General features: G+C 68.4%; 59 protein-coding genes (2 of these 59 only partly in view). 31 read left to right on the top strand and 28 right to left on the bottom strand.

Annotation, left to right across the window (positions count from 1 at the left end):
- From QNO06_RS16680 to QNO06_RS16665, 4 genes are all read left to right on the top strand, one after another.
- Positions 1-1,017: the 3' portion of an MFS transporter gene (locus QNO06_RS16680; RefSeq protein WP_227912246.1), read on the top strand. 330 nt of this gene lie to the left of the window's left edge; only the last 1,017 of its 1,347 coding nucleotides appear in the window; the start codon falls outside the window, past its left edge; it ends in the stop codon at positions 1,015-1,017.
- Between the two features lie 22 nt (positions 1,018-1,039).
- Positions 1,040-2,380 (top strand): MATE family efflux transporter, encoded by a 1,341-nt coding sequence (locus tag QNO06_RS16675; protein ID WP_227912418.1) that lies wholly within the window; start codon positions 1,040-1,042, stop codon positions 2,378-2,380.
- 58 nt (positions 2,381-2,438) lie between these two features.
- Positions 2,439-3,005 carry a DUF308 domain-containing protein gene (locus tag QNO06_RS16670; protein ID WP_227912245.1) on the top strand — a complete coding sequence of 189 codons (567 nt, stop codon included), beginning with the start codon at positions 2,439-2,441 and terminating at the stop codon, positions 3,003-3,005.
- A 62-nt stretch (positions 3,006-3,067) separates the two neighbouring features.
- Positions 3,068-3,439 (top strand): hypothetical protein, encoded by a 372-nt coding sequence (locus QNO06_RS16665; RefSeq protein WP_227912243.1) that lies wholly within the window; start codon positions 3,068-3,070, stop codon positions 3,437-3,439.
- A 27-nt stretch (positions 3,440-3,466) separates the two neighbouring features.
- On the opposite strand, the gene QNO06_RS16660 is transcribed toward QNO06_RS16665, so the two are convergent.
- Genes QNO06_RS16660 through QNO06_RS16645 form a run of 4 tightly spaced genes read right to left on the bottom strand, consistent with a single transcriptional unit; the run spans position 3,467 to position 7,597 of the window.
- Entirely contained in the window at positions 3,467-3,658 is a 192-nt protein-coding gene (locus tag QNO06_RS16660; protein ID WP_227912241.1) for a DUF2795 domain-containing protein, read from the bottom strand.
- Between the two features lie 14 nt (positions 3,659-3,672).
- Entirely contained in the window at positions 3,673-4,602 is a 930-nt protein-coding gene (locus QNO06_RS16655) for a glycosyltransferase family 2 protein (RefSeq protein WP_227912240.1), read from the bottom strand.
- The gene (rfaE2, locus tag QNO06_RS16650; protein ID WP_227912238.1) at positions 4,599-6,140 is read right to left on the bottom strand and encodes a D-glycero-beta-D-manno-heptose 1-phosphate adenylyltransferase; all 1,542 of its coding nucleotides are present in this window, start codon (positions 6,138-6,140) and stop codon (positions 4,599-4,601) included. Before rfaE2 ends, QNO06_RS16655 begins: the two co-directional genes overlap by 4 nt.
- Entirely contained in the window at positions 6,137-7,597 is a 1,461-nt protein-coding gene (locus QNO06_RS16645; protein WP_227912236.1) for an aldehyde dehydrogenase family protein, read from the bottom strand. The genes rfaE2 and QNO06_RS16645 overlap by 4 nt, the downstream gene beginning before the upstream one ends.
- Positions 7,598-7,787: 190 nt before the next feature.
- Here QNO06_RS16645 and QNO06_RS16640 point away from each other — a divergent pair, with 190 nt between their 5' ends.
- The 3 genes from QNO06_RS16640 (at position 7,788) to QNO06_RS16630 (ending at position 9,788) form a co-directional block, all read left to right on the top strand.
- A complete protein-coding gene (locus tag QNO06_RS16640; RefSeq protein ID WP_227912235.1) occupies positions 7,788-8,948 on the top strand; it encodes a glycosyltransferase family 9 protein in 1,161 nt (386 codons plus the stop codon).
- A gap of 10 nt (positions 8,949-8,958) precedes the next feature.
- Entirely contained in the window at positions 8,959-9,444 is a 486-nt protein-coding gene (locus QNO06_RS16635; protein WP_227912234.1) for a hypothetical protein, read from the top strand.
- A gap of 116 nt (positions 9,445-9,560) precedes the next feature.
- The gene (locus tag QNO06_RS16630) at positions 9,561-9,788 is read left to right on the top strand and encodes a hexameric tyrosine-coordinated heme protein (protein ID WP_227912233.1); all 228 of its coding nucleotides are present in this window, start codon (positions 9,561-9,563) and stop codon (positions 9,786-9,788) included.
- A 15-nt stretch (positions 9,789-9,803) separates the two neighbouring features.
- Here the strand turns inward: QNO06_RS16630 and QNO06_RS16625 are convergent, their stop codons facing one another.
- A complete protein-coding gene (locus QNO06_RS16625) occupies positions 9,804-11,006 on the bottom strand; it encodes an ROK family transcriptional regulator (protein WP_227912230.1) in 1,203 nt (400 codons plus the stop codon).
- A 92-nt stretch (positions 11,007-11,098) separates the two neighbouring features.
- On the opposite strand from QNO06_RS16625, the gene gap reads away from it, so the two are divergent.
- Positions 11,099-12,109 carry a type I glyceraldehyde-3-phosphate dehydrogenase gene (gene gap / locus QNO06_RS16620; protein ID WP_227912229.1) on the top strand — a complete coding sequence of 337 codons (1,011 nt, stop codon included), beginning with the start codon at positions 11,099-11,101 and terminating at the stop codon, positions 12,107-12,109.
- Here the strand turns inward: gap and QNO06_RS16615 are convergent.
- The gene (locus QNO06_RS16615) at positions 12,102-12,248 is read right to left on the bottom strand and encodes a hypothetical protein (protein WP_227912228.1); all 147 of its coding nucleotides are present in this window, start codon (positions 12,246-12,248) and stop codon (positions 12,102-12,104) included. The two genes, gap and QNO06_RS16615, sit on opposite strands and share 8 nt — an antisense overlap.
- 8 nt (positions 12,249-12,256) lie before the next feature.
- Between QNO06_RS16615 and QNO06_RS16610 the strand changes: the two genes are divergently transcribed.
- The 4 genes from QNO06_RS16610 (at position 12,257) to QNO06_RS16595 (ending at position 14,802) form a co-directional block, all read left to right on the top strand.
- On the top strand, positions 12,257-12,853 hold the full coding sequence (locus QNO06_RS16610) for an RNA polymerase sigma factor (protein ID WP_227912227.1): 597 nt from the start codon (positions 12,257-12,259) through the stop codon (positions 12,851-12,853).
- Positions 12,819-13,853, top strand: coding sequence for a CU044_5270 family protein (locus QNO06_RS16605; protein ID WP_227912226.1), 1,035 nt, complete (start codon positions 12,819-12,821; stop codon positions 13,851-13,853). Before QNO06_RS16610 ends, QNO06_RS16605 begins: the two co-directional genes overlap by 35 nt.
- A gap of 185 nt (positions 13,854-14,038) precedes the next feature.
- A complete protein-coding gene (locus tag QNO06_RS16600; protein ID WP_227912224.1) occupies positions 14,039-14,530 on the top strand; it encodes a DUF2975 domain-containing protein in 492 nt (163 codons plus the stop codon).
- Entirely contained in the window at positions 14,530-14,802 is a 273-nt protein-coding gene (locus tag QNO06_RS16595; protein ID WP_227912222.1) for a helix-turn-helix domain-containing protein, read from the top strand. Before QNO06_RS16600 ends, QNO06_RS16595 begins: the two co-directional genes overlap by 1 nt.
- On the opposite strand, the gene QNO06_RS16590 is transcribed toward QNO06_RS16595, so the two are convergent.
- A complete protein-coding gene (locus tag QNO06_RS16590) occupies positions 14,799-16,412 on the bottom strand; it encodes an FAD-binding protein (protein ID WP_227912221.1) in 1,614 nt (537 codons plus the stop codon). The two genes, QNO06_RS16595 and QNO06_RS16590, sit on opposite strands and share 4 nt — an antisense overlap.
- Positions 16,413-16,493: 81 nt before the next feature.
- Here QNO06_RS16590 and QNO06_RS16585 point away from each other — a divergent pair, with 81 nt between their 5' ends.
- Positions 16,494-17,153 (top strand): acyl-CoA-like ligand-binding transcription factor, encoded by a 660-nt coding sequence (locus QNO06_RS16585; RefSeq protein WP_227912220.1) that lies wholly within the window; start codon positions 16,494-16,496, stop codon positions 17,151-17,153.
- Here the strand turns inward: QNO06_RS16585 and QNO06_RS16580 are convergent.
- Positions 17,116-18,531: an aminotransferase-like domain-containing protein gene (locus tag QNO06_RS16580; protein WP_227912218.1), complete on the bottom strand. Its 1,416-nt coding sequence runs from the start codon at positions 18,529-18,531 to the stop codon at positions 17,116-17,118. The genes QNO06_RS16585 and QNO06_RS16580 overlap by 38 nt on opposite strands.
- On the opposite strand from QNO06_RS16580, the gene QNO06_RS16575 reads away from it, so the two are divergent.
- On the top strand, positions 18,530-19,489 hold the full coding sequence (locus QNO06_RS16575; RefSeq protein ID WP_227912216.1) for a DMT family transporter: 960 nt from the start codon (positions 18,530-18,532) through the stop codon (positions 19,487-19,489). The genes QNO06_RS16580 and QNO06_RS16575 overlap by 2 nt on opposite strands.
- Positions 19,490-19,501: 12 nt before the next feature.
- Here QNO06_RS16575 and QNO06_RS16570 read toward each other — a convergent pair whose 3' ends face one another.
- Genes QNO06_RS16570 through QNO06_RS16540 form a run of 7 tightly spaced genes read right to left on the bottom strand, consistent with a single transcriptional unit; the run spans position 19,502 to position 26,296 of the window.
- Positions 19,502-20,296, bottom strand: coding sequence for an SDR family oxidoreductase (locus QNO06_RS16570; RefSeq protein ID WP_227912215.1), 795 nt, complete (start codon positions 20,294-20,296; stop codon positions 19,502-19,504).
- A 44-nt stretch (positions 20,297-20,340) separates the two neighbouring features.
- A complete protein-coding gene (locus tag QNO06_RS16565) occupies positions 20,341-21,705 on the bottom strand; it encodes a PfkB family carbohydrate kinase (RefSeq protein ID WP_227912213.1) in 1,365 nt (454 codons plus the stop codon).
- A complete protein-coding gene (locus QNO06_RS16560) occupies positions 21,702-22,352 on the bottom strand; it encodes a D-sedoheptulose-7-phosphate isomerase (RefSeq protein ID WP_442860153.1) in 651 nt (216 codons plus the stop codon). Before QNO06_RS16560 ends, QNO06_RS16565 begins: the two co-directional genes overlap by 4 nt.
- Positions 22,349-23,623, bottom strand: coding sequence for a glycosyltransferase (locus QNO06_RS16555; RefSeq protein WP_227912212.1), 1,275 nt, complete (start codon positions 23,621-23,623; stop codon positions 22,349-22,351). Before QNO06_RS16555 ends, QNO06_RS16560 begins: the two co-directional genes overlap by 4 nt.
- Entirely contained in the window at positions 23,620-24,666 is a 1,047-nt protein-coding gene (locus QNO06_RS16550; RefSeq protein WP_227912211.1) for a glycosyltransferase, read from the bottom strand. Before QNO06_RS16550 ends, QNO06_RS16555 begins: the two co-directional genes overlap by 4 nt.
- Entirely contained in the window at positions 24,663-25,766 is a 1,104-nt protein-coding gene (locus QNO06_RS16545; protein ID WP_284162473.1) for a glycosyltransferase family 9 protein, read from the bottom strand. The genes QNO06_RS16550 and QNO06_RS16545 overlap by 4 nt, the downstream gene beginning before the upstream one ends.
- Entirely contained in the window at positions 25,763-26,296 is a 534-nt protein-coding gene (locus QNO06_RS16540; protein ID WP_227912209.1) for a D-glycero-alpha-D-manno-heptose-1,7-bisphosphate 7-phosphatase, read from the bottom strand. The genes QNO06_RS16545 and QNO06_RS16540 overlap by 4 nt, the downstream gene beginning before the upstream one ends.
- A 154-nt stretch (positions 26,297-26,450) precedes the next feature.
- On the opposite strand from QNO06_RS16540, the gene QNO06_RS16535 reads away from it, so the two are divergent.
- Positions 26,451-27,392, top strand: coding sequence for a glycosyltransferase family 9 protein (locus QNO06_RS16535; RefSeq protein WP_227912208.1), 942 nt, complete (start codon positions 26,451-26,453; stop codon positions 27,390-27,392).
- Between the two features lie 45 nt (positions 27,393-27,437).
- Here the strand turns inward: QNO06_RS16535 and QNO06_RS16530 are convergent, their stop codons facing one another.
- Positions 27,438-28,220 carry a sigma-70 family RNA polymerase sigma factor gene (locus QNO06_RS16530; RefSeq protein ID WP_227912205.1) on the bottom strand — a complete coding sequence of 261 codons (783 nt, stop codon included), beginning with the start codon at positions 28,218-28,220 and terminating at the stop codon, positions 27,438-27,440.
- A gap of 165 nt (positions 28,221-28,385) precedes the next feature.
- Positions 28,386-28,757 carry a hypothetical protein gene (locus tag QNO06_RS16525; RefSeq protein ID WP_227912203.1) on the bottom strand — a complete coding sequence of 124 codons (372 nt, stop codon included), beginning with the start codon at positions 28,755-28,757 and terminating at the stop codon, positions 28,386-28,388.
- Positions 28,758-29,057: 300 nt separating this feature from the next.
- Here QNO06_RS16525 and QNO06_RS16520 point away from each other — a divergent pair, with 300 nt between their 5' ends.
- Entirely contained in the window at positions 29,058-30,035 is a 978-nt protein-coding gene (locus QNO06_RS16520; RefSeq protein WP_227912199.1) for an EamA family transporter, read from the top strand.
- Between the two features lie 3 nt (positions 30,036-30,038).
- Here QNO06_RS16520 and QNO06_RS16515 read toward each other — a convergent pair whose 3' ends face one another.
- Positions 30,039-31,592, bottom strand: coding sequence for a long-chain-fatty-acid--CoA ligase (locus QNO06_RS16515; protein ID WP_227912198.1), 1,554 nt, complete (start codon positions 31,590-31,592; stop codon positions 30,039-30,041).
- Between the two features lie 146 nt (positions 31,593-31,738).
- Between QNO06_RS16515 and QNO06_RS16510 the strand changes: the two genes are divergently transcribed.
- From QNO06_RS16510 to QNO06_RS16495, 4 genes are read left to right on the top strand one after another with little or no spacing between them, the layout of a single operon-like run.
- Entirely contained in the window at positions 31,739-32,212 is a 474-nt protein-coding gene (locus QNO06_RS16510; RefSeq protein WP_442860151.1) for an RNA polymerase sigma factor, read from the top strand.
- Positions 32,199-32,867, top strand: a complete 669-nt coding sequence (locus QNO06_RS16505) for a methylated-DNA--[protein]-cysteine S-methyltransferase (RefSeq protein ID WP_227912194.1) — start codon at positions 32,199-32,201, stop codon at positions 32,865-32,867. The genes QNO06_RS16510 and QNO06_RS16505 overlap by 14 nt, the downstream gene beginning before the upstream one ends.
- Positions 32,864-33,550, top strand: coding sequence for an alpha-ketoglutarate-dependent dioxygenase AlkB family protein (locus QNO06_RS16500; protein ID WP_227912191.1), 687 nt, complete (start codon positions 32,864-32,866; stop codon positions 33,548-33,550). The genes QNO06_RS16505 and QNO06_RS16500 overlap by 4 nt, the downstream gene beginning before the upstream one ends.
- Positions 33,547-34,524, top strand: coding sequence for a DNA-3-methyladenine glycosylase family protein (locus tag QNO06_RS16495; protein ID WP_227912189.1), 978 nt, complete (start codon positions 33,547-33,549; stop codon positions 34,522-34,524). Before QNO06_RS16500 ends, QNO06_RS16495 begins: the two co-directional genes overlap by 4 nt.
- A 22-nt stretch (positions 34,525-34,546) precedes the next feature.
- Here the strand turns inward: QNO06_RS16495 and QNO06_RS16490 are convergent, their stop codons facing one another.
- Positions 34,547-34,930, bottom strand: coding sequence for a DUF1304 domain-containing protein (locus QNO06_RS16490; protein ID WP_227912188.1), 384 nt, complete (start codon positions 34,928-34,930; stop codon positions 34,547-34,549).
- A gap of 262 nt (positions 34,931-35,192) precedes the next feature.
- Here QNO06_RS16490 and pstS point away from each other — a divergent pair, with 262 nt between their 5' ends.
- From pstS to QNO06_RS16475, 3 genes are all read left to right on the top strand, one after another.
- Entirely contained in the window at positions 35,193-36,308 is a 1,116-nt protein-coding gene (gene pstS, locus QNO06_RS16485) for a phosphate ABC transporter substrate-binding protein PstS (protein WP_227912186.1), read from the top strand.
- Positions 36,309-36,434: 126 nt separating this feature from the next.
- Positions 36,435-36,635, top strand: a complete 201-nt coding sequence (locus QNO06_RS16480) for a hypothetical protein (RefSeq protein WP_227912184.1) — start codon at positions 36,435-36,437, stop codon at positions 36,633-36,635.
- A 111-nt stretch (positions 36,636-36,746) separates the two neighbouring features.
- Entirely contained in the window at positions 36,747-38,225 is a 1,479-nt protein-coding gene (locus QNO06_RS16475) for a mannitol dehydrogenase family protein (RefSeq protein ID WP_227912183.1), read from the top strand.
- Positions 38,226-38,254: 29 nt separating this feature from the next.
- Here QNO06_RS16475 and QNO06_RS16470 read toward each other — a convergent pair whose 3' ends face one another.
- Positions 38,255-38,986, bottom strand: coding sequence for a GAF and ANTAR domain-containing protein (locus QNO06_RS16470; protein WP_227912181.1), 732 nt, complete (start codon positions 38,984-38,986; stop codon positions 38,255-38,257).
- A gap of 67 nt (positions 38,987-39,053) precedes the next feature.
- Entirely contained in the window at positions 39,054-40,028 is a 975-nt protein-coding gene (locus QNO06_RS16465; protein WP_227912179.1) for a lantibiotic dehydratase C-terminal domain-containing protein, read from the bottom strand.
- A 364-nt stretch (positions 40,029-40,392) separates the two neighbouring features.
- Between QNO06_RS16465 and QNO06_RS16460 the strand changes: the two genes are divergently transcribed.
- The 4 genes from QNO06_RS16460 (at position 40,393) to QNO06_RS16445 (ending at position 44,475) form a co-directional block, all read left to right on the top strand.
- A complete protein-coding gene (locus tag QNO06_RS16460; RefSeq protein ID WP_227912177.1) occupies positions 40,393-41,943 on the top strand; it encodes an ATP-binding protein in 1,551 nt (516 codons plus the stop codon).
- Between the two features lie 94 nt (positions 41,944-42,037).
- Positions 42,038-43,183 (top strand): zinc-dependent alcohol dehydrogenase, encoded by a 1,146-nt coding sequence (locus tag QNO06_RS16455; protein ID WP_227912176.1) that lies wholly within the window; start codon positions 42,038-42,040, stop codon positions 43,181-43,183.
- Between the two features lie 16 nt (positions 43,184-43,199).
- Positions 43,200-43,775, top strand: coding sequence for a hypothetical protein (locus QNO06_RS16450; RefSeq protein WP_227912175.1), 576 nt, complete (start codon positions 43,200-43,202; stop codon positions 43,773-43,775).
- Positions 43,776-43,866: 91 nt separating this feature from the next.
- Positions 43,867-44,475, top strand: coding sequence for a DnaJ family domain-containing protein (locus tag QNO06_RS16445; RefSeq protein WP_227912172.1), 609 nt, complete (start codon positions 43,867-43,869; stop codon positions 44,473-44,475).
- A 12-nt stretch (positions 44,476-44,487) separates the two neighbouring features.
- Here QNO06_RS16445 and QNO06_RS16440 read toward each other — a convergent pair whose 3' ends face one another.
- The 4 genes from QNO06_RS16440 to QNO06_RS16425 all read right to left on the bottom strand — a co-directional run bounded on the left by QNO06_RS16440 (position 44,488) and on the right by QNO06_RS16425 (position 47,911).
- Positions 44,488-45,528, bottom strand: coding sequence for a hemolysin family protein (locus QNO06_RS16440; RefSeq protein WP_227912169.1), 1,041 nt, complete (start codon positions 45,526-45,528; stop codon positions 44,488-44,490).
- Complete coding sequence (locus QNO06_RS16435; protein ID WP_227912168.1) at positions 45,521-46,882, bottom strand: hemolysin family protein; 1,362 nt, start codon at positions 46,880-46,882, stop codon at positions 45,521-45,523. Before QNO06_RS16435 ends, QNO06_RS16440 begins: the two co-directional genes overlap by 8 nt.
- Positions 46,883-47,083: 201 nt before the next feature.
- Positions 47,084-47,233 carry a hypothetical protein gene (locus QNO06_RS16430; protein ID WP_227912167.1) on the bottom strand — a complete coding sequence of 50 codons (150 nt, stop codon included), beginning with the start codon at positions 47,231-47,233 and terminating at the stop codon, positions 47,084-47,086.
- Between the two features lie 165 nt (positions 47,234-47,398).
- Complete coding sequence (locus tag QNO06_RS16425) at positions 47,399-47,911, bottom strand: CarD family transcriptional regulator (protein WP_227912165.1); 513 nt, start codon at positions 47,909-47,911, stop codon at positions 47,399-47,401.
- Between the two features lie 424 nt (positions 47,912-48,335).
- Between QNO06_RS16425 and QNO06_RS16420 the strand changes: the two genes are divergently transcribed.
- Positions 48,336-48,830: an FBP domain-containing protein gene (locus tag QNO06_RS16420; RefSeq protein WP_227912163.1), complete on the top strand. Its 495-nt coding sequence runs from the start codon at positions 48,336-48,338 to the stop codon at positions 48,828-48,830.
- Between the two features lie 48 nt (positions 48,831-48,878).
- Here the strand turns inward: QNO06_RS16420 and QNO06_RS16415 are convergent, their stop codons facing one another.
- The gene (locus QNO06_RS16415) at positions 48,879-49,466 is read right to left on the bottom strand and encodes a TetR/AcrR family transcriptional regulator (protein ID WP_227912162.1); all 588 of its coding nucleotides are present in this window, start codon (positions 49,464-49,466) and stop codon (positions 48,879-48,881) included.
- 67 nt (positions 49,467-49,533) lie between these two features.
- Here QNO06_RS16415 and QNO06_RS16410 point away from each other — a divergent pair, with 67 nt between their 5' ends.
- Complete coding sequence (locus QNO06_RS16410) at positions 49,534-50,700, top strand: MFS transporter (RefSeq protein WP_227912161.1); 1,167 nt, start codon at positions 49,534-49,536, stop codon at positions 50,698-50,700.
- Here QNO06_RS16410 and QNO06_RS16405 read toward each other — a convergent pair.
- The gene (locus tag QNO06_RS16405; protein WP_227912160.1) at positions 50,697-51,536 is read right to left on the bottom strand and encodes a formate/nitrite transporter family protein; all 840 of its coding nucleotides are present in this window, start codon (positions 51,534-51,536) and stop codon (positions 50,697-50,699) included. The genes QNO06_RS16410 and QNO06_RS16405 overlap by 4 nt on opposite strands.
- 179 nt (positions 51,537-51,715) lie before the next feature.
- On the opposite strand from QNO06_RS16405, the gene QNO06_RS16400 reads away from it, so the two are divergent.
- Positions 51,716-52,465, top strand: coding sequence for a response regulator transcription factor (locus QNO06_RS16400; protein ID WP_227912159.1), 750 nt, complete (start codon positions 51,716-51,718; stop codon positions 52,463-52,465).
- Positions 52,462-54,009 carry a sensor histidine kinase gene (locus QNO06_RS16395; RefSeq protein WP_227912158.1) on the top strand — a complete coding sequence of 516 codons (1,548 nt, stop codon included), beginning with the start codon at positions 52,462-52,464 and terminating at the stop codon, positions 54,007-54,009. The genes QNO06_RS16400 and QNO06_RS16395 overlap by 4 nt, the downstream gene beginning before the upstream one ends.
- Before the next feature lie 3 nt (positions 54,010-54,012).
- Here QNO06_RS16395 and QNO06_RS16390 read toward each other — a convergent pair whose 3' ends face one another.
- Positions 54,013-54,129, bottom strand: partial view of a GNAT family N-acetyltransferase gene (locus QNO06_RS16390; RefSeq protein ID WP_227912157.1) — the final stretch only. 411 nt of this gene lie beyond the right edge of the window; only the last 117 of its 528 coding nucleotides appear in the window; the start codon falls outside the window, past its right edge; it ends in the stop codon at positions 54,013-54,015.

Here is a 54,129-nt window from a genome sequence, read left to right as displayed (position 1 = left end):
GCCGTGCCGTTGAGCCCCGGACTGCCCGCCCTGCTGGGGCTGCGGTTCCTGGAAGGGGTGGCGCTGGGCGGAATCCCGGCAGTGGCGCTGGCCTACCTGAGCGAGGAAGTGAGCCAGCTGCACGCCGCGGTAGCCGCCGGCACGTATGTATCGGGCACCACCATAGGCGGCTTGGCCGGACGCATCGTGGCCGCCCCGCTGGCAGAACTGGTGAACTGGCGGGTGGGAGTGGCGGCAGTGAGCATGCTGGCCGCCGGTGCAGCGGCGGTGTTTTTGTTCACCGCTCCGCGGCAACAGGGCTTTGTGCCGGTGCGCCGCGCGGCGCCGGGCCACGGGCTGGCCGCCCGGCTCGCGGCGAACCTGCGCAGCCCGCGGCTGCTGGCCCTTTACCTGCAGGGTTTCCTGCTGATGGGCGGATTCGTGGCGGTGTACAACTATCTGGGGTTCCGCCTTGGCGCTCCGCCCTTCGGACTGCCGCAGGGCGTGGCCAGTGCACTGTTCCTTGCCTACCTTGCGGGCACCTGGTCCTCGCGCGCCGCCGGTACGCTGGCGGCCCGGCTGGCCGGGCACGGCGGCCGGAAACCGGTCCTGCTGCTCTCCATCGGTGCCATGGCGGCCGGTCTGGCCATGACGCTTGCAGAGAACATAGCGGCGATCGTGGCCGGACTGCTGGTCTTCACCGGCGGGTTCTTTGCCGCGCATTCCATCGCTTCGGGATGGACGCCGATGCTGGCCCGTGAGGGCAGGGCGCAGGCATCGTCGCTGTATAACCTGTTCTACTACACGGGCTCCAGCGTCCTGGGCTGGGCCGGCGGGTACTGCTTCCAGCAGGGCGGGTGGCCGGCGCTGGCGTTGTTTGTCGGCGCGCTGCTGCTGGCCGCCGCAGTGGTTGCGGTCCTGGTTCTGCGCCGGGACGACGCCGTGCAGCCCGCCGCTGGGCAGGATTTCGCCGGGAAGTACGGCGCCGGACGGCCCGGGCACGGGCAAGCGGCGCCGGAGCGCGGGAGCAAACCGTAGGCTGGATGGCGTGAAGACCGATATGTCCTCCCGGCAACTCAGCCGGCGGATCCTTGCCCTGGCCGTGCCGGCGCTGGGCGCGCTGATCGCCGAACCGCTGTTCCTCCTGGCAGATTCCGCCATCGTCGGGCATCTGGGCGTTTCGCAGCTGGCCGGCGTCGGCCTGGCCTCCACGGTGCTGCAGACCGCCGTCGGCCTGATGGTGTTCCTGGCCTATTCCACCACCGGAACGGTGGCCCGCTTCCTGGGCGGGAACCGGCAGGACAAGGCGCTCGCCGCCGGGCGTGACGGCATTGCCCTGGCGGTGCTGCTGGGCGTACTGCTTTCCACTGCGGGCTACCTGCTGGCTCCGCAGCTGTGCACGGCCATGGGGGCCGACGGCGAGGTGCACCGGTATGCGGTGGATTATCTGCGTTATTCCATGCCCGGGCTGACGGCCATGCTGGTGGTCCTGGCGGCCACCGGTGTGCTGCGCGGGCTGCAGGACACCCGGACCCCGCTGGTGGTGGCGACCGTGGGGTTCGCCGTCAACATCGGGCTGAACTATCTGCTGGTGTACGGCTTCTCGCTCTCCGTGGCCGGTTCGGCCCTGGGCACCAGCCTGGCGCAGTGGGGGATGGCGGGGTTCTACCTGGTGGCCGTGGCCCGGATGGCACGGGCCCGGGGCGTGCCGCTGCGCCCGGCCTCGTCCGGGATCCGCGCCACCGCCCATGTGGGGTCGTGGCTGATGCTGCGCACCCTGAGCCTGCGGGCGGCGGTGCTGGCCACTGTCCTGGTGGCCACGGCCCAGGGACCGCAATCCCTGGCTGCGCACCAGCTGGTGATGACCGTCTTCACCTTCCTCGCCTTCGCCCTGGATGCCTTGGCGATTGCCGCGCAGGCCATGATTGGCAAGGAACTAGGGGCCGGGGACACGGTGCTGGCCCGCGCCCTTACCCGGCGCATGATCCTCTGGGGTGGAGGTTTCGGGGTGGTCACCGGCGTGCTGTTGGCCCTGGTGGCACCGGTGGCCGGCGTCCTGTTCACCGGTGACCCCGGAGTGCAGCAGGCCATGACCGCCGGACTGTGGGTGCTGGCGGTATCCCAGCCGATCTGCGGACTGGTCTTTGTGCTGGACGGGGTGCTGATCGGTGCCGGGGATGCCAAGTACCTCGCGGTGACCGGGATGCTGAACCTGGCGGCGTATCTGCCGCTGCTGCTGTGGGTGTCCGCCGGCGGCAGCACGGGCGCCGTCGGCATTGCCTGGCTGTGGGCGGCTTTCGCACTGGGTTACATGAGCGCCCGCGCCATCACCCTGAGCTGGCGGGTGCGCCGGGACGCCTGGATGCTGACCGGTTCCGTTGCGGTAAGCGGGAGCGACTAAGCTGGACGGTGGCCAACCGGCCACCGTAACGGCAAAAGTGAAAGCGGAGGCTCTGCACATGGCTGCGTCCCATCCCGTAGCACCTTGGGGACCCATGCTGGTCCGGGCGGCGGTGGCGGCCGTCTACGGTGTGCTCACCATTTTCTGGCAGGACCCCACTGAACCCGTCTTGGCCTATGCCGGCGGCGCCTATCTGCTGCTGAGCGGCGCGGCACTGCTGCCTATGCTCTCCGCGTCCCGCGGCCACGGCACCATGCGCCCGTTCCTGCTGGTTGAAGCCGCGGCCTACGTCCTCGCCGGCGCCGCGACCTTGATTTTCGCCTCAGCGGAAGCCTTCCGACCTGCCGCCGCTGCCGCGCTGATCCTGGGCGGCGTCATCGAAATAGTCCTGTGGGTCCGGCACCGCCGGACGTTCCTTCCGGCCCGGGACTGGCTGATCACGGGTGCTGCAGCCCTCGTATCCGGGCTCCTGGTGCCGCTGGTCTACGACCTGGGTGTGCGCGCCATGCTCGGCGTCACCGGCGGGGCAGCCGTGGTCATCGCCGTCATCGTTGCCATCTCCGCCCTGGGGGCCCGGCATGATTCCCGGGTCGCCGCGCAGGAGCAGGCGAAGGCCGTAAACTAGGAGACGCGCGTTGTGCATTCTGCACTGAACCGCGCCAAACCAACGCAGCAGGAGGATTCATAGTGGCGAACAGCTCAACCGGAGGCCCGCAGAAGCGGAACTCCGTTAAGGCACCGCTGATCTTCTCGGCCGTGCTGGCACTGATTGCCGGTGTTGCCACCATGATCTTCGCCACCGGCGGAGCCGAACAGGAACTGCGCCTGGACCTGGGGCTCATCGCCGTTGGCATCACGTTTATCGCGTCCCTGCTGGTTTCCTCGCTGCTGCTGATGACGGAAAAGCCCAACCCTGAGCACCTGAGCCAGGGATCGGGCATCCACCGCAGCTCGGCCAATATCCCCGGCGGCGCCGGCAGCGTGGGCCGGCCCTCCCCGTCCCCGGCAGCGGACAGCGAGGACCCCGAAGCACCGCGTCCCACGGATCCGACCGCCTGAATGTTCCGCCGGCGTAACCGCCGGTTCCTAGCCGAAAATTTCCTTGCTGATGTCCGTCGGGGCGTCGTATTGGCGCTCAGGCAGGTTATTCAGGGCTTCCAAGACGGATCCGCCCGCCCCTGATCCTTCCGCCTTGGAAACAATGTCCTTTTTCGACGCCGGGTAGTCCATGCCGCCGAGGACCTTCTGGACGTCGATCGGGCTGGGTTTGTCAGCCATTGGTTCTCCTTCGTTTACTGGTTGTGTGGTGGGTGGACATCCTGCCCGCCGCCGGCGGCCGTCCCGCTGCCGGCGGCCGTCCCGCTGCCGCCGAGCAGGATCTCGGCCGCATCAGCGGAGCGGTCGGTAACCGTGGTTGGTGATTCCAGGTGCACGGCTCCGGACGGAACGAGCCCGGCGCCCCCGTACCGTTCCATCACGCGCCACTGCGCCGCTACGTCCTCCCCGGCATGCCCGGGAGGCAGCTGGTCCCAGAAACCGAAGCCGCCGCAGTCCAGCAGCGCCGTTCGGTTGTACAGGACGCAGGCCCCCACCCAGGCGACTTTGTACAGCTGCCATTCTCCGGCCGGCAGGCCGAGCCGGGAAGCCACATGCGCCAGATTGGCGGCGTTGTGCAGGGTCCAGCGTTCGAAGCCCGGTTCCCCCCGCCGGATCCTTTCCGGCTCCACCTTCCCCGTGTCCCACAGTTCAAAGGGGGCTTCTTCATCCGGCCGGCTGTCCGGCAGATAGGACAGCCCCTGCACGGCGGCGCCGACAAACCCTGCACCGGACGAGGCCAGGGCGCCGGCCAGCCTGGCCAGCATGCCCGGTTCCAGCCACACGTCGTCGTCGAGGAAAAGCACGGCGGGCGCCGCTGCGTTTTCCAGCAGGAAATGGCGCTGCTCTGCCAGCCCCCGGGCCGGCAGGTGGCGCAGCAGCCGGACCCGGTGTCCCTGGGCTTCCAGCACCCGGACCATGGCCTCGGCGGCCGGGTGGTTCCAGGAGGGTACGTGCGTGCTCTGGTCACTGATGGTGACGTTGAAGTCCGGACCGTCCTGGGCGGCCAAACCGGCCAGGGTGACTGCCAGTTCCGCAGGCCGGTTCCGGGTGGGAATCAGCACGTCAACTGCTGCCGGCCGGGGCGTGGCCGGCAGCCCCCAGTCCGCGGACCCGCGCCGCGTCACACCGTGCTCCCGCTCCCGGCCCCGGCACCGGCCCCGGCACCGCTGCCGCCCGCCCGGATCCGGGAGACGAGGGCGGTAGTGGAATGGTCGGCCACATAGTCCAGGATCACCACGCGTCCTCCGCACTGTTCCACCACGGGGGTTTCCGCCAGCATCTGCGCCGAGTAGTCGCCGCCCTTGGCATAGGTGTCCGGCCGCAGCTCCCGGATCAGCGGGATGGGCGTGTCCGTGTCGAAAACGGTGACGTAGTCCACGCAGCTGAGTGCGGCAATGATCCCCGCGCGGTCGTGGGCCGTGTTGATGGGCCGGCCCGGGCCTTTGAGCCGCCGGGCGGAGGCATCGCTGTTCAGGGCCACCACCAGGATGTCCCCCAGCTGCTTGGCCTGGTTCAGGTAGCGCGTGTGTCCGCGGTGCAGGACGTCAAAGCATCCGTTGGTGAGCACAATCCGCCGGCCCGCGGCCCGTTCCGCCGAGATCCGCGCGAGGAGCCCGGCAGGGCTCAACGCCGAGTCCGCGAAGCTGTCCAGATGCTGTTCCAGGTCCGCGGTGCTGCATACCGAGGTGCCGGGCCGGTGGACCACAATGTCGGCAGCGTTCTGTGCGAGGTCCGCTGCCGTGGACAGCGGCAGGCCTGCCGCCCGGGCCAGGGTCATGCAGGCAACAAACGTGTCCCCCGCCCCCGACGCCTGCTTTTCCGCGGCCGGCCTGGCCCAGGTGCGGTGGAACCCGCCGTCGGCGCCCACCAGTGCCGTGCCGTCCCGGTCCAGGGTGACGACGGCGGTGCCGGCGCCGGCGGCGGCCAGCAGCTCCGGAGCGGCGGCCCGCACGGCAGCGGCCCGGTCCGGGACGGAGTCCAGGCCGGCAGGCCTGCCCAGCAGCATGGCCGCTTCAGCGGCGTTGGGTGTGACCAGGTCCGGAGCCAGCCTTGCCCACAAGGCGGCGTCGTGGGCGTCTACTACGGTGAGGCGCCCGCCGCGCAGGGCGATGAGGGCATCACGGACGCTGCCGTGCAACAGGCCGCTCCCGTAGTCGCAGACCACCAGCGCATCGGCTCCGTCCAGCAGCGCAGCCACCGACGCTGCCAGCAGGTCCTCGGCTCCGGGCGGGACGCCGCCTCCCTCGTCGAGGCGGAACAGCACCTGCCCGCCGGCCACAATGCGGTTTTTGGCGGCTGTATGTGCGTCCTCGTGGTGGATTAGCGCCTGCAGGTCAACGCCCGCGCCGGCCAGGATGCCGCGCAACTCCCGGCCGGCGGCGTCCGTGCCGGTGACCCCGCCCAGCCGCACCCTGGCTCCCAGCGCCTGGAGATTCATGGCAGTGTTGGCGGCTCCGCCAGCTGCGGCGCGTTTCTGCTGCAGGTCCACCACCGGGGCCGGTGCCTCCCGGCAGAACCGCTCGGTGACGCCGGACCACCAGCCGTCGAGCATTACGTCGCCGATGACGGCCACACGCAGGGAGGCAGCAGCGAGCCTTCCGGGCAAGTCCGGGGAGAGGCTGCGCACCTCATCCAGCCGCGGGCTGCCGGGCGCGTGGCTCACCGCGCCGCTCCCGCTGGGCCGGGACCGGCCGGCGGGCTCTCCAAATGGACCACCTTGGTCAGGGAAAACTCGTCCAGGAGTTCGGGGCCGTACCCGAACCCGCGGCCGCTGCGGCGGCGCGGCTGGGCGGACCCGCCCGGTGCGCCGCCGAACACTGCATTGATCTTCACCGTGCCGACGTCCAGTGCGGCGACCGCCTGCTGCGCGTGGGCCAGACTGCCGGTGAGGACGGTGGCGGCCAGTCCATAGGCTCCCGCAGCGGACAGGGCCAGGCCCTCCTCGAAGCTGTCCACCACCTGCACGGGAGCTACGGGACCGAAGGTCTCTTCGCGGAAAACCGCCATTTCCGCCGAACAGTCCAGCAGGACCGTGGCCGGGTAGTGGGCGCCCGGGCCGTCCGGGATCCGTCCTCCCACCGCTGCCGCGGCGCCCTGCGCCACTGCTTCGGACACCTGGTGGTGCACTGCGTCGCGCAGCCGGATGTCCACCAGCGGTGCAACGGACTGCTCCCGGTTCCTGCGCTGCGCTTCGGCGGCGAGTTCGGTGCAGAACTCTTCGGCAATGTGCCGGTGGACGTAGATGCGCTCCACGGCCGTGCAGATCTGCCCGCTGTTACTGAAGGCCCCGACGGCGGCCTGCTCCGCGGCCCAGCGCGGGTCGACGTCGGCGTCCACCAGCAGGGGATCGTTGCCGCCGTTCTCCAAGATGGCGTGGGCGCCGGTCAAGGCGGCCGCCCGGGCGATGCGCGCGCCGCTGGCACTGGAACCCACGTGGGCCAGGACGTCCACTCCGGCGTCCATGGCCAACTGGGCGCCCACCTCCGCTCCGCCGGTGAGGGCGGTGAGCACATCCGGGGGAAAATGCGGTGCGAGGATCTCCATGAGCAGGTTCCCGGTGTGCGGGCAGCGCTCGCTGGGCTTGGCAATCACCGTGTTGCCCACCGCCAGCGCCGCGCCGGCCAGGCCCGCGGCCACCGCCACCGGATCGTTCCACGGGGTGAGCAGCACGGCGACGCCGCGGGGTCCGCTCACCGTGTAGTCGGCCGCCAGCAGTGCGCCGCGGAGGCTGTGGCCGCGGTGTACGGGTCCGAGTTCGGCGTATTGCTGCAGCGTGGCGACGCCGGCACGTACCCCGGCCAGGGCCTCCGGCCCGGGTTTTCCGGTTTCCCTGCTGTTCCAGGCCGCCAGTTCCCCGGCGCGGGACTGGAGGTCCTCCGCAGCGTTGCGCAGCAGCCGGCCGCGTTCGGCGGGATCTGTTGCCGCCCAGGCGGGCAGTGCCTTGCGGGCGGCCGCCAGAGCGGACTTCACCTGGGTGCGGCTGGCCGCCGAGAGGCTACCCACCGGTGTGCCGTCCCGCGGGTCCACGATGGTGATGCTGTCCTCCGTGCCTGCGGACGGCACTGGATAGGGTGCCGGGGAGGAAACCGGGGTACTTTCCGGGGTAACTGTGGTGGACATGCTGCTCCTTAGGCCGCGTCGTACAGGACCCATACCCGCTTTCGGGCCGGTTCAGACGCAGGATCTGCGCGGACGCCGGGAGTTACCGATTCGCTGCCGGCGCGCAGTTACTGGTGGAGATGTGCCGCGGAAGTCCTATGGTGGGTGCCCTCAGCAGAACGGGGGGAGGTCCTCCGGGAACAGGAGCGGCATGACGCATGAAATCCGTGCCCGTCGCCGGCCGGGGCGGGCCCCCGCACCCGGTGTAGGCCCCGTGGCTCCGCGTTTTCCCGGCGTACGGAAGATCGCCGTGCTGCGGGGCGGCGGCCTGGGCGACCTGATGTTTGCCCTGCCGGCCGTTGAAGCGCTTGCTGCGGCGTATCCGCAGGCCTCCATCACGCTGCTGGGCACAGCGCTGCACGCCGCACTGCTGGCGGACCGGCCGGGACCGGTGGACCGGGTGGAAATCCTGCCCGCTGCTCCGGGGATTTCCGCCGGCCCCGAGGACCGGCGGGGAACCGGGGCTTTCCTGTCCCGGATGAGGCAGGAGGACTTTGACCTGGCCGTGCAGGTCCACGGCGGCGGACGGAACTCGAATCCGTTCCTGCTGGGCCTGGGTGCCCGGCACACCGTGGGCACCCGCACTCCCGACGCCGCCGCCCTGGAACGGAACATCCCGTACATCTACTACCAGCACGAGGTTTTCCGGGCGCTGGAAGTCGTGGGCCTGGCCGGAGCCGTACCGGTGAGCATGGAGCCGCAGCTGCCCGTCCTGCCGCACGAGGCGGCGCGGGCCCGCACCATGCTCCTCCCGGGCCGGAAACTGGTGACCCTGCACGCCGGGGCCACGGACCCGCGGCGGCGCTGGCCGGCGTCGTGCTTCGCGGAGGTTGCGGTACGCGCCGTGGAGCGCGGCTGCCAGGTCCTGGTGGTGGGCGACGGCGCTGACCGGGATCTGGCCGGGCTGGTGGTGGAGCTGGCGCTCGCCGACGCCGGCCCTCAGGCGCCTGTGCGCTCGGTGGCCGGAGACCTGGATATCGGCACGTTGGCAGGGCTGCTGCAGGCGAGTTCGGTGCTGGTGGGCAACGACAGCGGGCCGCGGCACTTGGCGCAGGCGGTCGGCACGCCCACAGTGGGGATCTACTGGTTCGGCAACGTCATTAATGCCGGGGCCATCGGCCGCAGCCGGCACCGGGTGCACATGTCCTGGGTTTCGGCGTGCCCGGTCTGCAAAGCGGACGTCACGCAGGTCGGCTGGACGGCGGAGCGGTGCGAGCACAATGATTCCTTTGTGGCCGAAGTGCGCCCTACCGACGTGTGGGACGACGTTGCCGCCCTGCTGGTGGCCGATCCGGACGGATGCTTCCAGTAGGCTCCGGTGCATGGCGAACCAGCAAAACTATGACGAGGTAGACCGCCGGCTGTTTGGCCGCCCCCAGCCCGGGGATGATCGGATCGGCGATACCGGTGCCGGCCGGGACAGCGCCGGCACCGAGCACGCGGGCCGGGACTGGGTGGAGGTGGTGGATGACGGCAGCGGGGAAGCCCCCGCCGCCGGCACCGGACTGGAAGCGCCCCCGCACGGCAACCCGAATGGCACGGACCTGTCACGGAGCAGGCTCAACCCCTACCTCGGCGCCGCCTGGGCGATTGTGGTGCTGATGCTGGGCGTCGGACTGATCTGGCTCTTTGGCGGCCTGCAGTTGGACACCGTATACGGCAACGGCACTACGACCATGACCCGGAAGGGTCTGATCCTGCTCAACTTCCAGATGACGGGTGTCTACCTGCTGCCGTCCGGCCTGGCCGGTGCCCTTGCCCTGCTGGCGGTGCAGGCCCGCGGCTACCGCAATACGCACCGGGACTGAGCCGGGGCCGAGTGGCGCCCCTGCCGCAGGGGAAACCTGCAGGCCCTTGCGCCCCGGAATCGGCCCCGCCCACAATGAAGCAAGCCGCCGTGCCACGCGTTCAAAGGACGGACACCATGGAGCTTGTGCCGAACAATTCACTGCAGTGCCCCACCCCCGAGGATGGACGCAAGCTGGCCCTCAGCCTGGCACTGCAGACATCTTTGGCCATCCAGCCGGATGAAAAGGTCCAGGAGATTATCCGCGACGCCTACGCGAACAACCCCGAAGCGCTTATTGCCGCGGCGGCCGTGGTCGCCACCGAGTTTGCCACCATCGCCGCCGCCAACAATTACTGGCGCTAAGCGGCCGGGTCGCTCCTAGCGCCGCAGTTCGGGGACCAGATCCAGCAGGTGCGTCTCCACGTAGTCCAGGGCCAGGCGCACCGCGCCCGTGGGCACCAGCGTTTTGCCCAGCCCGGAGACGGCAATCCGCGGCGGCTGCACCACGTACCGTTCCAGTTCCTGCCGCATCGCCGGTAGCAGGGCGGTGGCGGACGCGGCCACGGCGCCGCCGATGACGATCAGCCGGGGATCGAAGAACGAGGACACCAGCGCCAGGACCCGGGCCATCCGGGCAGCAATCCGGTCCAGGATTTCCACGGCCACCGGGTCGCCCGCCTCGGCCGCTTCGAACACCAGGCGGGCCGACGCGCGGTTGGTGTTGGGCCCCACCAGTTCACGGATCCGCCCGTTGTGGCCGTCCTCGAGGGCGGCGCTGCCCCACAGGCGGGCCAGCTTGGCAATGCCGTCCTCATTGCCCACACCGTCCACCAGGTCCAGCGCCCCCATGCCGCCGGTGCCGCCCGAAGCGCCGTGCAGCAGCCGGCCTGATTCAATGATGCCGCTGCCCAGCCGCTCGCCGGCCAGGATCACGGCAAGGTTCTCTTCCCCCGCCCCCACGCCCCGCCAGCGTTCGGCTAAAGCGGCCAGCTTGGCGTCATTCTCCACCAGCAGCGGCCAGCCCCGGGCCTTGCTGAACTCCTGCGTGAGCCCCAGATCGAACATGGGTGCCACGTCCTGCCCCGGGGCAACCCGACCGGCGCCGGTGACCTGGGCGGCAATGCCCATTCCGGCACAGAGCACCGCCGAGGAAGTAATTCCGGCATCCTCCAGGGCCGCGTCAACGGCGGCGGTGACCACCCGGCGCCGGTCCTCCCGCTGCCCGCCGTGACGGGGGAAGCGCGCCTCGGCACCGCCGACGACGGCGCCGGCGAGGTCGGCGGCGAGCACGCGGACGGTGGCAATGCCGACGTCGAGCCCCAGGACGTACCCGGCACTCTCGTTGAACTGGAAGCGGCGGGCCGGACGGCCTTTCTGCCCGCCGGCGCGGGGGGAGTCCGTTTCCCGGGCCCAGCCGCGGGCTATCAGGTCATCACAGACGGCGATCACGGTGGCGCGGGTGAGGCCGGTGGCGTCGATCAGGTCGGTGCCGGTGACCGATGGTGCCGAGCGCAGCACGTGCAGCACTGCGCGCAGGTTGGCGCGGCGCAATAGCTGCGGGGTGTTGGCGGAGGCGTCCATGTGTCCCTTTGACGTGTGGCGGTAATAACAGCATAATTGTAGAAGACATTAAATTTAGTCTCTAAATTTACTCTAGCTTCAAGGAGGCCGCAGTGACGGTACGCGTCGGAATCAATGGTTTTGGTCGGATCGGCCGCAATTACCTGCGGGCGGCCCTGCAGCACGGTGAAGGGTTCGAGGTTGTAGCAGTCAACGACCTCGGCGATCCCGCGCAGCTGGCCCACCTGCTCAAGTACGACTCCGTTGCCGGACGCCTGGCCGAGAAGGTCACGGTTGAAGACGGCAACCTGGTGGTTGGCGGACACACCATCAAGGTCCTCGCCGAGCGCGATCCGGGCAACCTGCCCTGGGCCGAGCTGGACGTGGACATCGTCATCGAATCCACCGGCTTCTTCACCAACGCCGCGGATGCGCAGAAGCACATCTCCGCAGGCGCCAAGAAGGTCCTGGTTTCCGCACCGGCCAAGGGTGACGCGTTCACCGTGGTGATGGGCGTGAACGACGGCGATTACGATCCCGAAAACCACGACATCATTTCAAACGCCTCCTGCACCACCAACTGCCTGGGCCCGCTGGCCAAGGTCCTCAACGACGCCTTCGGCATCGAAAAGGGCCTGATGACCACGGTGCACGCCTACACCGCAGACCAGAACCTGCAGGACGGGCCGCACAGCGACCTGCGCCGCGCCCGCGCCGCAGCCCTGAACATGGTGCCCACCTCCACCGGTGCCGCCAAGGCCATCGGCCTGGTCCTGCCGGAGCTGAAGGGCAAGCTGGACGGCTTCGCCATCCGCGTTCCCGTTCCCACCGGTTCGGTCACCGACCTGACGGTCACCCTGGAAAAGGAAGCCACGGTCGAGGAGATCAACGCTGCCTACGCCAAGGCCGCACAGGACCCGCGCTGGGAAGGCATCCTCACGTACACCGAGGATCCGATTGTTTCCTCCGACATCGTGGGCGATCCGTCCTCCTGCATCTTCGACTCCGGCCTGACCCGCGTCATGGGTAACCAGGTCAAGATCGTCGGCTGGTACGACAACGAGTGGGGCTACTCCAACCGCCTGGTGGACCTCACCGGCCTGGTTGCCTCCAAGCTCAGCTAGCAACACCCGCAACATCCCCGACGGCGCCGCGCCGGACCGCTTCCACGGTCCGGGCGGCGCCGTCGTCGTTTAATGCGGTGTCCAGGAAAACCGAAAAGAAAACCGGGGGAACCGTGAACCATTCGCGGTGAGCGGGCATTACAGGGTGTGAAGACAGACAAAGAGATTGTGGAGCTCTCGCGCAGCGGTCCCTCCATATTCGGGGAACTCTATGACCGGCACGCGCCGGACATCTACCGGTACGCGGCCCGCCGTGCCGGTGACTTTGCCGCCGAAGACGTGATGGCCGAGACCTTTCTCATCGCCTTCGAACGGAGGGCGGGTTTCACCGGTCCGGCCGAAGCGGTCCGGCCGTGGCTTTTCGGCATTGCCACCAACCTGCTGCGCCGGCACCACCGCGCAGAAGCGCGGATGCTGCGTGCCCTGGTGCGGAACAGCAGCCGCGGGGACACGGCCGGTGGATTGGAGGCAGTGGACGCGCAGGTGGACGCTGACGGCGACCGGTCCCGGATCGGAGCGGCCCTGCAGGCGCTGGCCCCGATCGACCGGGAGGCGATCCTGCTTTATGCCTGGGCGGACCTGACCTATGACGGCATCGCCACCGCCGCCGGGGTACCCGTGGGCACCGTCCGCTCCCGCATCAACCGCGCCCGGCGCAAGCTCCGCGCGGACCTCGGCTTTGCCCTTTTCGACGAAATGGACAGTGATCATGGACGAACTGCACCTGCTGCGCGCAACGCGTAACACCACCGGAACCGTTCCCCCGGCCGTCCTCGCCGCCGGCCGGGAGAAACTGATGCAACGAGCTGCCCAGGAAGACTCCGCGCGGGAGCCGGCACCGGTACTGCACCCCCGCAGACCCTGGCGGCGCGCCCTGCTGGCCTCCGCTGCTGCGGCCGCCCTGGTCGCGGCGCTGGTGGCGGTCGACGTCGTCGGCTCGGATGAGCGCCCCGGTGCGACGGCGGAGGCCGCCGAAGTGCTGAACGCCGCCGCTGCGGCAACCATCACCAGCTCCGACCCGGTGCTGGCGCCCGGCCAGTACCTGCTGGTGGACACCGACATGGTGGGCACCACCTCCACGGTCACGCCGGAGGGGCAAGAGTTCTCCTGGCTGACCCGCCGGGACCACCAGGTGTACATACCCGCGGACCGGACCGGGGAATGGGTGTGGATCCGCGAACCATCCAAACCGGTGCAGTTCTTCGATGAGGGGTCCAGGCAGGAGGCCGAACGTGTTGGTGCGGGCAGCTCTGACAGCGGTGACGTGTCGCGTGCCCCGCGCGGGGAGTTCGGCGGATCAACCCAGCACGTTCTCAACGACATGCCGTTGCAGGAAGCGGTTGAGGGTGCGCCCCGGGACCCCCGGCAACTACTTGACCTGCTTTATGAAGGCAATGCCGGCGGGGGACAGACCCCCCATGAGGAAGCGTTCGAACGGATCGCTGAAACCCTGGGGACCGGCGCCATCCCGGCGGATCTGCGGGCCGCCCTGTACCAGGCGGCAGCGCTGATTCCCGGAGTCTCCGTTGTTGACCGGGAGGCAGCCCTGGACGGGCGGACCGGAATCTCGCTGGGCATCGGATCGCCCGAGCAAGGCTTCCGGAGTGAGATCATCATTGATCCGCAGACCGGCCTGATGATCGGTGAGCGGACGGTGTTGTTGGAAGACGGAAAAATCTTCCCGGCCGGCACCGCGCTCGGATGGTCCGCGGTCACCACCTCGGTGGTGGATTCAGCGCCCTAGGGAACCTGCGCCGCGGAAACTTCCCACGCTTTGGTGCCGGTGTTGCTGGTGTGGTCCCACTCGGCACAGCAGTCACAGAGCGTGGGAAGTTCGGCTACTGGTTTCCGGAAACTCTTGCGGTACCTCTCGATTATCGATAAGTATTGACTGTCCTTCAATCGACGGGGTTCCGCAGGGAGAGTGTCATGGGAAAAGCAACCATCCTGGCGTTACGGATAGTGCTGGTGCTGGTGTTTCTCGGCACCCTGTTTGTCGAGGCAGTAATGGTGCCGCTGTTCGGCATCGACCTGGCCGAGGCGGGTGCTGAAGCGGTTCGTGTGCCCGTGCTCATCATCGTGGTGCTGGGCATCCTGGCCTTCCAGGTCTGCCTGGTCTGCGTTTGGCGGCTGCTCACCATGGTGCGCCGGGGAACGGTGTTCTCGTCCGCAGCCTTCCGCTATGTGGATGTGATTATCGGCGCGGTGTCCGTCGCTGCCCTGCTGCTGTTCGCGTTGGGAGCCGTACTGGCGCCGGGCGAAGGGGTGGCACCCGGCGTCGTGCTGTTGATTGGCGGCATGGGGGTGACCGTTGCGGCCGGCGCCCTGCTCGTGCTGGTGATGCGGGCGCTGCTGGCTTCAGCCGTTGCCACTGCGGCGGAGGCGCACCACCTGCGCACCGAACTCGGCGGGGTGATCTGATGCCGATCGTCGTGGATATTGACGTGATGCTGGCTCGGCGCAAGATGGCCGTGGGCACCCTCGCGGAGCGGATTGGCATTACTCCAGCCAATCTTGCCGTCCTGAAGAACGGGCGGGCCAAGGCGGTGCGCTTCACCACCCTGGCCGCGCTCTGTGAGGTGTTGGACTGCCAGCCCGGGGACCTGCTGCGCTGGGAGCCCGAAACAGCGGATATCAGCGCAGCAGGTGGAAACCGGGACGACGGCGGCGGGCAGCACCCGCCCGTCCCTTAGGCCATATCCGCGTCCAACTCCTTGGCCTCCCGTGCAGACACGGCGTGCCGGCCGGCGCGGCGGCCGCTGAAAATGCAGTCGGCCAGCGACAGGCCGCTGACATAGCTTTCGGAGCAGACACCGACGGCGTTGCGGCCGGCGGCGTAGAGCCCGGGAATCAGTGTGCCGTCCTGCCGCTGCACCAGACCGGACTCGCCGTCCACCACCAGTCCGCCCAGCGTCAAACCGGGAATCGGATAGAACGGGGAAGCGTCCACGGAGATGTTGTAGGCATAGAACGGTGCCTTGAGCAGCGGAACGGACAAGGCGGGGTCCTTGTGCGCCGGATCCCCGGTGCCGTCGGCGATGCCATGGTTGTAGGCCTCAACGGTCCGCTGGAGCCCGGCGGCGTCTACGCCGATTTTCATGGCCAGTTCCGCCAGTGTGCCCGCTTTTTTGTGGCCGACAGTGAGCAGGAAGGCCACTTGAAGCCGCTGGAAAATCTGGGTTTGGGAACGGACCTGGCCCTGTGCCTTTTTCCAGGTGACGGAGTCATACACCGCCCAGCCCTTGCCGCCGAATTCGCGCATGAGCGTGTTGCCGTGGGTGGCTCCGTACAAGTCTTCATTCTTGATCCGGCGGCCGTTGAGGCCTACGGTCACACCCTCGATAAAGGCGCTAGGGGGTGAAAGGAAGCGCCAGGCCGTGACGTTGCCCATTTTGGCTGTGGTGCCGCCCGCGTCCATGCCCAGCCGGATTCCCGTACCGTCGTCAGCCGGGGTCCCCAGCGGGGAAATACCGGTGAACTCCGGAGCGTGGCGCTGGAGCCATTCTTCGTTGTAGATAAAGCCGCCGGCGGCGAGAACCACCGCGCTTGCACGCGCTTCCCGGTCCACCGCGCCCTCCTCCCAGAGACGCTTGATCTTCGCCACCGGTCCCTTGACCAATCCGGGTGCCCAGTTGCCGATCTTGCCGGTGAGGCGGGTCAGCCGGGCGTGTTCTGCGGCGTTTGCATGGTTCCGGTCCAGGACGCGGTACTTCACTCCCACCACGGCACCGTCCTCGATGATCAGGTCATGCACCTGGGCCAGCGGAACGAAAGTGACGCCCTTGCGGCGGGCGGATGAGGCGAGGGCGGTCCACAGCACCTTGCCGGAAGCCAGCCCTTTGGCCACGGCACGGTGTCCGCGCGGAGCCGGTTCGGCGTGGAGCTTATAGGGATGGGCCTTCTCGTTGCCGGAGAAATAGAGGTAGTGCCGGTCCGTGGGGTAGGACGTCTTGTAGTCCGGAACGCTGCTGCCGAAGACCGCTCCCTGCTGTTCGAGCCAGGTAATGGTCCCCGGGCTTTCTGCGCAAAAGCGGCGGAGGGTCTCGTCGTCCACGCTGTCGCCGGATTCCTGCCGAAGGTAGTTGTACAGGTTCTCCACGGTGTCGTCATAACCGGCCTCGCGCTGCTGGCGGGTGCCGCCTCCGGCATAGACCACCCCGCCCGACAAGGCACTGGCGCCGCCCCCGTAGGAGCGGTCCAGGACGAGCACACGCGCTCCGTTATCCGCCGCTTCGATGGCCGCTGCCGCCCCGGCATCTCCGTACCCCACCACAATCACGTCAAACTGCTCGCCCTCGGGCATAACGACCTCCTTGTCGGCAACCTTATTTCGGCAGAGTCTGCCATAACCCCGCAACGCGGAACAAGGGCTTACCGTGGGTGGATGACCAGACGAGCACCGGGCCGTCCCCCCGCGGTGGAAGAGGCCGAACTGCGCGCCCGCGCTTTCGGCGTCGTACTCCGGGACGGCTACGAAAATGTGACGGTGGGCGGCATCGCCGCCGAGGTGGGGGTCAGCGTCCGGACCCTGCACCGCCACTTTCCGGCGAAGGCAGACATTGTATGGGGCGCCGTGGACCAAACCTTTGACGCACTGCGGGAAGGGTTTGAATCGGCCGACGCCGGTCTGCCGTTGATGGAACAGATCATTGCGGCCGTGGCCGCGGCGTTTGGCGACGAGTATGCGGACGGCCGCCAGCGCATCCAGCTGATTGTCACCACCAGGGAGCTGCAGGCCGCCTCATCGCAGATGTACCAGTTGTGGCACCGGCAGCTGGTGGAAGTCATCGCCCGGAGGCTGGGTGAACCCGCGGATGCGCTGCGGCCCAGGGTGCTCGCAACGGCGGTGCAGGCCGGCATCATGGAGGCTTTGGCTGTCTGGGCCTTCTCCGACGGTGACAGATCCCCGGTGGAAACGGTGGCGACGGCATTGCGGGGTTTCGAACTCTTGGTGCCGCCGCCTGAGCCCCAAGGCTGGACGGGCGCACGGCCCGGGTCCCAGCGCCTCAGCGCCCCCGGTGGTCCTCAAGGACCCGGCCGATAATCCGCGCCCCCTCACCGAAAGCGCCCGGATTGGGTCCGGAGTAATTCAGCCGCAGATAGGCGCCGGCCTGTTCGGCGGGAAACCACTCGTTGCCTGGAGCAACGCGGACGCCGGCCGCTTCACAGTCCCGGGCCACCACGGCCGGATCGGTGTTATCCGGCAACCGCACCCACAGGTTCAGCCCGCCCTTGGGGACCGCCTCGACCCGGGCCAGCGGGGCATGCTCACGCAGCGCTTCCAGCAACAGGTCCCGCCGCGCGGCCAGCTGGCCGCGCAGGTGGCGCCGGTGCGTCCGCCAGGCGGGCTGCGTGACGACGTCGAGCGCCACCGACTGCAGGACACCGCTTACGTAGGTGGACGAGGCCTGCACATCTGCCAGCAGCCGTTCCCGTGCCGGTCCGCGCGCGATGACGGCCGCCACCCGCACCGCCGGGGAAACGCTTTTGGTGAGGGACCGCAGATAAACCACGTGCCCGCCGTCGTCCCGGGCCGCCAGAGGCTCCGGATCTGCCGCAATGCCGAAGTCATGGGCCCAGTCATCCTCGATCAGGAAGGCGCCGTGCCGACGAACGGTGGCCAGCACCTGGTCCGCCCGCTGCCGGGACCAGTAGGCCCCGGTGGGGTTGGCGAAGGCGGGCTGGGCATAAAACGCCCGCGCACCGGTCTGCGCAAAGGCGCGGGACAGCTCCTCCGGATCCGGGCCGTCGCTTCCACTGGGAACCGGAACCACCTGCACCCCGGCCTGTGCGGCCGCAAGGAGTGCACCCCAATAGGTGGGTGATTCGATGAGCAGCGGCCTGCCGGGTCCGACGAGGGCGCGGAACGCGGCACTGAGTCCGCCCTGGCTGCCCGGCAGGACCACGACGTCGGCTGCTGCCGGCGGGGCGATGTCCGCCGGTGCGCCCGCCCCCAGTTCGGCGGCGAACCAGGCACGGAGGTCGGGCAGGCCGGCGGCAGGGGAACGGGAGAGCACAGTGTCGCTGCGGGCGGCACGGGCAAAGGCTGCCCGCACCAGCTGGCCGGGCAGCAGCTCCGCGTCCGGATAGCCCGAGTGCAGGGCAATCACGTCATCAGGCGCAGCGCGCATGGCGGCGGAAAGGGTGGGCATGCTGCGCGGAGCACCCAGGGCGGCGGTCTGCCAGCCGTAGTCCTGCACCCGGGCCACTGTGCGGGCACGGACAAAGGTGCCCGCGCCCGGCCGGCCCTCCACCAGCCCCAGCGAGGAGAGCGTTCGAAGCGCCCGCTGCACCGTCACCGGGCTGACGCCGTACCGCGCCACGAGTGTCCGGCTCGGCGGCAATTGGGCTCCCGGAGCGGCTGAGGAAATCCAGGTGCGCAGGTCTGCCACGATCCGGTCGGCACTGCTACTATCGGCCATGAAGCCACATAATAGCGCTACTCTCGCTGTCCCAACAGTGCTACCCAGTGCCCGCAGCGGGCTCTGGTGGGGCCTGCTGGGAGTCGCAGCCTTCTCCTTCACCCTCCCGTTCACGCGCATTGCGGTGGCGGGCGGCGGAATGTCCCCGCTCTTCGCCGGATCGGCGCGGGCCGTGGTTGCCGCGGTTCTGGCCGCCGCAGTACTGGCCGCAACGCGGCAGCGGCTGCCGCGGGGAACCCAGTGGGCACGTCTGGCACTGGTGGCAGGCGGCGTGGTGGCCGGGTTCCCGCTGCTGACGTCCTTTGCACTCGCCACTGCTCCCGCCAGCCACGGCGCCGTCGTCGTCGCGCTGCTGCCGGCGGCCACCGCCACCGTGGCGGTCCTGCGCACGGGGGAGCGGCCGCCGCGGAGGTTCTGGCTGCTGGCAGCCGTCGGAGCGGGTGCAGCCGGAGGATTCGCTGCGGTGCAGGGCGGCGGGCAGGCCGGCCTGCACCCGTCGGACCTCCTGCTGTTCGCTGCGGTGATTGCCGGGGCAGTGGGATACGCGGAGGGCGGCGTCCTGACCCGGGAGCTCGGTGCCTGGCAGACCATTTCCTGGGCACTGGTACTGGCCGCACCGGTGATGGGCGGGCTGACCGTGTCCGCGGCACTCAGCCGGCCGCCTGCCGCCGGCCCGGGCGAGTGGGCAGCCTTCGCCTATCTGGGCGTGGTGAGCATGTTCCTGGGCTTCTTCGCCTGGTACCGCGGGCTCGGTATCGGCCCCATGGCGCAGGTCAGCCAAGTGCAGCTGGTCCAGCCGGTCCTGACCATCTGCTGGGCGGCGCTGCTGCTGCACGAGGAACTGACCTGGGCCACCGTACTCGGCGGGCTCGCGGTGATCCTGTGCGCCGGCGTCGCCGTGCGGACCCGCAGCCGAAAGGTGCAGCCTGCCGCGAAGCCGAAGCCGATGCCGGCCTGAACGGACGGGGACTCAGGGCCAGGAATCCTCCTCCTCGTGGCAGATCAGCATTTCGCGGATTTCGCAGCCGGTCGGCTGGGAGAGGGCGAACAGGATGGCGTCGGCCACCCGGGCGGGGTCATTGAGCCGGGAATCGTCCTGCGGCCGGTACTGCTCGGTGCGGTCATCGAAGAAACGGGTCTTCATGCCGCCGGGAATCATGGTGGTGACGCCCACGCGTCCGGCCGTTTCGGCGGCCAGGGCCCGGCTAAACCCAACCACCCCGAACTTGGAGGCGCAGTACGCGGTCGCATCCGAGACGGCTTTGAGCCCCAGAGTGGAAGCCACGGTGACAACCCGGCCGCGGGACGCCATCAGGTACGGCAGGGCGGCACGCACCACGGACACCGTGCCGAGCAGGTTCACGCCGATGACTTTCTCCCACTCCCGGGCCGCAACGTCTTCGAGCCGGCCGCAGCGGTCGATTCCGGCCGCGGTGACCACAGCGTCCAGCCCGCCGAGCATCAACGCCGCTTCCCGGACCGCCACTTCCACGCTGGCACGGTCCGCCACGTCCACCTGCAGGGCCTTGGCACCCGTGACGGAACTGGTGTCGAGGTCCAGCACCACCACGCTGCCGCCGGCGGCGGTCACCGCTTCGGTGACGGCGGCGCCCAGGCCGGAGGCCCCTCCGGTAACCAGTACGCGGAGGGTGTTTGCAGCGCGTACCGGGGTGCCGCGCAGGGCAGGGTCCGGCTGCGGGGCGCCGGCGTCGAGCGCGGAGCCGGGTGCGGGGACGGCGGGGACAGCGGAAGGGGAGACAGACATGGACGGTTCCTTTCAATCGGGACGGGGACGGCGGAAAGGCGTGGTCAGCCGACTTTGGCCAGGGCGGAGGCCAGCGCCGTGGTGGAGCGGGCCGGGTGGTACGGGACGGTGACGGTCTCACCGCCCCAGGAACGGATCAGCTCGGCCTCGGGCAGTTGATCCTCGCGGTAGTCCCCGCCCTTGACCCAGATGTCGGGGCGCAGCCGTTCCAGTACGGCGGACGGGGTGTCCTCCTCGAAAACCAGCACACCGTCCACGCATTCCAGGGACTGCAGCAGCTCCGCCCGGTCTTCTGCACCAATGATCGGGCGTTCCTCGCCCTTGAGCCGCCGCACCGAGTCATCGGAGTTCAGGCACACAATGAGGCAGTCGCCCAGCCCCCGCGCAGCCAGCAGCGTGCGCGCGTGCCCGGCATGGAGCAGGTCGAAGCAGCCGCCGGTGGCCACCACGGTTCCGCCGCGTTCCCGGATCAGTGCGGCAGTGGCCAGGGCGTCGGGGACGTCGCTGCCCAGCACCGGCAGCGTCTCCTCCCGGTCCAGGGCGGCCACGCCGCCGGCAGCCAGGAACGACGCCGCGGTGCCGACGGCGCTTTCAACCGCCGCTTCCAGCCCGTCGCCGTCGAGCAGCCGGACAACCAGCGACGCCGCGAACCGGTCCCCGGCCCCGCAGCTGTCATTCTCGCGGATCCGGGGCGCCCGCAGGACCTGCGCCAGACCGGCGGCCGGCAACGCCAGGGCTCCCTGGGCACCCATGGTCACCACCACCGAACGGCTGCTCCAGCGCTCCAGCAGCCGCTCGGCAGCGCGCAGCCCGGCCGGAACACCGCCCGGCGTTTCTCCCGCAGCCTGCAGTGCCTCGGTCATATTCGGGGTGACGGCGGCGACCCCCGGTACCGGGTCGGCTCCGGCCGGATGCGGATCCCACACCACCGGGATCCGGCCAGCCAGGGCACCGAGCAGTTCCCGCAGTGCGGGATTGGCAGTCAGGCCGCGGCCGTAGTCCGAGACCAGCACGGCGTCCGCAGCCGCCACGGCCGCCAGCATCTGCGCGGTCACTGCCGGCACCGGGGGCGGGGCGCAGCCTTCGTCGAAGCGGACCACGGCCTGGGCGCCGGCCCGGATCCGGGTCTTGACCGGCGTGGGAGCATCCGACGGCCCGCTGGTCAGGGGGATGCCGGCCAGCGCGGTGCGCAGCAGCCCGGAGGCCCCGTCATCGGAGAGCACCGTCACCAGGTGCACCTGCACCCCGTCCCGCTCCAGCATCCGCGCCGCCAGGCCCGCTCCGCCGGCGCGGCGGCCGACGTCGGCGACGTCCACCACCGGCACCGGGGCATCGGGGGAGAGGCGCTGGGCGGAACCGGTTATGTCCGTGTCCAGCAAGGTGTCGCCTACTACGACAATCGTTTTCACGGCATTCCTCCTGCAGAGGTGCGCTGTTGGGGTTGGGTGCACCGTTGCACCTCGGCGTCAAAGGACCGGCACAGCGCATGCAGGGCCACCAGATGGGCCTCCTGCGCGTTGGCCGCCGGCGCATCCACTGTGACCGCCTCCTCACTCGCTGCGGCGAGGGGATTGGGTCCCCGGCCGGTCAGCGCCCATGTGCGCAGCCCGGCACGGCGTGCGGCCTGCACGGCGGCGAGCAGGTTGGGGCTGGCGCCGCTGGTGGAGAACAGGAGCAGCACGTCGCCGGGGCGGCCGTGGCCCGTCACCTGCCGGGCGTAGAGCTGTTCAAATCCGTAGTCGTTGGCGATGGCCGTGACCGCGGAGGTGTCCGCGTGCAGGGCGATGGCGGAAAAGGGCCGGCGCTCGCCGTCGAACCGGCCCACCAGTTCCGCGCTGAGGTGCTGGGCCTCGGCGGCGGAACCGCCGTTGCCGGCGGTCAGCAGCCGGTGTCCATCCAGCAGGCGCCCGGCAAGCTCCACGCCCCACTGGGCCAGCCGCCCGGCCTGCTGCTGTACGGAGAGCAGGGCGGGGCCGGTGCCGGCCAGATGGGCCAGGACCGCCCCGTGCGCCGCATCGGTCACGGGCGGGGGCGCGGTGGCCGGTTCGATACTCACAGTGCCTGCCCTCCCGTCGGCTGCAGCCGGGCCGGCCGGGCCTGGCCGCGGGGGACTCCCCTCAGAGCCAACTGATAGGCCTTTTCGGTTTCCTGTGCCACCCGGTCCCAGGAGTACCGGGCGGAGGCACGTTGCCTGCCGGCGGTGCCGAGCCGCCGGGCGTAGCCGGGGTTTTGCAGCAGTTCGCCCAGCGCGGCGGCCAGGGCGGCCGGGTCCCGCGGCGGTACGAGCAGCCCGGTTTTGCCGTGGACCACCGTATCGATCAGTCCGCCCACCGCGGTGGCCACCACCGGCACTGCGCAGGCCATGGCCTCCAGCGGAACGATGCCGAACGGCTCATACCAGGGTGCGCACACCACTGCGTCCGCGCTGCGCAGCACCGCCGGCATGTCTTCGCGGGGAACCTGTCCGCGCAGCAGCACCCGGTCCGCCACGCCCAGGGAACGGGCCAGGGACATCAACCGGCGAGCCTCCGGATCCGATTCCAGCCCGGCACAGTCGCTTGAGCCGCCCACAATGAGCAGTTCCACGTCCGCCATTCCGGCCTCCTGCAGCAGTCCCAGCGCCTGGATGGCCAGATCCACGCCCTTGCGAGGCACCAGACGCCCGACGGCGGCAATGCGGTGCCGCCGGCCGCGGGGCTCGGCTGGTCCGCGGGACTTGAACAGGGACAGGTCCACACCGCACGGCGCAATGGAGATGCGGCTGCCCGGCACGCCCATGGCCTTGAGTTCAAAAACCTCGTCCGAGCAGGTGGCCAGGACCCGGTCTGCCCGCCGGCCCACCGAGGGTTCCAGCCAGGTCCGCTCCGGCGGGCTGGTGTCCTCCGCGCCCTGATGCCGTTTCTTCACCGTCCCGAGCGCATGGAAGGTGTGCAGCACCGGTACCCGGGCGCCGTCGTCGGCCGCGCTTTGGACCGCCTCCAGCGCGGCCAGGCCGGACATCCAGAAGTGTGAATGCACCACGTCCGGCGGCTGGTTTCCCCAGTCCGCCACCATGCCTTCGGCCAGCTGTCCCATGTACGGCAGCAGGTCATCCTTGGGCAGCGGCAGTGCCGGTCCGGCCGCCACGTGCACTACTTCCAGCCCGTCCTGCACCTGCACCCGGTCCGGCAGCCCGGGGTCATCACGCCGGGTGTACACCTGCACGGTGTGCCCGCGGGCTGCCAGCGCCACGGAAAGGGCGGCTACATGGACGTTCTGCCCGCCGGCATCCACGCCGCCCAGCGCAGCCAACGGACTAGCGTGCTCGGACACCATTGAGATTCTCACTGTTGTCCCCCTCCTGTTGATGCCGTTATCGGTCCTGCCGGCGCCTGCTGCGGCGCGGCGGAAAGCTTGTATGAGACCACGTCGGTAAGGAGCCTGTCCCACTCGGACAGGAACCGGGCCAGGCCGTAACGTGCCAGCGCCGCCTCACGCGCTGCCAGCCCGCAGGTGTGCGCGTGTTCCGGATCCGCCAGAAGCATCTGTGCTGCCGCGAGGAGTTCTTCGGGGTTGTTGCTGACCAGCCCTGCCTCCGGCGGAACCGCCCGGCTGGCCTCCGTGGTGGCCAGCACCAGGACGGGCAGGCCCAGGTGCATGGCTTCGAGCAGTGACAGGCCCAGGGAGGTCCAGCGCATCGGATGCAGGTAGGCCCGGCAGCCGGCCAGTTCGGCGTGCATCCGGGCGGCGGGGAGATCTCCGCGGAGGAGCAGCCGGTCCCGGTTGCCCTCCCCGTCCAGCTGCAAGGCGGCGGGCAGCTGACCGGTGCCGAAGCCGAAGATTTCCAGGGGAGCGGCCCGGGCAAAGGCCGGCAGCAGGTCCGTGCCGGTGATCCTTCCGCGCCGGACGGGGTCGTTGACCGCCACGCCCAGGTGCGGCCGGTCTCCGGTGTACAGGTACCCCGGGTCGGGGATGCCGTGCTCAATCACCCGGACCGGGGCGTCGCCGGTGTCCCAGAAGAGCCGGTTGAACTGCGTAACGTGCACCACGGGGATAGCGTTTTGGCCGGCCAGCGGATGCCGGGTTTCCGGCACCGCGCTGCGCGGGGTGTTGTGTTCCAGATAAACCGCGGGCAGGTCCCGGCCGGGCCGGCGGCCCAGCAGTCGGGCGCAGGCAACAAGTTCCTCCGGACGCTGCAGCACCACCGCATCGACCTGTTGACCGCGCAGCTGCTCGGGCGCCACTTCGACGGCGGACGCCGGCCAGGCCCGGCCGCCGCGGCCCAGCCCCCAGCCGTCCCGGGCGGGTGTGGTCGGCAGCAGATACTCATGGGAGCCGCGGACAAAGGATTCCATCCACCCTCCGTGCACATGCCAGAGCAGGATCTTCATGGTTTCCCCGCTCTCCGGTGCCCGGATACGTGTGCCGGAAGGCCGTGCCGGGTTTCCCGCCGCGTGCCCAGGGACGAAACACCGCGGACCAGGCGCTGCACGGCTTCCACCACCTGTTCCGGCGCGACGCCGGACAGGCAGGGGTGCCCCGGCACCGGGCAGGTCCGGGCCCGGGAAAGCCGGCATGGTCCCTGCTGGTCGCCCAGCAGTTCCAGCGGCACCCGGTACGGTGCCCAGCGGACAGCGGGCACCACCGGGGCGAAGAGGCTGACCACCGGCGTGCCAACAGCCGCCGCCAAATGCGCGGGGCCTGTGTTTCCCACCACCACGGCGTCGGCACCGGCCAGCACACCGGCCAGCGAGGCCAGGTCCGTGCGGCCGCCGAGGTCCAGCCCGGCCACCCCCGCCACCGTGGCCGTCAGTGCCTTCTCGCCGGGGCCGCCGGTCACCACCACGCGGTAGCCGGCAGCGGTCAGGAGCTCGACGGCGGCGGCGTAGTGCAGGGCAGGCCAGGCACGCGCCGGGACGGCGGTGCCGGGATGCACCACCACATAGGGGTCATCGCCCGCCAGATGCCCTGCATCGGGCAGCGGACCCAGCCGGAGCCTGCCGTCGTCACCGGCCGGAAGCCGGAAACCGGCGGCTGCGGCAATTCGAAGGTTCCGTTCCGGTTCCGGCTGGTCTTCGGGGAAATCCTCGCCGGGCCGCAGCCGCTGGTCCAGGAGCGCACCGGCGTAGTCGGTGGAAGCACCGGTGATGGTGTGCACCCCGGCGGTTCGGAGCACCAGCGCCAGGGGCAGCGGGGACTGGTGGAAGGACGTCAGGATCACCGCCTCACGGGTTCCGGCAGCGCGGACCATGTCCACCAGCGCTGCCAGGTGCGCCGGCGACGGTTCCGGGGCGGGGTTCACGATCCACGGGCAGGACCACTCCAGCACCTGCGCGGCGCCGGGCAGCAGCCGGGCGGCCGGGGTCCCCGCCGGGCCAACCAGCAGCACGGCCTCCACCCCCGGCGCGGACGCCACCGCACGGACGGCGGGGCCGGCCAGCAGGACGTCGCCCGCGCCGTCGAGCCTCGCCACCAGGACCCGGCGGCTCACGCGCCGCCCCACAACAGGTCCACTGCTTTCCGCAGGTCGGCGGCCACCAGATCAGCTGCAGCGGTTTCGGCGGGCCGCGTGACGGCTGTGGGGACCAGGACGCCGCGGGCGCCGGCCGCCGCGGCCGCCTGGACATCGGCGCCGATGTCGCCGATCACCGCCACCTCCGCCGGGTCCAGGCCCAGGCGCCGGGCGGCACGCAGCACCATTCCAGGCATGGGCTTGCGGCAGATGCAGCCGCGTTCCGGGGTGTGCGGGCAGATCTCCCACACATCGAACGGACCCAGCAGGGCGTCAACGGCGGCGTTGACGGCTTCCACCTGCCCGGCGGAGAGCAGCCCGCGGCCGATGCCGGACTGGTTGGTCACCACACCCACCGGGATGCCGTCCCGCCGCAGCCGCGCCAGCACATCGGCAGCCCCGGGCACCGCCTGCACCAGTTCCGGGTCCCCGTTGTAGGGCACGTCAACAATCAGCGTGCCGTCCCGGTCAAACAGGACGGCACGCGGCGGTGACGGCATAACTTCCATACCGCCTCTGTCCCCCTTCGGCACTGCTGCTAAACACCCGCAGCCACATCTTTTTCCGGGGGTGCCTCCAGCCACGGGGGAACACACCTGTACCGGGCGGGCCGCTGATCTGGCAGGATGTGCCTCCAATCCTCAATCGGAAGGACCCTGAACCATGCCCGAGCAGGCATCGGACCGCCCCGAACTCCTGGTCCTGCGGGCCCTGAAACTCGGGGACCTGCTGGTGGCAGTCCCGGCCCTTAAGGCCCTGCGCAGGGCCTTCCCCGGACACCGCATCCGATACGCAGCGCAGGAATGGCTGCGCCCGCTGCTGCCGCTGACCGGCGCCGTGGATGGCCTGCTGCCGCTGCACGGCCTGGACGTGCCCATTGACCTGCCGCCCGGACAGGTGGACGTGGCAGTGAACCTGCATGGCCGGGGCCCGGAAAGCTGCGGCCGGTTGGAAGCACTGAAGCCGGCCCGGCTGATCGGCCACGCCGGGCCGGGATGGGACGGTCCGCCCTGGAAGGACGGCGTGCATGAACGGGAGCGCTGGGCCGGTCTGTTGTCGTGGCACGGAATTCCAGCCGATCCGCTGGATTACCGGTTGGACCCGCCGGCCGCGGCGGTATCCGTCCCCGGGGCCGTAGTGCTCCATGTGGGTGCCGCCTACGGCAGCAGGCTGTGGCCCGCGGGCCGGTTCGCGGACGTCGCCCGGGAACTCGATGCCGCCGGCGGACAGGTCCTGCTGACAGGCAGCAGCTCCGAACGGCCGCGGGCACTTGCCGTGGCGGAGGCTGCCGGGCTGGATGCGGACTCAGTGGTGGCCGGCGAGCTGGGGCTGGCGGAGTTCGCCGCCCTGATCGCCTGCGCCCGTCTGGTGGTCTCGGCAGACACTGGTGCTGCCCATCTGGCCTCGGCCTACGCCCGGCCGTCGGTGGTGCTGTTTGGCCCGGCGCCGGTAGCAGAATGGGGTCCGCCGCCGGGCCCGCACATTGCCCTGACAGATGAAAGCCGCCGCCGCGGAGACACCTTCGCCGTGGATCCCGACCCGGCGCTTATGGCTGTCACGGTGGAAGATGTCCTGGCCGCCGTCGATAAGCTCGACGCCCTGTAGGCACTGGCCCACGGGCGCGCGGGCGGTTCAGAGGGTTCCGGCGGGTCAGGCAGTTGCCGGGCGGGCCGCGTTTGCGGCGGCTTCTGAAGGGCCGAGCAGCTCGTGCTGCAACTGCACCAGGATCCGGGCGAGCCGCCGGGAAACCTGCATTTGGGTCAGGCCCAGCCGGGTACCGATGGCCTGCTGTGATTCCTCGTGGAAATACCGCCGGAACAGCAGTTCCTTGTCAGCATCCGTCAGGTTCCGCACGGCCCGGCGGAGCATGGCGAGGTTTTCCGCGTGTTCCAGCCGCCCGTCGGCCGAAGCCCACCGTTCCGCGCCGGTGGTGCCGGCGATGGCGTCCAGTGATTCCGGCCGCAGGCTGCTTTGGCAGTTCAGCGCCTCGGCAACCGTTTTGGCGTCCACGCCCAGCGCCTCGGACAGTTCGCAGAGCGAGGGCGCATGCCCCAGTGACTGGAACAGCTCCGGCTGCAGCCGGGCGATGGCGGTGCGGAGGTCCTGCAGGTGGCGCGGCGGGCGTACCACCCAGGAATGGTCGCGCAGGTACCGCTTAAGCTCGCCGTGGATGGTGGGCACGGCGAAGGCCGGGAAATGCGGACCGACCGCCGGGTCGAAGCGCCGGACGGCCTTGATCAATCCCATGTAGGCCACCTGGCGCAGGTCGGCCAGTTCACGGCCGCGGCCCGCGTAGGCGGCGGCAGCGGTTTCGGCTATGTCGCGGTACTTAAGGACCAGTTCGTTGTGCAGCGCCTGCTGCAGGTCCCCGCGGGCCTGGCGGGCTTCTTCGAAGTGGTGCAGGGACAGGGGAGGGCTGCTGGAGGAGCGCATGGGCGGGCAGGTATTTCAGCCGCAGGTCCGGCCCTCTGCTGGACCGCCTGAACAGGACACCAGAGCGGCCACCTGTTATCAAGAGTCCGGACCACTTGTTTTGCTGCTGCTCCTTGAAATGCGCAGAGAGCAGAAGGTATAAGGTCCGGCGGCGGGGGAAGGCGGTTAGCGCCTCCGTGCCAGCAGGTTGCGAAGTGAGGTGACGGAATGGTCCGGAGCGGCAGTCCCCGCCTCGCCGTCCTCCTGCACCGGCTCCTGCACCGGCTCCTGTCCCGCTGCAGGGCCGCGTCCCCGTTCACGCGCCGTCGTCTTCGCGCTGCGGTGCAGGACCAGGGCGGCGACGGCGGCTGCCGCGGCCAGGGTGGTGGCCAACGCAACCATGAGGTTGCAGTACATCCAGAGGAACATCAGGGCAGCCGGGGTGCCGAGCGGCGCCTCAAGGAACCCGGCGGCGGAAACCACCCAGAAGGCTATGCATACGGCCAGGAGGAGCCAGGCGGTGCGCTGACTGACAAGGGTAATCAGTTTCTGCTTCATGGCAGGAAAATCCCGGGGAAGATTGGAGGCGCCGTCTTCTTGACCCATCAACCCTAGGCACCTCGCCGTCGCCTGCGGGGGTTCTGCCGTGCATGGCTCCGATTTGGCGGCCGAGGGGTTGCCATCTGACCGGGCGCACTGTGCAGGAACGGATGGTTGCCATATCCGTCCGCGATGGATACGGCAACCGCACCGAGTGGTCGGGGGTGCAGATGTATTGAAACCCGTCCCGCCCCGGGGTAGCGTCGCCGTCGTTGTTCCCTCCCGGCACGGTACCGGGAACCAGTCCGGAGGAGACCCATGGAGCCAGAGCAGACAGCCGCCCCCAAGGCGCTGCCCGCAAGCGTTTCCGGGCTGGTAATTGCCCTGTCCTCATCCGCCGTCTTTGGGCTCTCCGGCTCCTTCGCCAAGTCCCTGCTGGAAACCGGGTGGACCACTGCCGGTGCCGTTGCCGTGCGGATGCTTGGAGCCGCGGCGGTCCTGGCTGTCCCCGCCTTTATTGCGCTGCACGGCCGCTGGGAACAGGTACGCGGCAACTGGCGCACCATCGTGCTGTTCGGATTCATCGGGGTGGCCGGCTGCCAGTTTTTCTACTTCAACGCTGTGGAACGCCTCTCGGTGGGTGTGGCGCTTCTGCTGGAATTCCTGGCACCGGTGCTGATGGTGCTGTGGATTTGGGCCGCCACCCGGCGCCGTCCCGGTATCCGCACCATCCTCGGTGCCCTGGCAGCCATCGCAGGGCTGGTCCTGGTGCTGGACCTAGGCGGCAGCATCCAGATAGATCCTGTGGGTGTGCTGTGGGGCCTGGCCGCCGCGGTCTGCCTGGCCATCTACTTCTTCATCACCGCCAAGCAGAATGACTCGCTTCCACCGCTGGTCCTCGCCACCGGGGGTATGCTCGTGGGCGGCGCCACCATGGCACTGCTCGGCGTGATAGGGATTCTTCCCCTGGGCTTCAGCACAGCCGGAGTGGAACTGGGCGGCTGGCACACCACCTGGTGGGTGCCCGTGGCCGGACTGGTTCTGTTCTCCACCGTATTGGCCTACGTCACCGGCATCATCGCCGCGCGGGCCCTGGGCTCACGCGTGGCCTCCTTCGTTTCATTGACCGAAGTGCTTTTTGCCGTGCTGTGGGCGTGGCTGCTCCTTGCGGAGCTGCCACGCCCGGTACAGCTGGCCGGCGGGGCCCTGATTGTTGCCGGCGTAGTGCTGGTCCGCTCCGACGAACCTGCCGGGCTTCCGGGCGAAGCTGCCGCCGACGTCGAGCCGTACTCCTGAGACCTACGCCGTGGGGGTTTCGTCCAGAAGCGGGCGGGGAGGGGCGGAGACCTTGATTTCGCGCTTGAGGATCTTGCCCGTGGGCCCCTTGGGGAGAGCGTCGGTGAGTTCGATGCGGCGCGGGTACTTGTAGGCGGCCAGCCGGTCCTTGGCGAACTGGGCGATGTCCGCCAGCAGGGCTTCGCGTGCGGCGTCGTCGGCCGGAACGGCTTCTTCCCGAAGGCCCACCACAGCCACGATTTCCTCGCCGTGCAGCGGATCCGGAACACCGATCACGGCCGCCTCGGAAACGGCAGGATGCTCGTACAGCACTTCCTCGACCTCGCGCGGATACACGTTGTAGCCGCCGCGCAGGATCATGTCCTTCTTGCGGTCCACAATGTAGATGTTGCCCTCCTCGTCGAACCGGGCCAGGTCCCCGGTGCGGAACCAGCCGTCGGGAATGGCTGCGGCAGTGGCGTCGTCGTTCCGCCAGTAGCCCTTCATGACACCCTCGCCGCGGACGGAGAGTTCGCCAATCTCTCCCACGGGGACGTCCGCGCCGTCGGGATCCAGCATTCGCACCTCCATGCCGTCCACGGCCTTGCCGATGGAGCCGGCACGCCGTCCCTCGCCGGGAAGATTAAAGGAGACGATGGGCGAGGTTTCAGAGAGTCCGTAACCCTCCAGCAGTTGGATGCCGAACACGTCCTCGAACTCGTGCAGCACCTCCAGCGGCATTGCCGAACCGCCGGTGATAGCGCCGCGCAGCGAGGAGAGCTTGGTGTCCTTCACGGCCGGATGGCGGAGCATGCCCACGTACATGGTGGGGACACCCTCAAAGATCGTCACGCCGTCGCGTTCGATGATTTCCAGGGCCTTGCCGGCATCAAACCGGGGCAGCAGGCTGATGGACGCGCCCGCGAGCAGGGCCGAGTTCAACGCGGCGGTCTGGCCGAACACGTGGAAGAACGGCAGCCCGCCGAAGATCACATCGGTTTCCCGGGTATCCAGCAGGGACCTGGACACGATGGCGTTGCTGCGCAGGTTGCGGTGCGTCAGGGCAGCACCCTTCGGCCGTCCTGTAGTGCCCGAGGTGTAGAGGATCACCGCGATGTCGTCACCGTCCACCTCCGCCAGGTCCGGCCGGGAATCCGCACCCGCCAGCAGCCCCATGAAAGAGGAGGAGTCCACCGTCACCACTTCCACGCCGCCGTCGGCCTCTTCTGCTCCGGCAGAGACTTCACCGGCCACGCCCTCCCAGGCGAAAACCAGCCGGGCACCGGAGTCCTGCAGGTGGTAGGCGACCTCGCGCGCCTTCAGCAGCGGATTCATGGGGACAACCACGGCGCCGTAGCGCAAGACACCGTAATACACGAAGGCCATCTGCGGAATGTTGGGCATCACCAGGCCGACGCGCTCACCCGGCACCACCCCGCGGGCGGCCAGGAGTCCGGCTACCTTGGCGCTCATCGCGTCCAGGGCGGCGTAGGACACCACTGTGTCGTCGAGTTTCAGGGCAGTCCGCTCCGGAAAGCGGGCTGCGGTTTCCGTGAGGATTCCGGCGAGGTTCTGCATAAGGATCTCCTTTGATCTCTGCTGCATCTTCGGGCGGCTGATCGCTGCGATGTAGGAGGCAGTCTAGCCACAGCCGGCGGCCCGTGGACCGATTTCCGGCACCGGGCTCACAAACCGTCCGCTGAAACCGTCTACCGTATGTGGAAGTGAAACCCTTTGAGCAGATTGTCCGGGAGCACGGCGCGGCCGTGCTGCGGGTCTGCCGCGCCGTGTTGGGGCCGGATCAGGCCGAGGACGCGTGGTCCGAAACCTTCCTGGCGGCACTGCGCGCCTATCCGGACCTGCCCGAAGGGGCCAACGTGCAGGCCTGGCTGGTCACCATTGCCAAGCGCAAGGCAGTGGACCAGCACCGGAGCACCGCCCGCAGCCCGCTGCCGGTGGAGGCGGTTCCGGATACACCCGCTCCCGTACCGGCCGACACCGACGGGCTGTGGTTTGCGTTGAAGACCCTGCCTGTCCGGCAGCGGGAGGCGCTCGCCTACCACCATCTGGCCGGGCTCCCGTACGCCGAGGTGGCCCGGGTGCTCGGAAGCAGCGAAGCGGCCTGCCGCCGATCCGCCGCCGACGGCATCAAGAAACTCCGTGCCCTGTATAAGGAGGACAGCAATGGCGTCCTTTGACCTGTTCAATGTGCCCGCATTCAATCTCCCCGCAGCGTCCGTGCCCGAACCCGTTCTTGCCGCTGCGGGCGAAGCCGCCGCTGATCCGCGGGAAACCGCCGCCCTCGCCGCCCTGCATTCCCGCTTGGCAGAGGACGCGCAGGCCGCCGGGGTGCTGGATGTGGCCTACACCGTGGTGGACAGTCCGGTGGGCGGACTCATCCTTGCCGCCACCGAGGCTGGCCTGGTGCGGGTGGCCTTCGAATGTGAAGGAGTGGATACCGTGCTGCAGGACCTCAGCACCCGAATCAGTCCGCGGCTGCTGGAAGCGCCGGAGCGGCTGGCAGAACCCGCTGCCCAGCTGCGCGGGTATTTCGAGGGCAGCAGGCGCAGCTTCGACCTCGCCTTGGACCTGCGGCTGACCACCGGCTACCGGCGGACGGTTGTCGAGGCGCTGCAGGGGATCGCCTACGGGCGCACGGCGACCTATGCAGGCATAGCAGCCCTGACCGGCAACCCCGGGGCCGTCCGCGCCGTGGGCACCGCCTGCGGCCGCAACCCCCTGCCGCTGGTGATTCCCTGTCACCGCGTGCTGCGCTCCGACGGAACCACCGGCGGTTACCGCGGCGGCCCGGCTGTCAAGAAAACCCTCCTCGACCTGGAAGCCGCCGCATGAGCTCCTCCCTTTTCCCCCGCGAACGCTCCGAACCCGCCGTCGGGGCGGTGCATGTGCCCGGCTGGTTGCCGCCGGGACAGCAGCGATCCATTGTTGAAGCGTGCCGTCAGTGGGCCATCGGACCGGTGCCGATGCGGTCGGCAGTGCTGCCCGGCGGGCATCCCATGTCGGTCCAGACGGTGTGCCTGGGCTGGCACTGGCAGCCGTACAAGTACACGCGCACGGCCGACGACGCCGGCGGCGGGCGCGTCGCGGAGCTGCCCGACTGGCTGGTGCAGCTGGGCCGCGACGCGCTCAAAGAGGCCTACCGGCAGGCGGACGGCAGCTACGCGAGGGAGGACTTCCGCCCGGAGAATTACACGACGGACACTGCGCTGATTAATTACTATGCCGAGGGCGCGCATATGGGGATGCACCAGGACAAGGATGAAAAGTCCAGTGCCCCGGTGGTTTCCATCAGCATCGGCGATACCTGTGTCTTCCGCTTCGGCAACACCGAAACCCGCAACCGTCCCTACACGGACCTGGAGCTGGAGTCCGGTGACCTGTTTGTCTTCGGCGGACCGTCCCGGTTCGCCTACCACGGTGTCCCGCGCACTGTGGCCGGAACCGCGGACCCGGAGTCGGGACTGGCCACCGGCCGGATCAACATCACCCTGCGCATGACCGGCCTCAGCGGATGACGCTGACGGGGGAAGAAACGGGGAAAGGAACAGGGGAAGAAAAGTTCGACGGCGGAACGGCCGGCGGCGCGGCCGGCGGCGCGCGCGGCGGCGCGCGTACCCGCAGCCTGCCCTTCCGGGGACCGCTGGCCTGGGCGCCGCTGGCCAGCGCACTGCTCGCCCACGCCGTCCCGGGGCTGGAACGGGTAACGCCGAAGCCCGGCGGCGGAGTGGGCGTGGAACGGCTGCTGACGGTTGGATCCACAGTGGTTCCGCTGAAGGTCCACCTGCACCCGGACGGGGTGGACCTGGAAGCACCGGCGCTGCCGCAGCCGGAGGAAGCCGCCCTCATCACGACGGTCCGGGCCTGGCTGGACCTGGACGCAAATCCGGGCGTGGTGGATCCCTTCCTCGCCCGATTTGATGTGCTGGCGCCGCTGGTCCGGCGGCATCCCGGCCTGCGGGTGCCCGGCTCCACGGACGGCTTCGAGACCGGGATCCAAACGGTCCTCGGCCAGCAGGTATCCCTCGCCGCGGCCCGAACCTTCGGTGCCCGCCTGGTGGCAGCCTTCGGCGAGCCCGGCCCGGCAGGACTCACTGCCTTCCCCTCCGCGCACCGGCTCGCCGCGGTCCCGGCGGAGGAGATCCAGGCGGCCGTAAAGATCACGCACGCCAGGGCCAGGACCGTCAGGGCCCTGGCCGCTGCCGTCGCCGCCGGGCTGCCGCTGCAGCCGGGTGCCGATCCGGGGCAGGTCCGGGCAGGATTGCTGGCCCAGCCGGGCATCGGCCCGTGGACGGCCGACTACTTGGCGGTGCGTGTGCTGGGGGACCGGGACGCGTATCCTGCCGACGATCTGGTGCTCAAGCGCGCGCTCGGAGTCGGAACCGGACGCGAAGCGGCCCGGCTGTCCCAGCCGTGGCGCCCGTGGCGCTCCTACGCCTTGTTCCACCTGTGGACTCAGGCGGCTTACGCCCCGGCACCCTCCGGGGCATAGACGTCAGCCGAGGCCTAACCGCTCAGGTCCCGAGCAGCGAAAAAACCAGGGAAAAGGCTGCGGGCCCGCCCTGGATCAGGGACAGCCGTCCCAGCCGCCGGTCACTGAGGGCAAGCACTACGGAAGCCAGCAGCATGCAGGCAGTGGTGAACGTCATCAGGGTCAGCCCGGCCACCGGATTGCCGGCCACCAGCAGCACTACCCCCAGCCCGGCCCCCACAGCCAGGAAAAGGTTGTAGAAGCCCAGGTTGTAGGCAAGCTGCGCCGTGGCGGCTGGAGTGCCCGCGCCCCGCAGCTGAAAGATGGCCACCGTGTCCGGCTCGGTCCAGCGCAGGGATTCGAGCATAAAGAAATAGAAGGCAACGGCCGCTGCGACGACGGCGAGGATAGCTGCGGCAATCAGCACGGGTGCTCCCTAGGCAAGGCGCCGGCAGAGGGTTGAGCGCGGGCGGAGCCCGCCGGCCCCGGCACATGGCGGCGGGTAATCTCCGCGGTGCCGTCCATCCTGACAGCCGGGGCCGGGCCCCTCAAGGGGAAGCTGGACTATCTGATGGCGGCTGCGGTCCAAAGCCAGCTAGCCTTGAAAGAGCGGCCGGTTGACCGCTGCACCCCCGCAGCTCCCCCGCCGGCCTTGGACGCCACCGCCGCTTCCCCAGGAAGGACATCCCTTGCGCCCAATCCGTCCCCTCCGCACGCTCGCCGCCGCACTGGCAGCCACGCTGGCACTGGCCGCCTGCGGGTCCGACTATCCGCTCGGGGACGCCCAGCGGGACGCAGCCGAGAACAGCACCTCCATGCTCAGCGGTGTCTTGTCGGGCGCCGGTTCGAGCGCGCAGGGCCCGGCGATGGACGCTTGGATCGCCGGGTTCGGCACCCTGCATCCGAACGTTCAGCTGCAGTACTCCCCGGACGGCTCCGGTGCCGGACGCAGCGCGCTGCTGGCCGGCGCGGTGGACTTTGCCGGTTCCGACGCCTACCTGCAGGAGGAGGAACTGGTAGACGCCCGGGCGGTCTGCGGTCCCGAAGGGGCGCTGGACATCCCGGCCTACATTTCCCCCATAGCCGTGGCCTTCAACCTTCCCGGCATCCAGTCGCTGAACCTGGACGCGGCCGCCATCGCCAAGATATTCCGCGGCGAAATCACCCAGTGGAACGATCCGGTTATTGCTGCGCTCAACCCGGATGTGGACCTGCCCTCCACCCGGATCACTCCCGTGAGCCGGGCGGATGACTCCGGGACCACGGAAAACTTCACCGAGTACCTGCATGAGGTGGCCCCGGATGCCTGGCCGGACGCGCCGTCCGGGACCTGGCCCGGCGGGCTGCAGGGCGAGAACGCGCAGGGCAGCTCCGGCGTCGTCAGCACCGTGACCCGGACGGAAGGGGCGCTCACCTATGCCGATGACTCGGTGATTGACGAGTCGATGGGCACCGCCAACCTCCTGGTGGGGGAGGACTTCGTGCCGATCAGCGCCGACGCCGCGAGCACCGCCGTCGAACAGTCCACCCGGGTCCCGGGGCGCAGCGAACACGACATTGCGCTGCAGCTGGACCGGCGAACCACAGCGGCGGGCGCCTATCCGCTGGTACTGGTGTCCTACCAGATCTACTGCAGCTCCTATGACGACGCCGGGCTGGTAGAGCGCGTTCAGGCCTTCGGTAAATACGTTGTAAGCGAGGAAGGCCAGCAGGCATCCGCGGACGCGGCGAAGAGCGCGCCCATCCCCAAATCCCTCGCCGAGGAGGCCCGCGCAGCTATGGAATCGATCACCGTCCGGAAGTAGTTTCCTCGGCTTTGGGGCCTACCTTCCGGTATCCCGCCGCCTGCCGCAACTCCTCTTACGGTGCCCTCTTGCGCCCCCTGACGGCCGGTGTCACCGTGGGTTTACGCAACGCTGAAGGGGGCTGCTGTGGAACCTATCCGAATAGAACGCTGGTGGCCGTACCTGGACGGTTCGGCCAAGGACTGGCTGAGGCATAACCTCCGGCAGGACGGTCTGCCCTCGAAGGTGCAGGACCGGATTGCCGAGGCCGGAGGCCCGGTAATGGACCCCATTCTTGCTGAGCCGGACTGGGTATTCATTGAACTCGATGCCCAGGCAGTGGAGTAGGGCGGCCAGGCGGAGACCTCTCCTGGGATGAACCCGCCGGGACGGCCGGACGCGTGCCAAGAACGGTACGGACCTGCTAGATTGTCCGGACCTCCGGCCTAAGGCGGCGTTATGACCAAACTCAGTGAAGAGTCCCTTTCCCACCTGCCGCCCGGTGTCGCGCGGCCCGGTTATGACCGGTCGCAGTTGAGCACCGGCATTGTGCATTTTGGTGTGGGCGGCTTCCACCGCGCGCATCAGGCGATGTACCTGGACACCTTGATGAACCAGGGACTGGCCTTGGACTGGGCGATCTGCGGCGTAGGCGTGCTGCCCCAGGATGCGGCCATGAAAACTGTCCTGGACAGCCAGGACTGCCTGTACACGCTGATGCTGAAGTATCCGGACGGTACCCGCGAAGCCCGGGTGATCGGCTCCATCGTTGAATACCTTTACGCCCCGGAGGACCCGGAAGCCGTTATTGAAAAGATGGCGTTGCCGGGCACCCGGATCGTCTCCCTGACCATCACCGAGGGCGGTTACAGCATCAGTGACACCACCGGGGAGTTCGACGCCGGAACGCCGCAGGTTGCCGCGGACCTGGCACCCGGGGCCGTACCTTCCGGGGTTTTCGGCCTGGTGACCGAGGCCCTGCGCCGCCGCCGGGACAGGGGTCTGGGGGCGTTCACCGTGATGTCCTGCGACAACATCCCCGGCAACGGGGAGGTCGCGAGGAAGGCCTTCGGAGAGTTTGCGCGGCTGCTGGATCCGGAACTGGGGGAGTGGGTACTGGCTAACGTCGCTTTTCCCTCCTCGATGGTGGACCGGATCACACCGGTGACAACGGACGAGGACCGCACCCTGCTGGCACAGGAGTTCGGGGTGGAGGACGCCTGGCCCGTAGTGTCCGAGGACTTTGCGCAGTGGGCGCTGGAGGACACGTTTGTGCAGGGGAGGCCGCCCTGGGAGGACGCAGGCGTGAGCGTGACGGCAGACGTGGAACCGTTTGAGCGGATGAAGCTGCGCCTGCTGAACTGCGGACACCAGGGAATTGCCTACCTGGGCTATCTGGCCGGGTACCGGTACGCGCACGAGGCGGTGGCGGACCCGAAGCTGGCCAGGTTCCTGCTCGACTACATGGACAAGGAAGCCACGCCCACGCTGCTGCCCGTGCCCGGGGTGGATTTGGACGCCTACAAACGGCGGCTGCTGGAACGCTTCGGCAACGAATACGTGCGAGACACCCTGGCGCGTCTGTGTGCCGAGAGCTCGGACCGGATTCCCAAATGGCTGGTACCGGTAGTGCGGGAAAACCTGGCCCGGGACGGCGAGGTGTCCCGTTCCGCGGCCATCATTGCCGCCTGGGCGCGCTACGCCGAGGGTGTGGACGAAGCAGGGGAACCCATTAATGTGCTCGATCGCCACCGGGAAGACGTGATGAAGGCGGCGGCCCGGAACCGGGAGGATCCGCTGGCCTTTGTGTCGCAGCCGCAGTTCTTCGGTGAGCTCGCTGCGGATCCGCGGTTCACCGGGGCATATCTCGCCGCCCTGGACGCCCTGCACAGCCACGGCGCGAAGGCTGCCGTCGCCGGCTTGGTGGACGGAGCCTGAGCACCGGCTTGCGTTGTACCGCTGGGACGTTAGTCCACGAAGTGGGTTTCAACGCCCTCGGATGTTACCGAGCTGACTATGCGGCCGGCCAGGTCCCGCAGCTTGACGTTCCGGTTGCTGGAGGCCTGGCGCAGTATTTCAAAGGCCGCCTCTTGGCTGCACTTGTTCTGGGCCATCACAATTCCCACCGCCAGGTCAATGACCGTGCGTGCCTGCATGGCGGCGCGCAGGTGTTCGGCAGCACTCTTGTGCCGGGACAACTGGACTGCCAACTGCAGGGCAATCGCCGCTTCTGCTGCAAAAGCTTCCGCGGCCTGCACCGTTTCCGGCGTGAAGTACCCGGGCTCGCGGGTGTAGAGATTCAGTCCTGCACCGCCGTCGTTGCCCAGGAGGAGCGGGACGCCAAGGATCGAATAGAAGCCCCGGTCCTGAATGGCATCCGTATAGTCCGGCCACCGCTCTTCGGTGCGCACGTCCGCCACCAGGACCGTCCGTCCGGTGCGGGAGGCCCGCAGGCAGGGGCCGTCGCCAAAACCGTACTGAACCTCATCCAGTGCCTTGGCCGCCTCGCTGCTGCTGGCCACCGTAGTCCCTTCCTTGTTCCGCAGCAGGGTCACTCCTGCCAGCACTTCCGTGTCCTTGCTGAACTTTTCGGCGGCGTGGACAACGAAGGCCTCGAGGAAGAACTCCACCGACTCGGTCCGCAGAAGGATCTGCTGAAGTTCGGCCGCGACGGAGTGCTGCTCCGGGACTAGGTTCATGGGCTGAGTCTATCGCCACCGGGCCCCGTTACCGTTACGGACAGGGCCCGGCGGGGCTAGGCGTCCGCTAGAGCGTGTCGCTCATTTCGACTTCCTTTTCCCGGCTCCAGGTTCGCGCGTAGACACCGATCAGGGCTTCCTGGCGGAGGGTGAATCCGAGCCGGTTCAGCAGGGTATGCGCTTGATAGACGGTCAGGTGCTGGGCGCTGCGGCTGGCGCCGGCCTTGTCCGCCCGGTACAGGTAGGTGTCAATGGCCCGCAGCCAGCGGCGGCGCCAGTTCGCGACGGCGGATTCGGACGCCGTTGCGACCATCAGCCGGTGGACCGGCATGAGCTGTGCCTGTGCCTGGGCTCCGGTGGCCTTCTGCACGCCTGCCGCCCGGGGGTCCGAGGCCGTGCAGCTGTGCAGGTGGCTGTCCCAGTAGTATTCCCAGGAAACCCGGCGGCGGTCCGGCCAGGTGGACGCCCGCGGCCCTTTCATCATTGCGTAGGCGGAATCGAACAGCAGCAGCGAGGCCAGGGCGGAGCGGTTCTGCGCCTTCGCAAAGCGCGCCGTGGCCCAAAGGCAGAGATCCGAGGACAACTCAAAGACTTCCTCGGCCTGGGCGAGCCCCTCCACGCCGCCGTAGCGGGCCAGGTCCGCTTCGACCCAGGGAAGCAAAGGCTCGGTTCCAACCGTCCGGTCCAGCACCGGCTCGCTGAATTCCTGTGCCACCGCCATGCTGCGGACGGGGTCCCCGGCTTGCTCCTGCAGGGCCCCGAGGAGGGACTTGAGCCGGTCCAAGGCCTCCGTCGGGGCCAGGACACGCAGCCGAACCTGCGCGTTGGGCGGTTGCATGCGGCGGGTAAAAAACCATCGCCGGGTGCCCCAGAGCCTCGCCTGGGCAACTAGGGGAGTTACCAGTTCACTGATAATGCGGTCAGCCAAATCGAAACCGCCGGCGTCAATGGACAGATTCCACCATAGGAGATCGGCGGCGGGCCGGGGCGAGGTGCGGGAGGGGGTGCGGGAGGAGGTGCGGAGCGCGGCTGGCTGGCTCATGGCCATCCTTTCGGTGCTGTTCATGCTGGGCCACCCCTGCCGGAACACCTTCTCGCAGCATGTCCCGGGAAGGAAGTCTTTCCCAATCCGGGGACCGTGTCCACAGCCCGCGGAACCTCTCCGCGAAGACTGCTGTACCCCCTCCCAGATGGCCCGAATTGGAGTAATATCACCTGCCCGGATGCTGGTGGGAAGCGGCCACCGGACGCGGTTCCCGCCGGGGCAAGCCGCGGGTTTGCCGTGTCACATTCATGGTGCCGGGAAGCAGCCTGATAAGTTCACTTACCGGCGAATTACGAAACCGCCGGGTGCGCCTGTTTCCGCAGCGCGCTGTAGATATCTGTTCTTTCCCCAAAGGTCCGGCATGCATATTTTTTCCCGCGGCTTCCCGCGCATTGGCGGGCGGCGGCGGCGGTCCGTCCCGGATCTTTCCACGCTTTTCCACCAGTCTCCCTCCGGATATGTGGTCCTTTCCGCACGCGGGGTGATCGAAGAGGCCAACCACTCGTTTGCTGCCTGGACCGGCCGGAACCGCAGTGCGCTGGAAGGTACCGTTTTTACGGACCTGCTCGCTCCGGAAGACCTGCTCGAATACCAGCGCTGGACGGCGGCCCTCAGATCCGGAACCGGGCCGGTCCAGAACCTGGCGGTGGACTTCCACGGCCCGGACGGTGAGCGGCTCCCGGCCCTGATCGCCGGGGCACGCAGCCCCGGGCGGGGCCTGGACCTGATCAGTGTTCTTCCCGAAACCGGGCGGCGCCGGTATGAACGGGACTTGGTGGAAGCCCTGCAGCAGGCCGAAGCCGCCGAAGAAGCCCGCGGAGCGGCGGAACTGCGCGCCCGCGAGCGGGAATCACTGCTGCACGCGGTGCTGGACACCGTGGATGTGGGCGTGCTGGTGGTGGACCGGGACGGCCGGGAAATCCTTGCCAATGCGCTGATGGAAAGCAGCCGCGCCGGGGCAGCCACCGGAGATATTGCCGGCCCCGGCGGTTCCGAGTGGCCCGTCTACGGCCCGGACCGGGTTACTCCGCTTCCGGACAGCAAGCGCCCCATCCGGCGGGCCGTTTCCGGGGAGTCCTTCGCCGAGGAAATCGTCTGGGTCGGTACCGGCCAGGGACAACTGGCGGTCAGCGTCTCGGCCCGCTCCGTCCGGGGCGGCGGCGGATTCAAGGGATCTGTCCTGGCGTTCAGCGACGTGACGCAGCTGGTCCGGGCGTTGACGGCCCAGCGTGAGTTTGTAGCCAATGTGTCCCACGAGCTGCGCACTCCCCTGACGTCGATCCTGGGCTATCTCGACATGGCGTTGGATAGCGGCGAAAACCTGGCCGAAGACGTCCGTTCCGCCCTGCAGACGGCGGTGCGGAACGCCGAGCGGCTGCTGCAGCTGGTAACGGACCTGCTCTCGGTGGCCGCCGGGAACGAAACCGTGGAGGCCAGGGAAGTCGACCTCGCCGCCGTCGTGCGTGCTGCTGTCGATTCCTTTGGGCCGCGCGCCCGGGTGAACGGGGTGGAATTCAAGGTTGACCTGCCGGGCGACCTTTCTGCCGTGGCCGATCCCAGGCGGATTGGGCAGGTGCTGGAAAACCTGGTCTCCAACGCGGTCAAGTATTCGCCCGACGGCGGCGTGGTGCAGGTGAGCGCGCGGGTTGAAGCGGGCATGGCAGTGATTGAAGTTGCTGACAGCGGCATGGGGATGTCCCAGGAGGAGCAGGAGGCAGCCTTCACCCCGTTCTTCCGCTCGGGACGGGCGCTTACGGCCGCCATTCCCGGTGCAGGCCTCGGTCTGGTGATCAGCCGCCGCATCGTGGAAGAGCACGGCGGCAACATCCGGGTCCGCAGCGAGCCGGGAGCCGGAACGCTCTTTACCGTGAGTTTGCCGGTGGCCGGACCGGATACGGACTTGCAAAGCTAGTAAGTCTGCTTATGGTTAAGGTGCCCGGGGCGCGTCCCGGAGGGACGGCAGTCCCGCGCAGCTGTTGATCCGGCAGAACTGAGGAGGCAGGCCCGTGCGAGCAATGGTGTACCGAGGACCCTACAAGGTTCGGGTGGAAGAAAAGCCGCGGCCCCCCATAGAGCATCCCAACGATGCCATTGTCCGGGTCACCCTGGCCGCCATTTGCGGCTCCGACCTGCACCTTTACCACGGACTGATGCCCGACACCCGGGTTGGCCATACCTTCGGCCACGAATTCATCGGTGTGGTCGAAGAGGTCGGACCCTCGGTGCGGAACCTGAAGGTGGGGGACCGTGTGATGGTGCCGGCCAACATTTACTGCGGCACCTGCTATTTCTGCGCCCGCGGGATGTATTCGAACTGCCACAACGTGAACCCGAACGCCACCGCCGTTGGCAGCCTGTACGGCTACTCCCACACCACCGGCGGATACGACGGCGGCCAGGCCGAGTACGTGCGCGTTCCCTTCGCGGACATCGGGCCTTCCTTGATTCCCGACTGGATGGACGAGGAGGATGCCCTGATGTGCACCGATGCGCTGGCAACAGGCTATTTCGGCGCGCAGCTGGGAGACATCGTGGAGGGCGACACCGTGGTGGTTTTCGGTGCCGGCCCGGTGGGCCTCTACGCCGCCAAGTCGGCGTGGCTGATGGGTGCGGGGCGGGTCATCGTGATTGACCATCTGGACTACCGGCTGGAAAAGGCCCGCATCTTTGCGCATGCCGAAACGTACAACTTCACCGAGTACGACGACATTGTGGTGCACATGAAGAAAATCACCGACCACCTGGGCGCCGACGTTGCCATTGACGCGGTGGGCGCCGAAGCGGACGGCAACTTCCTCCAGCATGTCACCAGCACCAAGCTCAAGCTCCAGGGCGGTTCGCCCGTAGCCCTGAACTGGGCCATCGACTCGGTGCGCAAGGCGGGGACCATATCCGTGATGGGTGCCTACGGCCCCATGTTCAGTGCCGTGAAGTTCGGCGACGCCATGAATAAGGGGTTGACGCTGAATATGAACCAGACGCCCATGAAGCGGCAGTGGCCGCGGCTGTTCGAGCACATCAAGGCCGGATACCTGAAGCCGAACGAGATCATCACGCACCGGATTCCGCTTGAGCACATCGCCGAGGGGTACCACATGTTCTCGGCCAAGCTGGATAACTGCATCAAGCCCGTGATCGTCCCCGGTTCCTGAAAGGAAGCACCCAACCATGGCCTATACCCCGCAGAAACCGGCCCTGACTCCCACCAGTGATGAACTGCGCGCACGGATCCCGGGCTGGGGCGCGGACCTTGACCCGAAGGACCGCCCCGCGGTGCCCAAGCTGCAGTTCGACCCCACCCTCAGCGGCGCCCACTGGGAGTTCCCGGAGCGCCAGGAGGAGAAATATCCGCGCGAACGTTCCATTGAGCATAAGTTCCTCACTCCCGTGTTCGGCACGTCCTGCCCGCCCAAGGGACTGTCCGGTGTGATGCGCCGGTACGCCTACCGCCGGTTCAGCGAAGCACGGGCGGCACATTGGCTGATCCTGCTGGCAGCGGACCGGGTTGACGCGGTGGAAAGCCATCTGGCCTCCTTCCTGACCCTGCATCCGGACAATCCCGTGACCGAGACGGGGGTGCTGAGCGAGTTCTCCCGACGCGGGTATTCCTCCCGGGTCGGACGGAAGCGAGCGGATGTTAACCATCAGTGGATCGACCCCATCCTCATCGGCGGACCGTGGCTGCTGGCCGGTGCAGGGCTGGCCGCGGGCATCGCGGCAGCGGTACGCCGGCTGCGCAGCTAGGCATTGGGGTTGCGTTGCCTGCCTCCGCCCCCCGGCGGAATACTGGTGGGGACGCAAAACGGAAGCCGGACGGGTGAGGCGGTGAGAGGTCATGGAAGGCAGGGGTGTTGAACAGTACCGGCGCCGGATGGAACGCGCGGCACAGCTGAGGGCGGCCGGTGCCGGGGGCGGCCTGGACCCGGAGGACGTGGAGCAGGCCGCGGCTGAAGAGGAACTGCAGCACAAGCGGCGGCAGGTGGACGACGCCGCACGTGCGGACTACCTGGTCCGCGACGCTATGGCGCGCGGCGACTTCGACAACCTGAAATATGCGGGCAAGCCCATCCCCGGCCTGGGCGATGGCCATGATCCGGACTGGTGGATCAAGGGACTGCTGCAGCGTGAAAACGTTACCGGCCTGGGGCCTGCGGCCATCCTGCTGCGCACCGAGGACGCGGAACTGGATGCCCGTCTGGACACCCGGTGGAGCGAGCGGCAGGTCCGCGAGATCCTGGAAGACTTCAACGCCCGGGTCATCAATGCCCGCCGCCAGCTCGAAGGCGGGCCGCCCGTGGTGACCAGGACCCGCGACGTCGAGCAGGAAATGCTGCGCTGGCGGGAGCGGAAGGCTGCGGCCGGGGCGGCGGAAGAGGCGCAAAGAGAAACCGCCGCCCCGGAAGCGGAGCGGCGGCGGTGGTTTCGGCGGAAGCGGCGACGTTAGCCCGGACCCGGCCTAGACCGTGGTGGCGTCGTGGACTTCGCCCACAAGCTCTTCGATGATGTCTTCCAGGAAGAGCACGCCGGTGGTGTTGCCCTTGGCGTCGAAGACCCGCGCCACGTGGGCGCCGGTGCGGCGCATGGTGGCCAGTGCGTCCTCCAGTTCGCCTCCCCGGTACGCCGAGGCAAGCCGGCGGATGCGCTTGGCCGGCACCGGCGCGGCGAATTCATCCGGACCGGTCAGGTCCATGACGTCCTTGAGGTGCAGGTAGCCGTCCGGGTCGCCGTCCTCGTTGGTCAGGATGTACCGCGAATAGCCGTGGATATCCACGGCCTGCTGCAGGTCCGCCGGCGAGGCCGTTTCGGGCAGCAGCACCATCTGAGCAATGGGAACCTCGACGTCGGCCACGGTCTTTTCAGTGAACTCGAAGGCCGCCGTCAGGGTGCCGCTGCGGTCGGTGAGCACGCCGTCGCGCGTGGACTGCTCCACAATGTTGGCAACTTCGTCCAGCGTGTAGGCACTGGTGGCCTCGTCCTTGGGCTCTACCTTGAAGAGGCGCAGCACACCGTTCGCTATACCGTTCAGGGCCCGGATGACAGGGCGGACAATCCGGGACACCATCACCAGCGGCGGGGCCAGCAGCAGTGCGGCGCCGGTGGGAACCGAGAAGGAAATGTTCTTGGGCACCATTTCACCCACCACCACGTGCAGGAAGGTCACCAGCAGCAGCGCCACTACGAAGGCAATCATCCCGATGGCGTCCGCGGACAGGGAGGTCAGGCCCAGCGGGATCTCCAGCAGGTGGTGGATGGCCGGTTCCGAGACGTTCAGGATCATCAGGGAGCAGACGGTGATGCCCAGTTGGCTGGTCGCCAGCATCAGGGTGGCGTGTTCCATGGCCCAGAGGGTGGTTTTGGCGGCCTTGCTGCCGGCCTCGGCCTTGGGCTCGATCTGGGAGCGGCGGGCTGAGATGACGGCGAACTCGGCACCCACGAAGAAGGCGTTGTCCACCAGCAGCACTACGAGCCAGATGATTCCGGGCAGGTATTCACTCATGGGTCAGGTCCTTGGTCAGTGAGTCGACAATGCGGTCATGGGCACTTACGGGCGCCTCCAGGGAACCCGACGGCGTGAACCGCAGCCGCTCAATGTGGTTGCGGACCACCCGTTCGACGCGGAGCGTTCCGCTGCCGATCTCCACTTCGTCGCCGAGTTCGGGAATGCGGTCCAGTTCATCGGTGACGAATCCGGCGATGGTGTCGTACTCCTCGCCGTCCGGTACCTCGATGCCCGTGCGGTCCAGCAGTTCGTCGGGCCGGAGTGCGGCGTCAAAAGTGATGGCCCGGCCGGTGCGGACCACGCCCACCCGGGCGCGGTCGTGTTCGTCCTCGAGCTCGCCGACAATTTCCTCGACCAGGTCCTCAAGGGTCACAATCCCCGCAGTGCCGCCGTGTTCGTCGGAGACGATGGCCACCTGCAGGCCCTGGGCGCGCAGCAGCCCCAGCAGGGTGTCCGCATCCATGGACTCGGGCACGTGCATCGGTTCCACCATCAGCTCGGCGGCGGTCACGGAACCTCGGCCGGCCAGCGGAACTCCGAACGCCTGCTTCACGTGCAGCACCCCGAGGATGTCGTCCGAATCGCGGCCGATCACGGGGAAGCGGGAGTAGCCGGTGGCGGTGGCAGCGGCCACCACCTGTTCGGCCGTATCCGTGCCGTGAACCGTATGCATGCGGACGCGCGGCGTCATCACATCGGCGGCGCTGTGGTCCGCGAAGCGCAACGTGCGGTTCAGCAGCACGGCATGGTCCAGGTCCAGCACGCCTTCAAGGGCTGAGCGGCGGACCAGGGAACTGAGCTCCTCTGCGCTGCGCGCACCGGAAAGTTCCTCTTTGGGCTCAATGCCGAAGGACCGGATGATCGCATTGGCGGTGTTATTGAAAAGCAGGATCACCGGCTTGAACACGGTGGTGAACACTGCCTGGAAGGGAACCACCAGCTTCGCCGTGGCCAGCGGCAGCGCAAGGGCGAAGTTCTTGGGCACCAGTTCACCGATGATCATGGAGAAGATGGTTGCCAGGAAGATGCCGGCCACGGCGCCGATTCCGGGCACCAGGGCGTCGGGAATACCCAGCGCCGCAAGCGGGGTGGCCAGCATGGAGCTGATGGCCGGTTCGAAGGTGTAACCGGTCAGGAGGGTGGTCAGCGTGATGCCGAGCTGCGCGCCGGAAAGATGCGTCGAGGTAATCTTCAGCGCGTTGATGGTGGGGTTAAGCCGTTTTTCGCCCTTGTCCCGGCGGGCTTCAAGCTCCGCGCGGTCCAGGTTGACGAGTGAAAACTCGGACGCGACAAACAGTCCGGTGCCGACGGTGAGGAGCAAACCTACGCCAACCATTAGCCATTCATACATGGGGCTGCCCCTCTCTCGCGATAGCCGGTGCAGCCGGAGCGGACACGGTCTGCATTGCGGTCAGGACGGGGAGGGGCAAGGGTTTATGTGAGGGAGGGTCATCCATAGTCCAAGGAATATTACAGGATGCGTCTGGGCGCGGTTCCAAGGATTTTTCCAGCCGGAGCCGGAGCCGGAGCGGGGGCGGGGGCGGGAAGTGGACTACCGCCGGCCCTGCCCGTAGCTGGGCTCGCGGTTGGTGGAACCGGCCACGCGGTGCTGGCGCACCAGGCAGAACGGATCATAGATCTCGATCCCCAGCCGGCCGGTGCCGGGCATGGGCTGGCAGAAGCAGGTGCAGGGAAAGTTCACGGCCGCCTTTCCGGGTCCCTGAAGGCGCAGGACCCTCGAAGATCTTCTGGTGACTCCGGACGTGTCCCGTGGGGACGGAATCCGTCCTACTTTCCTTGATACAACCAAGGTGCGGCCCGTGCCAAAACGGGCCCGGCGCTGGAAACCGGCGCCGGGCCGCGCCGCCTAGCTGTTGGCCAGCTCTGCCTCGCCGGCAGCTTCCATCAGCACCGAGTCCAGCATCTCTCCGGCTTCTTCAGCGGACGCCGAACGGGCCAGGGCCAGCTCCGAAACCAGCAGCTGCCTGGCTTTGAGGAGCATCCGCTTTTCGCCGGTGGACAGCGGGTGCGTCCGCTCCCGGCACCAGAGGTCGCGCACCACTTCAGCGATCAGGTGCAGTTCGCCGGTGGCCATTTTGCCCTCATTGGCCTTGAAACGGCGGGACCAGTTGTCCGGTTCCATCCCGGCCGGTCCGCGCAGCACGGTGAACACGGCCTGCACGCCGGCGTCGTCAATGACGCTGCGCACGCCAACGTCTTCGGCATTGTCCGAAGGTAGCTTGATGGTGAGTTCGGTGGCGTGCACGCGGAAGGTCAGCGTTTCGCGTTCAATCCCCTTGACGGTCATGGGGGAGATGTCGGTAACGGTGACGGCTCCGTGGTGCGGGTACACCAGCGTCTGCCCAACGGTGAAATCCAAAATGACGTCCCTCTGTTCAGGTGGTTCCGAGTTCAGGTGGTTCCGAGATGCGCGGGCTCCCAAAGACCGAGAAACCAGCCGAGCCACCACTGGTGGCGGCCTGACGGACGGGCAATAGAGAAGGAGTCGTATTCCAGGCGAGGAGGTGCATAACTGCGGGGAAGGGTTGACTTTCAGCCGTACCGCTCCCGTTTTGTGCCCTCACGCTGTGCCGCTAGCTTATCCCCCCTGCGCAAGTCCCCGGCATCGGCCCGCCGCCGCCGGTTGCTAGGATGGCGGCGTGACCAACATGATGTGCGCGCGCTCTGCCGCCGCGGAAGGGCAGGTGGGCCCCGGGCCCTGCACTGCGTCCTCCGCTGCCCGCTGCCCCTGACGCGCCCCCGCGGCGCGCCTTTCCCAACCGCCGAAAGTGCTGCCGAACATCATGGAACCCCTGTCTGAAACGACCATCCGCAAATCCTTCATCAACGCCACCCGCTCCGAGGTGGCTGCCATGAACCTGCCCATCGGGTTCGAGAACATCAATTGGGAGATCCTCGACCAGCTGGGTTGGCGGGACCACAAAATGCCCCAGCGCGCCTATCTGGTGCTGCCCTTGGACGGAAAGCCGGTGGGAGTGCTGCTGCGCGCACCGGAACTGAGCGCCCCGAAGAACCGGCGGGTGCTGTGCGCCCTCTGCCAAGATGTGTTCTCGGAGGAGGAAGTCTTCCTCTACGTGGCACGCCGGGCCGGCCAGCGGGGCCGGGACGGCAACACCGTGGGCACCCTCATCCATGCTGACTTCACATGTTCGGTCAACGTGCGGGCAGACGTTGCGCCCACGCCCATCCATCCGGATCCGGATGCGGTGACCGCAGAGCGGATCCAGGGACTGCGCGGACGCACTGAGCTGTTTGTGCGCAACATCCTGGCGAAGTAGCGCGTTTCCCCGGCTCATCCACCGCCTCCGCGGGGAGGGGCCGGGGGACTACTGCCCCGGCAATTCCCGGTCCAGGAGAGTCCAAGCAGCTGTGCGCGCCCGGGCTGCCGGAGCTGCGGGCGTCCCGCGCAGCAGGCTGCTGAGGACTCCGTTGTATAGCAGCAGGAGCAGTTCCGCGACCCGCTCCGGGTCCTGGCAGCGGGCTTCGCGTGCCAGGTCCGTAAGCCGGCGGGTAACCAGGCGGGTGTCTTCAGCTACAAGGTCGAAGACGGGATCACTTGCCCCCTCCGCGGGGACAGGCCGCTCGGAAGCCGTGGCGAGGAAGCAGCACCACTGTGTGGGGCCGGCCGCGGCACGGAACGTGTCCACGGCGTCGAAGATTGCCACCAGGCGCTCCCTCGGGGATTGGGCCGCGGCTACGGCTGCATCCCAGTGGGAGGTCCAGGACTCAAGCCGGCGGGAAAGCACGGCGTGGAGCAGGTTGTCCTTGGCTCCGAAGTGCTTGTAGAGGGTCACTACGGATACCCCTGCCGTCGCCGCCACGGAGTCAACCCCCGTGGTGGCAATGCCGTCGGAAAAGAACAGTCCTTCGGCGGCGTCGAGGATACGGTCCCGGGTGGGCTGGGGGAGAGGCATACCGCTAGTGTAACGTTCGTTTCAGTGAAACGAACGTTTAACTGGCGACGGAGGCAATGTGCAGCAGGTGGGGATTCGTGTGCAGGGCGGCGCGGGAGCAGGCGTGGCGGCGGCCGGAATGCTGTTGATTGCCGCCACCTATGGCATGGCCCGTTTCGGTGTGGGGCTGTTCGCCCCGGCGTTGTCAGCGTCCCGGCCGCAGCTCGTTGATGTGCTGGGTTGGGCCGCCGCTGCCCAGTTCACTTCCTATTCGCTGGCGGCCTTGGCTGCCGCCCGGCTGGTGGACCGCTATCCACGGACGGGCTTGGTGTTGGCCGGCGCCACCGCAACGGCGGGCTGCCTGGGGGTGGCAGTGGCCACGGACCCGATGATGTTCATCCTTGCGGTTCTCGTGGGAGGGCTGGGAGGCGGTTTCGCCTCCCCGGCCCTCGTTCCGGTGATTGACGCGTTGGTGAAGCCCGAGGCGGCGGCCACGGCCCAGTCCGTTGCCAACGCCGGCACAGCAGTGGGCGTGATCGGGGCGGGTGTGGTTGTGTTCGCCGTTCCATCCGTAGGTGCCGCCTGGGTGCTGATGGCCCTGATCTGCGCAGGATCCGCCGCGGCCGCACTGTACCCGGTGCGCTCGCGCAACGCTTTGGCAGCCCGGCCAGGTAGCCAAACCGCACGGCAGGAGGAGACCTCCGGGCCGCTGGCCTGGCGGGCGTTGCTGCTCCCGGCGGCCGCCGCCCTGGTGGTGGGCGCGGGGTCCTCCCTGACCTGGACTTTCGGCCCGCTGCTGGTCACTGAGGCCGGCGCCGTCTCCGGCGGTCAGGTTGGTTGGTTATGGATTGCCCTGGGCGCCGGCGGGCTCCTGGGAACCTTCACCGGCCATCTGGTGAAACGCATCGGGCTGCACAGCGGGTGGTGTGCCTGTGCCGGGTTGCTTGCTCTGGCCACCGCCGCCGTGGGTCTCTCCGTTGCCACGGCCAACACCGCGGCGGCCTACGCCGGCATGGCGGTTTTCGGGGCAGGCTACATGGCAATGTCGGCCGTGCTGATCCTGTGGGCCCGGTCCGCGTGGCCGCAGGACGCCGGGGCCGGCACCTCGGTGCTGTTTATCGCGCTGGCCACCGGGCAGGCGCTGGGGTCCGCCGCCATTGGCGCCGCAGACTGGAGCCCCGTTGCCCTGGCGGCAGCAGCTACCGCGTTTTGTGCCGCCGGCGGCACAGCCGCACTGGTACGCAAGCGCAGCTAGGCGTCCCGGTGGGCGGCGTCGGGGTCCTCCGGCGCGTCGCGGCGGCGCTGTGCCAGCAGCTCCTTGGTGCGCACCAGGCGCAGGGCGGTCACCAGCACCAGGCCGCCCACCATGTTGAACAGCAGTGTGTAACCGAACCAGCCCAGCCACTGCAGGTAGGTGATTTCCGCCCCGGACTGGAGGGCACCGAAAATCAACAGTGAATCCAGGATGGAATGGAACAGCTGCAGGCCGGCCAGCAGGAATCCACCGATAACCGTGGCGACAATCTTCGCAGGATCCGAAGACGTGCCTTGCTGCATCCGGCTCATCAAGGTGATGGTGCTGCCGCCCAGGATCGCCAGGGCCACGGTTTGGAGTGAAAACGGTGCTTCGGTGAAGTGCTTTGCCGATTCGGCTACGGTGGGCGCCCACTGGGGAAAGGCCTGCATCACAATCCACATAAAGACCCAGCCCCCGGCCAGGTTCGCCACCAGCGTGCCGGCCCAGAGCTTGGCGAGCTGCTTGGCGCTGCCTTCCTTGGCCGCAACAGCAGCCACCGGCATCAGGAAGTTTTCGGTGAAGAGCTCGCTGTGCGCCAGGAAAAGAGCAATAAGGCCCACGCTGAAGGCAATGCCGGCCAACAGGTGGTCACCCGTTTCATGCATCACGGCCAGGTATGCCATCACTCCGAGGCCTACTTCGAGGCCGCCGAACACCCCGGTGATCAGGATGGTGCGGAAGGTGCGGTGCAGGCGCTCGGCACCTTCCGTCACAGTGTTCTCGAATGACTCCTGGAGTTCGTCCTCCACGGGCGCCTCGGAGGAGCCGATTTCCCTGCGACGTTCCTCGCTCATATATGTCCTCTCCGGTGCAGCGAAACTGCACCTACGTCATAAGCCTACTGATGAACTGTTGCGCAAAGCCGTACACGTGACGCACAGTTTCGGAACAGGTTCAGTCGGCCCGGGCCTGCACAATGGGCGTCAGGCTCAAATCCGGGCCGGCCGACGGCATGAGTCAAAGGACGCAACCCATGGCAGACGCTTCCGCACTGTCCCCCACGGTCAACCTCCCGCGCCTGGCCCATCCGGACGGCAGCGCGGTCCGGGCGCTGGTGGTCGACGACGAGACAAGCTTGGCCGAACTGGTCGGCATGGGCCTGCGCATGCTGGGCTGGAACGTGCTGACTGCCCCGGACGGGCACCGGGCCGTTGCGGCTGCCCGGGAGTTCCGCCCGGACGTGCTGGTGCTGGACGTGATGATGCCGGGGCTGGACGGGCTTGCGGCCCTGCAGAAGATCCGCTCCTTTTCCCCCGCGGTTCCGGCCCTTTTCCTCACCGCCAGGGACGCCGTGGAAGACCGGATCTCCGGCCTGGCAGCCGGCGGTGATGACTATGTCACCAAGCCGTTCAGCATGGAGGAACTGATGCTCCGCCTGCATCGGCTGGTGCAGCGCTCGGGGGTGGCGGCGTCGGACTCCGCCGAACTGGTGGTCGGTGACCTGGTCCTGAACTTGGAGACCCGGGAAGTCTCGCGCGGCGGGGAGGACATTTTCCTGACCAGTACCCAGTGGGAACTGCTGCGCTACCTCATGGAGAACCCGAAGCGGGTCCTGAGCAAGGCCCAGATTCTGGCCAGTGTCTGGAACTACGATTTCGGCGGCCAGGCCAACATCGTGGAACTGTACATTTCCTACCTGCGCAAGAAGATCGATGCCGGCCGCCCGCCCATGATCCACACGGTGCGCGGTGCGGGCTATGTCCTGAAACCGGTGGCCGCGTGAACACATCCGTTCCCCGGTCCGGAAAGTGGCCCCGCCTGCGCAACCATCCGCTGCGCACCAAGCTCATCCTCGCCACGCTGGCCCTCCTGACTGCCATCTGCGCTGCCGTCGGCCTCTTCAGCCACCTTGCGATGAGCCAGTACCTCACGTCGGTGCTTGATGACGGGTTGGAGCGGTCCGCAGTCCGGTCTGGTTTCCGTCCCGGGTCCTCCGGCGACGCCCAGCCGCCGGAGCGCCGCACTGCTCCCCGCAAGGCGGACGGCATGCGCCCCGGCTCACTGAATGCCCTCTTCGTGGGCGGTGAGCCCCGCCGGTCGTCGCTGATGCCCGACGACGGCGCGGCGCAGCCGTTGAGCGACGAGGACGTGGAACGGCTTGCCGCGGTCAAGCCGGCCGATGGGCCGGAAGACCTCACCCTCTCCACCGGCCGCTACCGGGTGGACGCTTTCACGGCGCCCCCGGGGGCACCTGCAGGGGACGCCGTCCTGGTGGCGGGCCTTTCCACGGCCCAACGCGACAGCACCCTGGCTTCGCTGAACCTCACCATGGTTGTCCTGTCCCTGGGCGGCCTGCTGGTGACCGGCGTGGCAGGAACGGTGATTATCCGCCGGTCGCTGCGCCCCTTGGACCAGCTCGCCGCAGCGGCCACTTCAGTGTCAAAACTTCCGCTGGCCTCGGGCGAGGTGGAAATACCGGTTAGGGTGCCGCCGTCGGCCGCCGCACCCGGGTCCGAAGTGGGCACGGTGGGGATGGCCCTGAACGGCATGATTGACCACGTCACCCAGGCGCTGCGCGCCCGGCAGGCCAGCGAAATGAAAGTGCGGCAGTTTGTTGCCGATGCCAGCCACGAGCTCCGGACGCCGCTGACCTCCATCCGGGGCTACACCGAACTCGTCCTGCTCAGTGAACAGGTCAGTGCGGCCGGCAGGTCGGCCCTGGAACGGGTGGACAGCGAGTCCAAACGGATGTCGGTGCTGGTGGAAAACCTGCTGCTCCTGGCCCGGCTGGATGAAGGCCGGCGCGGTGAGCGTGCCGGGGTCGATCTCTCCGAACTGGTGGTGGAAGCCGCCAGCGACGCGCAGGTCTCAGCACCGGAGGACCAGTGGACCCTTCAGCTGCCGGACGAGCCCGTCGTCGTTTACGCCGCCGAGTCCGAGCTGCGGCAGGTGCTGATCAACCTGCTCTCGAATGCACACAAGCACACACCGCCGGGGACCCGGGTGGAGATCGTTTTGCAGGCGGACGCGGGCAAGGCCACGGTCACGGTGACCGATAACGGCCAGGGCATTGATCCTTCGTTCGCTGACTCGATTTTCGCCCGGTTCAGCAAGGCGGACTCGGCCCGTACGGGGACTGAGAGCGGCACCGGCAGCAGCGGTTTGGGGCTGGCCATTGTGCAGGCACTGGTGGCAGTGAACGGCGGGACGATCGACGTCGAAAGCAGGCCCGGGCGCACCCGGTTCACCGTGGCCTTCCCGCTGCACAGGAGCGGCGCAACCGGGGGTGAAGACCGTATCCGGCGGGTCCCGGTAGCCCCTGAGTAGCCGTCAGGCCAGGTCGATCCAGTACCGGCGAGTGCCTTCCCGGCTGTCCTCGTAAACGCCGCCGTTCTTCTCGATAACGGCCCGGGAACCGGCGTTGTCCTCGGCACAGGTGACCAGCAC

It is taken from the genome of Arthrobacter sp. zg-Y20 (genome assembly GCF_030142075.1).
In the GTDB taxonomy this organism is placed as follows: domain Bacteria; phylum Actinomycetota; class Actinomycetes; order Actinomycetales; family Micrococcaceae; genus Arthrobacter_B.
The sequence above is the reverse complement of the archived record's forward strand: the minus strand, read 5'-3'. Positions and strand labels throughout refer to the sequence as shown.

Excerpts from the sequence above, each read along its gene's own strand:
- QNO06_RS16420 (WP_227912163.1), top strand. The coding sequence starts at position 48,336 with ATGGAACCCCTGTCTGAAACGACCATCCGCAAATCCTTCATCAACGCC.
- QNO06_RS16635 (WP_227912234.1), top strand. The coding sequence starts at position 8,959 with ATGGCGAACCAGCAAAACTATGACGAGGTAGACCGCCGGCTGTTTGGC.
- QNO06_RS16470 (WP_227912181.1), bottom strand. The coding sequence starts at position 38,986 with ATGAACCTAGTCCCGGAGCAGCACTCCGTCGCGGCCGAACTTCAGCAG.
- QNO06_RS16500 (WP_227912191.1), top strand. The coding sequence starts at position 32,864 with ATGAGCTCCTCCCTTTTCCCCCGCGAACGCTCCGAACCCGCCGTCGGG.
- QNO06_RS16400 (WP_227912159.1), top strand. The coding sequence starts at position 51,716 with ATGGCAGACGCTTCCGCACTGTCCCCCACGGTCAACCTCCCGCGCCTG.
- QNO06_RS16475 (WP_227912183.1), top strand. The coding sequence starts at position 36,747 with ATGACCAAACTCAGTGAAGAGTCCCTTTCCCACCTGCCGCCCGGTGTC.
- QNO06_RS16525 (WP_227912203.1), bottom strand. The coding sequence starts at position 28,757 with ATGAAGCAGAAACTGATTACCCTTGTCAGTCAGCGCACCGCCTGGCTC.
- QNO06_RS16515 (WP_227912198.1), bottom strand. The coding sequence starts at position 31,592 with ATGCAGAACCTCGCCGGAATCCTCACGGAAACCGCAGCCCGCTTTCCG.
- QNO06_RS16520 (WP_227912199.1), top strand. The coding sequence starts at position 29,058 with ATGGAGCCAGAGCAGACAGCCGCCCCCAAGGCGCTGCCCGCAAGCGTT.
- QNO06_RS16465 (WP_227912179.1), bottom strand. The coding sequence starts at position 40,028 with ATGAGCCAGCCAGCCGCGCTCCGCACCTCCTCCCGCACCCCCTCCCGC.
- QNO06_RS16595 (WP_227912222.1), top strand. The coding sequence starts at position 14,530 with ATGCCGATCGTCGTGGATATTGACGTGATGCTGGCTCGGCGCAAGATG.
- QNO06_RS16660 (WP_227912241.1), bottom strand. The coding sequence starts at position 3,658 with ATGGCTGACAAACCCAGCCCGATCGACGTCCAGAAGGTCCTCGGCGGC.
- QNO06_RS16575 (WP_227912216.1), top strand. The coding sequence starts at position 18,530 with ATGAAGCCACATAATAGCGCTACTCTCGCTGTCCCAACAGTGCTACCC.
- QNO06_RS16570 (WP_227912215.1), bottom strand. The coding sequence starts at position 20,296 with ATGTCTGTCTCCCCTTCCGCTGTCCCCGCCGTCCCCGCACCCGGCTCC.
- QNO06_RS16435 (WP_227912168.1), bottom strand. The coding sequence starts at position 46,882 with ATGTATGAATGGCTAATGGTTGGCGTAGGTTTGCTCCTCACCGTCGGC.
- QNO06_RS16615 (WP_227912228.1), bottom strand. The coding sequence starts at position 12,248 with ATGCCCGCTCACCGCGAATGGTTCACGGTTCCCCCGGTTTTCTTTTCG.
- QNO06_RS16535 (WP_227912208.1), top strand. The coding sequence starts at position 26,451 with ATGCCCGAGCAGGCATCGGACCGCCCCGAACTCCTGGTCCTGCGGGCC.
- QNO06_RS16440 (WP_227912169.1), bottom strand. The coding sequence starts at position 45,528 with ATGAGTGAATACCTGCCCGGAATCATCTGGCTCGTAGTGCTGCTGGTG.
- QNO06_RS16645 (WP_227912236.1), bottom strand. The coding sequence starts at position 7,597 with ATGTCCACCACAGTTACCCCGGAAAGTACCCCGGTTTCCTCCCCGGCA.
- QNO06_RS16580 (WP_227912218.1), bottom strand. The coding sequence starts at position 18,531 with ATGGCCGATAGTAGCAGTGCCGACCGGATCGTGGCAGACCTGCGCACC.
- QNO06_RS16530 (WP_227912205.1), bottom strand. The coding sequence starts at position 28,220 with ATGCGCTCCTCCAGCAGCCCTCCCCTGTCCCTGCACCACTTCGAAGAA.
- QNO06_RS16460 (WP_227912177.1), top strand. The coding sequence starts at position 40,393 with ATGCATATTTTTTCCCGCGGCTTCCCGCGCATTGGCGGGCGGCGGCGG.
- QNO06_RS16600 (WP_227912224.1), top strand. The coding sequence starts at position 14,039 with ATGGGAAAAGCAACCATCCTGGCGTTACGGATAGTGCTGGTGCTGGTG.
- QNO06_RS16670 (WP_227912245.1), top strand. The coding sequence starts at position 2,439 with ATGGCTGCGTCCCATCCCGTAGCACCTTGGGGACCCATGCTGGTCCGG.
- QNO06_RS16675 (WP_227912418.1), top strand. The coding sequence starts at position 1,040 with ATGTCCTCCCGGCAACTCAGCCGGCGGATCCTTGCCCTGGCCGTGCCG.
- QNO06_RS16605 (WP_227912226.1), top strand. The coding sequence starts at position 12,819 with ATGGACGAACTGCACCTGCTGCGCGCAACGCGTAACACCACCGGAACC.
- QNO06_RS16505 (WP_227912194.1), top strand. The coding sequence starts at position 32,199 with ATGGCGTCCTTTGACCTGTTCAATGTGCCCGCATTCAATCTCCCCGCA.
- QNO06_RS16495 (WP_227912189.1), top strand. The coding sequence starts at position 33,547 with ATGACGCTGACGGGGGAAGAAACGGGGAAAGGAACAGGGGAAGAAAAG.
- QNO06_RS16625 (WP_227912230.1), bottom strand. The coding sequence starts at position 11,006 with ATGGACGCCTCCGCCAACACCCCGCAGCTATTGCGCCGCGCCAACCTG.
- QNO06_RS16550 (WP_227912211.1), bottom strand. The coding sequence starts at position 24,666 with ATGAAGATCCTGCTCTGGCATGTGCACGGAGGGTGGATGGAATCCTTT.
- QNO06_RS16415 (WP_227912162.1), bottom strand. The coding sequence starts at position 49,466 with ATGCCTCTCCCCCAGCCCACCCGGGACCGTATCCTCGACGCCGCCGAA.
- QNO06_RS16450 (WP_227912175.1), top strand. The coding sequence starts at position 43,200 with ATGGCCTATACCCCGCAGAAACCGGCCCTGACTCCCACCAGTGATGAA.
- QNO06_RS16640 (WP_227912235.1), top strand. The coding sequence starts at position 7,788 with ATGACGCATGAAATCCGTGCCCGTCGCCGGCCGGGGCGGGCCCCCGCA.
- QNO06_RS16585 (WP_227912220.1), top strand. The coding sequence starts at position 16,494 with ATGACCAGACGAGCACCGGGCCGTCCCCCCGCGGTGGAAGAGGCCGAA.
- QNO06_RS16540 (WP_227912209.1), bottom strand. The coding sequence starts at position 26,296 with ATGGAAGTTATGCCGTCACCGCCGCGTGCCGTCCTGTTTGACCGGGAC.
- QNO06_RS16630 (WP_227912233.1), top strand. The coding sequence starts at position 9,561 with ATGGAGCTTGTGCCGAACAATTCACTGCAGTGCCCCACCCCCGAGGAT.
- QNO06_RS16405 (WP_227912160.1), bottom strand. The coding sequence starts at position 51,536 with ATGAGCGAGGAACGTCGCAGGGAAATCGGCTCCTCCGAGGCGCCCGTG.
- QNO06_RS16590 (WP_227912221.1), bottom strand. The coding sequence starts at position 16,412 with ATGCCCGAGGGCGAGCAGTTTGACGTGATTGTGGTGGGGTACGGAGAT.
- QNO06_RS16445 (WP_227912172.1), top strand. The coding sequence starts at position 43,867 with ATGGAAGGCAGGGGTGTTGAACAGTACCGGCGCCGGATGGAACGCGCG.